The organism is Mycolicibacterium xanthum, assembly GCF_019710635.1.
Taxonomy (GTDB): Bacteria; Actinomycetota; Actinomycetes; order Mycobacteriales; family Mycobacteriaceae; genus Mycobacterium; species Mycobacterium xanthum.
The window spans coordinates 1-56,584 of sequence record NZ_JAIFZS010000048.1 but is presented as its reverse complement, the minus strand read 5'-3'; the positions used below and the strand labels follow the sequence as shown (position 1 = coordinate 56,584).

The 56,584-nt window shown below is 69.0% G+C and carries 54 protein-coding genes and 1 pseudogene (1 of these 55 cut by a window edge); 22 read left to right on the top strand and 33 right to left on the bottom strand.

Features of this window, described 5'->3' with window-relative positions; all coding sequences use genetic code 11:
• Positions 1-313: the beginning of a molybdotransferase-like divisome protein Glp gene (gene glp / locus JDV09_RS18850; protein ID WP_221370676.1), read on the bottom strand. It extends 974 nt beyond the left edge of the window; 313 of the gene's 1,287 nt are visible here — the first part of the coding sequence; its start codon is at positions 311-313; its stop codon lies beyond the left edge, outside the window.
• Positions 314-382: 69 nt separating this feature from the next.
• Complete coding sequence (locus JDV09_RS18845; protein WP_221370675.1) at positions 383-1,306, bottom strand: UTP--glucose-1-phosphate uridylyltransferase; 924 nt, start codon at positions 1,304-1,306, stop codon at positions 383-385.
• 64 nt (positions 1,307-1,370) lie between these two features.
• Between JDV09_RS18845 and JDV09_RS18840 the strand changes: the two genes are divergently transcribed.
• The 3 genes from JDV09_RS18840 (at position 1,371) to JDV09_RS18830 (ending at position 3,096) form a co-directional block, all read left to right on the top strand.
• Entirely contained in the window at positions 1,371-1,970 is a 600-nt protein-coding gene (locus tag JDV09_RS18840; RefSeq protein WP_221370674.1) for a 5-formyltetrahydrofolate cyclo-ligase, read from the top strand.
• Positions 1,971-2,028: 58 nt separating this feature from the next.
• Positions 2,029-2,376, top strand: a complete 348-nt coding sequence (locus JDV09_RS18835; protein WP_221370673.1) for an FmdB family zinc ribbon protein — start codon at positions 2,029-2,031, stop codon at positions 2,374-2,376.
• Between the two features lie 69 nt (positions 2,377-2,445).
• Positions 2,446-3,096 (top strand): SAF domain-containing protein, encoded by a 651-nt coding sequence (locus JDV09_RS18830; protein ID WP_221370672.1) that lies wholly within the window; start codon positions 2,446-2,448, stop codon positions 3,094-3,096.
• Positions 3,097-3,227: 131 nt separating this feature from the next.
• On the opposite strand, the gene JDV09_RS18825 is transcribed toward JDV09_RS18830, so the two are convergent.
• Entirely contained in the window at positions 3,228-3,584 is a 357-nt protein-coding gene (locus tag JDV09_RS18825; RefSeq protein WP_221370671.1) for a hypothetical protein, read from the bottom strand.
• A 325-nt stretch (positions 3,585-3,909) separates the two neighbouring features.
• Here JDV09_RS18825 and mscL point away from each other — a divergent pair, with 325 nt between their 5' ends.
• Positions 3,910-4,344 (top strand): large-conductance mechanosensitive channel protein MscL, encoded by a 435-nt coding sequence (gene mscL / locus JDV09_RS18820; protein ID WP_221370670.1) that lies wholly within the window; start codon positions 3,910-3,912, stop codon positions 4,342-4,344.
• A gap of 79 nt (positions 4,345-4,423) precedes the next feature.
• On the opposite strand, the gene mspA (JDV09_RS18815) is transcribed toward mscL, so the two are convergent.
• The 10 genes from mspA (JDV09_RS18815) to JDV09_RS18770 all read right to left on the bottom strand — a co-directional run bounded on the left by mspA (JDV09_RS18815) (position 4,424) and on the right by JDV09_RS18770 (position 11,854).
• Entirely contained in the window at positions 4,424-5,065 is a 642-nt protein-coding gene (gene mspA / locus JDV09_RS18815; RefSeq protein WP_221370669.1) for a porin MspA, read from the bottom strand.
• 86 nt (positions 5,066-5,151) lie between these two features.
• The gene (mspA, locus tag JDV09_RS18810) at positions 5,152-5,793 is read right to left on the bottom strand and encodes a porin MspA (RefSeq protein ID WP_221370668.1); all 642 of its coding nucleotides are present in this window, start codon (positions 5,791-5,793) and stop codon (positions 5,152-5,154) included.
• 390 nt (positions 5,794-6,183) lie between these two features.
• Positions 6,184-6,342 (bottom strand): hypothetical protein, encoded by a 159-nt coding sequence (locus JDV09_RS18805; RefSeq protein WP_221370667.1) that lies wholly within the window; start codon positions 6,340-6,342, stop codon positions 6,184-6,186.
• 160 nt (positions 6,343-6,502) lie between these two features.
• A complete protein-coding gene (locus tag JDV09_RS18800; protein ID WP_221370705.1) occupies positions 6,503-7,048 on the bottom strand; it encodes a MogA/MoaB family molybdenum cofactor biosynthesis protein in 546 nt (181 codons plus the stop codon).
• Positions 7,049-7,077: 29 nt separating this feature from the next.
• On the bottom strand, positions 7,078-8,433 hold the full coding sequence (locus JDV09_RS18795) for a S1C family serine protease (protein WP_221370666.1): 1,356 nt from the start codon (positions 8,431-8,433) through the stop codon (positions 7,078-7,080).
• A gap of 150 nt (positions 8,434-8,583) precedes the next feature.
• A complete protein-coding gene (locus JDV09_RS18790) occupies positions 8,584-9,975 on the bottom strand; it encodes a HAMP domain-containing sensor histidine kinase (RefSeq protein ID WP_221370704.1) in 1,392 nt (463 codons plus the stop codon).
• Between the two features lie 86 nt (positions 9,976-10,061).
• Positions 10,062-10,748, bottom strand: coding sequence for a response regulator transcription factor (locus tag JDV09_RS18785; RefSeq protein WP_221370665.1), 687 nt, complete (start codon positions 10,746-10,748; stop codon positions 10,062-10,064).
• Between the two features lie 50 nt (positions 10,749-10,798).
• A complete protein-coding gene (rpmF, locus tag JDV09_RS18780) occupies positions 10,799-10,972 on the bottom strand; it encodes a 50S ribosomal protein L32 (RefSeq protein ID WP_221370664.1) in 174 nt (57 codons plus the stop codon).
• A gap of 221 nt (positions 10,973-11,193) precedes the next feature.
• Positions 11,194-11,538: a heme-binding protein gene (locus JDV09_RS18775; protein ID WP_221370663.1), complete on the bottom strand. Its 345-nt coding sequence runs from the start codon at positions 11,536-11,538 to the stop codon at positions 11,194-11,196.
• 49 nt (positions 11,539-11,587) lie between these two features.
• A complete protein-coding gene (locus JDV09_RS18770; protein ID WP_221370662.1) occupies positions 11,588-11,854 on the bottom strand; it encodes a hypothetical protein in 267 nt (88 codons plus the stop codon).
• 381 nt (positions 11,855-12,235) lie between these two features.
• On the opposite strand from JDV09_RS18770, the gene JDV09_RS18765 reads away from it, so the two are divergent.
• From JDV09_RS18765 to JDV09_RS18735, 7 genes are all read left to right on the top strand, one after another.
• A complete protein-coding gene (locus JDV09_RS18765; protein WP_308124167.1) occupies positions 12,236-13,978 on the top strand; it encodes an acyclic terpene utilization AtuA family protein in 1,743 nt (580 codons plus the stop codon).
• Positions 13,975-15,135, top strand: coding sequence for an acyl-CoA dehydrogenase family protein (locus JDV09_RS18760; protein ID WP_221370661.1), 1,161 nt, complete (start codon positions 13,975-13,977; stop codon positions 15,133-15,135). The genes JDV09_RS18765 and JDV09_RS18760 overlap by 4 nt, the downstream gene beginning before the upstream one ends.
• Positions 15,132-16,757: an acyl-CoA carboxylase subunit beta gene (locus JDV09_RS18755; protein ID WP_221370660.1), complete on the top strand. Its 1,626-nt coding sequence runs from the start codon at positions 15,132-15,134 to the stop codon at positions 16,755-16,757. Before JDV09_RS18760 ends, JDV09_RS18755 begins: the two co-directional genes overlap by 4 nt.
• 67 nt (positions 16,758-16,824) lie before the next feature.
• Positions 16,825-18,825, top strand: coding sequence for an acetyl/propionyl/methylcrotonyl-CoA carboxylase subunit alpha (locus tag JDV09_RS18750; protein ID WP_221370659.1), 2,001 nt, complete (start codon positions 16,825-16,827; stop codon positions 18,823-18,825).
• Positions 18,822-19,982 carry an acyl-CoA dehydrogenase family protein gene (locus tag JDV09_RS18745; RefSeq protein WP_221370658.1) on the top strand — a complete coding sequence of 387 codons (1,161 nt, stop codon included), beginning with the start codon at positions 18,822-18,824 and terminating at the stop codon, positions 19,980-19,982. The genes JDV09_RS18750 and JDV09_RS18745 overlap by 4 nt, the downstream gene beginning before the upstream one ends.
• Positions 19,982-20,752, top strand: a complete 771-nt coding sequence (locus JDV09_RS18740; protein WP_221370657.1) for an enoyl-CoA hydratase family protein — start codon at positions 19,982-19,984, stop codon at positions 20,750-20,752. The genes JDV09_RS18745 and JDV09_RS18740 overlap by 1 nt, the downstream gene beginning before the upstream one ends.
• A gap of 94 nt (positions 20,753-20,846) precedes the next feature.
• On the top strand, positions 20,847-21,425 hold the full coding sequence (locus JDV09_RS18735) for a DUF1707 SHOCT-like domain-containing protein (protein WP_221370656.1): 579 nt from the start codon (positions 20,847-20,849) through the stop codon (positions 21,423-21,425).
• Positions 21,426-21,441: 16 nt separating this feature from the next.
• Here JDV09_RS18735 and JDV09_RS18730 read toward each other — a convergent pair whose 3' ends face one another.
• The 8 genes from JDV09_RS18730 to JDV09_RS18695 form a co-directional block, all read right to left on the bottom strand.
• Positions 21,442-23,415: a VWA domain-containing protein gene (locus JDV09_RS18730; RefSeq protein ID WP_221370655.1), complete on the bottom strand. Its 1,974-nt coding sequence runs from the start codon at positions 23,413-23,415 to the stop codon at positions 21,442-21,444.
• A gap of 60 nt (positions 23,416-23,475) precedes the next feature.
• Positions 23,476-24,870: a sigma 54-interacting transcriptional regulator gene (locus JDV09_RS18725; protein WP_221370654.1), complete on the bottom strand. Its 1,395-nt coding sequence runs from the start codon at positions 24,868-24,870 to the stop codon at positions 23,476-23,478.
• A gap of 109 nt (positions 24,871-24,979) precedes the next feature.
• Positions 24,980-26,572, bottom strand: a complete 1,593-nt coding sequence (purH, locus tag JDV09_RS18720) for a bifunctional phosphoribosylaminoimidazolecarboxamide formyltransferase/IMP cyclohydrolase (protein ID WP_221370653.1) — start codon at positions 26,570-26,572, stop codon at positions 24,980-24,982.
• On the bottom strand, positions 26,569-27,198 hold the full coding sequence (gene purN, locus JDV09_RS18715) for a phosphoribosylglycinamide formyltransferase (RefSeq protein WP_221370652.1): 630 nt from the start codon (positions 27,196-27,198) through the stop codon (positions 26,569-26,571). The genes purH and purN overlap by 4 nt, the downstream gene beginning before the upstream one ends.
• Before the next feature lie 21 nt (positions 27,199-27,219).
• Positions 27,220-28,743, bottom strand: a complete 1,524-nt coding sequence (locus JDV09_RS18710) for a cell division protein PerM (RefSeq protein ID WP_308124166.1) — start codon at positions 28,741-28,743, stop codon at positions 27,220-27,222.
• A gap of 59 nt (positions 28,744-28,802) precedes the next feature.
• The gene (locus tag JDV09_RS18705; protein WP_221370651.1) at positions 28,803-29,651 is read right to left on the bottom strand and encodes a DUF5336 domain-containing protein; all 849 of its coding nucleotides are present in this window, start codon (positions 29,649-29,651) and stop codon (positions 28,803-28,805) included.
• Between the two features lie 256 nt (positions 29,652-29,907).
• Entirely contained in the window at positions 29,908-31,065 is a 1,158-nt protein-coding gene (locus JDV09_RS18700; protein ID WP_221370650.1) for a type III PLP-dependent enzyme, read from the bottom strand.
• Positions 31,034-31,570, bottom strand: a complete 537-nt coding sequence (locus tag JDV09_RS18695) for a hypothetical protein (RefSeq protein WP_221370649.1) — start codon at positions 31,568-31,570, stop codon at positions 31,034-31,036. The genes JDV09_RS18700 and JDV09_RS18695 overlap by 32 nt, the downstream gene beginning before the upstream one ends.
• A gap of 131 nt (positions 31,571-31,701) precedes the next feature.
• Between JDV09_RS18695 and JDV09_RS18690 the strand changes: the two genes are divergently transcribed.
• From JDV09_RS18690 to JDV09_RS18680, 3 genes are read left to right on the top strand one after another with little or no spacing between them, the layout of a single operon-like run.
• Complete coding sequence (locus JDV09_RS18690; RefSeq protein WP_221370648.1) at positions 31,702-32,550, top strand: LLM class F420-dependent oxidoreductase; 849 nt, start codon at positions 31,702-31,704, stop codon at positions 32,548-32,550.
• Complete coding sequence (locus tag JDV09_RS18685) at positions 32,547-33,101, top strand: hypothetical protein (RefSeq protein ID WP_221370647.1); 555 nt, start codon at positions 32,547-32,549, stop codon at positions 33,099-33,101. Before JDV09_RS18690 ends, JDV09_RS18685 begins: the two co-directional genes overlap by 4 nt.
• Positions 33,101-33,679, top strand: coding sequence for a hypothetical protein (locus JDV09_RS18680; protein WP_221370646.1), 579 nt, complete (start codon positions 33,101-33,103; stop codon positions 33,677-33,679). The genes JDV09_RS18685 and JDV09_RS18680 overlap by 1 nt, the downstream gene beginning before the upstream one ends.
• Before the next feature lie 45 nt (positions 33,680-33,724).
• Here the strand turns inward: JDV09_RS18680 and JDV09_RS18675 are convergent, their stop codons facing one another.
• The 3 genes from JDV09_RS18675 to sucC all read right to left on the bottom strand — a co-directional run bounded on the left by JDV09_RS18675 (position 33,725) and on the right by sucC (position 37,506).
• A complete protein-coding gene (locus JDV09_RS18675; RefSeq protein ID WP_221370645.1) occupies positions 33,725-35,254 on the bottom strand; it encodes an acetyl-CoA acetyltransferase in 1,530 nt (509 codons plus the stop codon).
• Between the two features lie 154 nt (positions 35,255-35,408).
• Entirely contained in the window at positions 35,409-36,311 is a 903-nt protein-coding gene (sucD, locus tag JDV09_RS18670; protein ID WP_221370644.1) for a succinate--CoA ligase subunit alpha, read from the bottom strand.
• A gap of 13 nt (positions 36,312-36,324) precedes the next feature.
• Positions 36,325-37,506, bottom strand: coding sequence for an ADP-forming succinate--CoA ligase subunit beta (gene sucC / locus JDV09_RS18665; protein ID WP_221370643.1), 1,182 nt, complete (start codon positions 37,504-37,506; stop codon positions 36,325-36,327).
• Positions 37,507-37,757: 251 nt separating this feature from the next.
• On the opposite strand from sucC, the gene JDV09_RS18660 reads away from it, so the two are divergent.
• Both JDV09_RS18660 and JDV09_RS26920 read left to right on the top strand, forming a co-directional pair.
• A complete protein-coding gene (locus tag JDV09_RS18660; protein ID WP_221370642.1) occupies positions 37,758-38,801 on the top strand; it encodes a M23 family metallopeptidase in 1,044 nt (347 codons plus the stop codon).
• Positions 38,802-39,059: 258 nt separating this feature from the next.
• A complete protein-coding gene (locus JDV09_RS26920; RefSeq protein WP_372452969.1) occupies positions 39,060-39,551 on the top strand; it encodes a hypothetical protein in 492 nt (163 codons plus the stop codon).
• 1 nt (position 39,552) lies between these two features.
• Here the strand turns inward: JDV09_RS26920 and pcrA are convergent, their stop codons facing one another.
• A complete protein-coding gene (gene pcrA / locus JDV09_RS18650) occupies positions 39,553-41,889 on the bottom strand; it encodes a DNA helicase PcrA (RefSeq protein ID WP_221370640.1) in 2,337 nt (778 codons plus the stop codon).
• A gap of 201 nt (positions 41,890-42,090) precedes the next feature.
• Between pcrA and JDV09_RS18645 the strand changes: the two genes are divergently transcribed.
• Positions 42,091-42,411, top strand: coding sequence for a chorismate mutase (locus JDV09_RS18645; protein WP_221370639.1), 321 nt, complete (start codon positions 42,091-42,093; stop codon positions 42,409-42,411).
• 55 nt (positions 42,412-42,466) lie between these two features.
• Here JDV09_RS18645 and JDV09_RS18640 read toward each other — a convergent pair whose 3' ends face one another.
• Both JDV09_RS18640 and JDV09_RS18635 read right to left on the bottom strand, forming a co-directional pair.
• Entirely contained in the window at positions 42,467-44,491 is a 2,025-nt protein-coding gene (locus JDV09_RS18640; RefSeq protein ID WP_221370638.1) for an acyltransferase family protein, read from the bottom strand.
• A gap of 208 nt (positions 44,492-44,699) precedes the next feature.
• Entirely contained in the window at positions 44,700-46,148 is a 1,449-nt protein-coding gene (locus JDV09_RS18635) for an NAD-dependent succinate-semialdehyde dehydrogenase (RefSeq protein ID WP_221370637.1), read from the bottom strand.
• A gap of 51 nt (positions 46,149-46,199) precedes the next feature.
• Between JDV09_RS18635 and pgi the strand changes: the two genes are divergently transcribed.
• On the top strand, positions 46,200-47,864 hold the full coding sequence (pgi, locus tag JDV09_RS18630) for a glucose-6-phosphate isomerase (RefSeq protein WP_221370636.1): 1,665 nt from the start codon (positions 46,200-46,202) through the stop codon (positions 47,862-47,864).
• A gap of 45 nt (positions 47,865-47,909) precedes the next feature.
• Here pgi and JDV09_RS18625 read toward each other — a convergent pair whose 3' ends face one another.
• From JDV09_RS18625 to JDV09_RS18610, 4 genes are all read right to left on the bottom strand, one after another.
• On the bottom strand, positions 47,910-49,271 hold the full coding sequence (locus JDV09_RS18625; protein WP_221370635.1) for a cytochrome P450: 1,362 nt from the start codon (positions 49,269-49,271) through the stop codon (positions 47,910-47,912).
• Between the two features lie 137 nt (positions 49,272-49,408).
• Positions 49,409-50,158 carry an SDR family oxidoreductase gene (locus tag JDV09_RS18620; protein ID WP_221370634.1) on the bottom strand — a complete coding sequence of 250 codons (750 nt, stop codon included), beginning with the start codon at positions 50,156-50,158 and terminating at the stop codon, positions 49,409-49,411.
• A gap of 116 nt (positions 50,159-50,274) precedes the next feature.
• The gene (locus tag JDV09_RS27180; protein WP_221370633.1) at positions 50,275-51,198 is read right to left on the bottom strand and encodes an Fpg/Nei family DNA glycosylase; all 924 of its coding nucleotides are present in this window, start codon (positions 51,196-51,198) and stop codon (positions 50,275-50,277) included.
• Positions 51,199-51,203: 5 nt separating this feature from the next.
• Positions 51,204-51,587 carry a phage holin family protein gene (locus tag JDV09_RS18610; RefSeq protein WP_221370632.1) on the bottom strand — a complete coding sequence of 128 codons (384 nt, stop codon included), beginning with the start codon at positions 51,585-51,587 and terminating at the stop codon, positions 51,204-51,206.
• Between the two features lie 121 nt (positions 51,588-51,708).
• Here JDV09_RS18610 and JDV09_RS18605 point away from each other — a divergent pair, with 121 nt between their 5' ends.
• Positions 51,709-52,581, top strand: a complete 873-nt coding sequence (locus JDV09_RS18605) for an LLM class flavin-dependent oxidoreductase (RefSeq protein WP_221370631.1) — start codon at positions 51,709-51,711, stop codon at positions 52,579-52,581.
• On the opposite strand, the gene JDV09_RS18600 is transcribed toward JDV09_RS18605, so the two are convergent.
• Positions 52,565-53,752 (bottom strand): ROK family transcriptional regulator, encoded by a 1,188-nt coding sequence (locus JDV09_RS18600; RefSeq protein WP_221370630.1) that lies wholly within the window; start codon positions 53,750-53,752, stop codon positions 52,565-52,567. The two genes, JDV09_RS18605 and JDV09_RS18600, sit on opposite strands and share 17 nt — an antisense overlap.
• A gap of 87 nt (positions 53,753-53,839) precedes the next feature.
• On the opposite strand from JDV09_RS18600, the gene eda reads away from it, so the two are divergent.
• The 3 genes from eda (at position 53,840) to rnhA (ending at position 56,313) form a co-directional block, all read left to right on the top strand.
• Entirely contained in the window at positions 53,840-54,493 is a 654-nt protein-coding gene (gene eda, locus JDV09_RS18595; protein WP_221370629.1) for a bifunctional 4-hydroxy-2-oxoglutarate aldolase/2-dehydro-3-deoxy-phosphogluconate aldolase, read from the top strand.
• Positions 54,490-55,725, top strand: a complete 1,236-nt coding sequence (locus JDV09_RS18590) for an MFS transporter (protein WP_221370628.1) — start codon at positions 54,490-54,492, stop codon at positions 55,723-55,725. The genes eda and JDV09_RS18590 overlap by 4 nt, the downstream gene beginning before the upstream one ends.
• Before the next feature lie 105 nt (positions 55,726-55,830).
• Positions 55,831-56,313 (top strand): ribonuclease HI, encoded by a 483-nt coding sequence (gene rnhA / locus JDV09_RS18585; RefSeq protein ID WP_221370627.1) that lies wholly within the window; start codon positions 55,831-55,833, stop codon positions 56,311-56,313.
• A 55-nt stretch (positions 56,314-56,368) separates the two neighbouring features.
• On the opposite strand, the pseudogene JDV09_RS18580 reads toward rnhA, so the two are convergent.
• Positions 56,369-56,584, bottom strand: a pseudogene (locus JDV09_RS18580) (HNH endonuclease signature motif containing protein); the annotation flags it as partial.

The window sequence follows — 56,584 nt, the reverse complement described above, 5'->3', positions numbered from 1 at the left end:
GCCTGCTCGGCGTGCGCGCACCCGCCTCGATCAGGCCCATCACCGGCAGGCTGATCTCGCGGGCACCACCGCCACCCGCGTCGTCCTCACCGTCTTCGCCGTCGCCGCCGTCGGATTCGCCGAAGCCGAGGACATCGACGCTGCGCACCGCGTAGCCGTCGATGGCCGCCTGGTCGAAGCCGGGAAGGGGACGCTCGGTCACCACTTCCTCGGCGCACATCAGACCCTGGGCTTCAGCGATGGCCACCCGCACCGGCCGCGGCGCCACCGCGGCAGCCGCCACCCGAGCCTGCTGCTCCTCCACCGAACGCAAAGCACGCCTTTCTCGAGTCGAAACACCCGGCCGACGCGCCCGCGCGGGGTGCGCGCGGCGGTGCAGCCGCTAGTGTTCGGCCGGCGCGGAAGCGAGTCCCAGCCGCTCGATCAACCACCGGCGAAGTTCGGGCCCGTAGTCGTCTCGCTCCAACGCAAAGTCAACCGCAGCCTTCAGGTACCCCCCGGGATTTCCCAGGTCGTGTCGAGATCCACGATGGACCACGACATGCACCGGGTGTCCTTCCTCGATGAGCAGTGCGATGGCGTCGGTGAGCTGCAGTTCGCCGCCCGCACCCCGGGGAATTCGCTTCAACGCGTCGAAGATCGCCCGGTCCAGGACGTAACGCCCGGCTGCCGCGTAAAGCGACGGCGCGTCCTCGGCCTTGGGTTTCTCCACCATCCCCTTGACCTTGAGCACGTTCGGGTTGACGGCGTCGGGAACGGTCTCCACGTCGAACACGCCGTAGGCGCTGATGTCCTCGGGGGACACCTCGATCGCGCACAGCACCGATCCGCCGCGTTTGGCCCGCACCTTCGACATGGTCTCCAGGACACCGGTGGGCAACACCAGGTCGTCGGGCAACAGCACCGCGATGGCATCCTCGTCGGGAGCCAGGCTGGCCTCGACACAGCTCACGGCATGACCGAGGCCCAACGGTTCGGCCTGCACCACGGACTCGACCTTGATCAGGGCCGGCGCGCGACGGACCTTCTCGAGCATCAGGTGCTTGCCCCGCGCCTCCAGAGTCCCCTCCAGCACGAGGTCCTCGACGAAGTGGGCGACCACACCGTCCTTGCCCTCGGAGGTGATGATGATCAACCGCTCGGCGCCGGCCTCGGCGGCCTCCGCGGCGACCAGCTCGATCCCGGGGGTGTCGACCACCGGCAGCAACTCTTTCGGCACCGTCTTGGTCGCTGGGAGAAACCGCGTCCCCAAGCCCGCCGCCGGAACCACGGCGGTACGTGGAATAGGAACTTCAGGCCGAGTCATCGTTCACACACTAACCTCTCTGAGTTGGTTGTTCTCTCTTACCCCGCAGCCGGAGGGCTACGCTGTGCATCGGTCAAAATCACAGGTGCGAACCAGTATTCTGGCTGCCCGCCGGGCCGTGCCGGCGCACGTGCACGACGCCGAGGCGGCCGATCTGGCCGGCCATCTCGGCGCCGCGGTCAAGCCGGGATCCACGGTGTGCGGCTACGTGCCGGTCGGCTCCGAACCCGGCTCGCTGACGCTGATCGACACGGTGCTGCAGCAGGGTGCCACGGTTCTGCTCCCGGTGGCCCGCGAAGATCCCGACGGTACGCCCCAGCCGCTGCAATGGGGGCGATACCGGCCGGGCGAACTGATCCCGGCGCCTTTCGGGCTGCGCGAACCGCCGCCGCCGTGGCTGCCCCCCGACGCGGTGGCTCAGGCCTCCCTGGTGCTGGTGCCGGCGCTGGCCGTCGACCGGCGCGGCGTGCGACTGGGCCGCGGCGCCGGGTTCTACGACCGCACGCTTCACCTGGCCCGCGACGCCGCCCTGGTCGCGGTGGTGCGCGACGACGAGATCCTCGATCGCCTGCCCGCCGAGCCACACGACGTGCGGATGACGCATGCGCTGACCCCCCATCGGGGACTGGTCGCCCTGGCATCGGGAATCAACCAGCCCGGATAGCGGTTCTAGCACTTGAGCCGGTAGAGTGCTAAGAAGTTTGACCACCGCGGAGGTTTTCGTGCCCACCTATTCCTATGCGTGCACCGAATGCGACAACAAGTTCGACGTGGTGCAGGCGTTCACCGACGACACGATGACGGAGTGCCCGAAGTGCGAGGGCCGGCTACGCAAGCTGTTCGGCAAGGTGGGCGTGGTCTTCAAGGGCAGCGGCTTCTACCGGACCGACAGCCGCGAGCAGTCCAAGAACGGTAAGAGCAAGAGCTCCGGTTCCGGCAGCGCGTCGAATTCCACCTCGGAATCGACGTCGTCGAGTTCGTCGAGTTCGTCGAGTTCGTCGGACAACTCCAGCTCGTCGAGCAGTTCGAGTTCGTCGTCGCCCTCCCCCGCTGCCGCCGCATCCAGCTGACCCGACGGGTTATCCACAGCCGCGCAGCCGCGGGCTGACGCCGGGAGTCGCGCGTCCTAGCCTGGCCGGGTGGGGGATTCGCTGAACCCGTCAGCACTGACTCGGCTGACCGTTCTTCTTCGACCCGGCTGGACCCGGGGGTCGGCCGCACGCCGCCTCCTCGCCGGAGCCCTGGTGCTGCTGGCCGCGGTCGCCGCGATGCGCGACGACCCCCGCGGCGATCAGTTCGACGTCGTGGTGACTGCCCGCGATCTCACCCCGGGGACGGAACTGACCGCCGACGACGTCCGGCTGCAGCGCCGGGGTGCCGTGTCGGTTCCCGAAGGCGCGCAGACCCACATCGAGGAAGTCGTGGGGGCGACCCTGGCCGGCCCGGCCCGGCGGGGCGAGGTACTCACCGATGTCCGGCTGCTGGGATCCAGGCTGGCCGAATCGGCCGCCGGACCGGACGCCCGGATCGTTCCGATTCCACTGACCGACGCCGCCGTCGCGGACCTGGTGCGAGCCGGCGACGTCGTCGACATCGTCGCCGCGCCTGTCGATGACGACAAAGACGCCCGACTCATCGCCACCGGCGCTGTCGTAGTGCTGGTGTCGGCGCAGGAGACCGGGATGGCGACCCGCGGCGGTCGGGTTGTGCTGGTGGCGCTGCCCGACGCGGCCGCCAGGTCGGTCGCCGGGACGGCCTTGGTCGAAGCCGTCACGCTGACGCTGCACTAGCCACGGCCACAAAAGCTGCACCAGCCACCGCCAACAAAGCTGCAGTAGCCACCGCCCACAGAGCTTCAGGAGTGACCGCCCACAAAGAAGCCGCCCCCGGTATCACCGGGGGCGGCTTCTTCTCGGTCAGATCACCAGTCGCCGATCGGCGGACCCACGGGGTACGCCCCCTCGAACGCCGAAGCGGTGCCACCGACGACGGCCATCGTGGTGTCGCGGACCTCGCCCTGTGCGCTGATCACGCCGGCGTCGGCCAGACGCGTCTCGGACAGGCCGCGTGCGACACCGAAGTCGTTGGTGCGGATGTCGGCGTAGGTCTCGGCCTGCGCACTCGTGACGGTCGGGGACGGCCCGACCTCGGTGATGTCGGCGCTGGCAGTCCCGCTGCCGAGGCTCATGAAAGCTGCGGCCACGGCGAACGAACCCAGGCCCACTGCACCCAGCATCTTCTTCGAACCGCGAGCGGGCGCCTTGGCGTTGATGGCCATCAGCATTTCCCCTTTTGTTGACAGGACACGTCGGCCCTGGTGGCGTTTCAGGCCTCCACAGATTAGCAGTCATCGCACCGACGCGCGTGCCGAGTCCGGGATTCTCAGAGTGCCCTGAAACTGCCCTCGAACGCGACCCCGCAGACGCGCCGATTCTCCCGGAAACACCGCTTTCCAGAGGGGATTTCGGCGAGCCGGATATCCACACCCGGTGGCGGCCCGGGGCTCCGGTCGGCCGGCCCCGACCCTGCGTGGTCCGGCCGCCAAGCGGTGTCGGGCGCTAACGTTCCAGTGAACGGGCCCACGTCAGAAAGGTTGGCACACCATGCTCAAGGGATTCAAAGAGTTCATCTCACGCGGCAACGTCATAGACCTGGCCGTCGCGGTCGTCATCGGTGCGGCGTTCACCGGGCTCGTGACCGCGTTCACCGACGGTGTCATCCAGCCGCTCGTCGACCGGATCGGAGCCGGACCCGATTCCGACTACGGCATTCTGCGGATTCCTTTGGGCGGCGAGCAGTTTGTCGATCTCAACGCCGTGCTGTCGGCGGCCATCAACTTCCTCATCGTCGCCGCGGTCATCTATTTCGTGGTCGTGGTGCCGTTCAAGAAACTCAAGGAGCGCGACGTCGCGGTGGAGCCGGCGGAGACCGAGCTCACACTGCTGACCGAGATCCGGGACCTGCTGCGGGCCGGCGCCGGCGCCGACGCGGCCGCCGAGCTCGGCGACGCGCCCGAGCAGCGATCCACCGACGGGTGAAACCCCGTCCTCTCGAACGGAATTGGCCCCCGGTCGGCGTAACCGGGGGCCAATTCGTGTCAACGATGCAACGAGAGTGTCAGTTCATGTTCCAGGGTGTCCCGTAGGTGGTGACGCTGTCACCGGTCGACGAGATCAGCCGCGCGTACGGGCGCAGCAGCACGCCACCGGCAGCACCGGTGACCGTGCCGTGAGCGTTCGACACCGCGACCGAGCCGCCGGCACCGGAGACATCGACCGAGAAGGTCGCGACCTCCTGGATGCCCGGGCCGTTACCCAGGTCGGCCGAGATCGACACACCCGGGAACAGCGGCGGGGTCACGATCGAGTCGAACGGCCCCGCAGCGTCGGTGAAGTCAGCACCCCAGCCGTCGAACGCGATGTTCGGCGTGGTGTAGCTGAAGTTGATGCCCACACCCAGCGACCACGGGAAGCCCACCTGGTAACCGAGCTCGAGGGTGCCCTCGAAGTCGTCGGCGCCGTCACCGGCCACCATGTATGTCGCCTTGCCGGAGTGGAACCACTCGCGGGTCAGGCGGTTGCGGTCCAGCGGAAAGACGCCGTTGAGGAACGTGTCCCACTGCTGGATCGTCAGTGTCCGGCCCTGGCCGTCGACCAGGCTCAGCTCATTGTCCAGCCCGGCATGCGACGTGCCGGTGCTCACGAACAGCGCGGCGACGGCCACCACCATCGCAGTCAAGGCCCTACAGAAAGTCTTCATGTTTCTCCCAGTGGATTTACAGTTTGTCCCCGAAACGGCGTTAGCCCCCGGCAAACGCCGAGGGCCAACTCCGTGTTGAGCGTATGTCAGTTCATGTTCCAAGGCTCGCCGTAGGTGGTGACGCTGTCACCGGTCGACGAGATCAGCCGCGCGAACGGGCGCAGCAGCACACCACCGGCAGCACCGGTGACCGTGCCGTGAGCGTTCGACACCGCGACCGAGCCGCCGGCACCCGCGACGTCCACCGAGAAGGTCGCGACCTCCTGGATGCCCGGGCCGTTACCCAGGTCGGCCGAGATCGACACACCCGGGAAGAACGGCGGGGTCACGATCGAGTCGAACGGTCCCGCAACGTCGCCGAAGTCAGCACCCCAGCCGTCGAACGCGATGTTCGGCGTGGTGTAGCTGAAGTTGATGCCCACACCCAGCGACCACGGGAAGCCCACCTGGTAACCGAGCTCGAGGGTGCCCTCGAAGTCGTCGGCGCCGTCACCGGCCACGATGTATGTCGCCTTGCCGGAGTGGAACCACTCGCGGGTCAGGCGGTTGCGGTCCAGCGGGAAGACGCCGTTGAGGAACGTGTCCCACTGCTGGATCGTCAGAGTATTGCCCTGGCCGTCGACCAGGCTCAGCTCATTGTCCAGCCCCGCGTGAGAGGTGCCAGTGCTCACGAACAAAGCCGCGATGGACGCCACCATCGCGATCAGCACCCGACTGATTGCCTTCATGATCTCCCTAGCTATGTAGATCGGGACCCCGGTGATGGGGAACCGAAGTGTTCGTGCCTGGCCTAACTGCTACACCACACACCTCGCAAGACCAACATGTGAGTGGAATTAGAAACCCCACACGCCGTTCTTACGAATCACTCATCGTTGACACGAGGAACATAACGGGGAGGCTTCGGACCGGCAACGCGTGGGACCGGTGGTGTCGGGCGGAACACACGCTTGTGAGTCATTTGCTGACGACTCCCCGCAGGCTCGGGACCCCTTCCTCGCGACGACGGGGAATGGCCGGACAAACCGTCGCTGATCTTGACCCCGCATCTGGCTATTCGAATCCGGGGCCGAGAGTGTTACCAGAGATACCTGCTGGTGTTATTGCGAAAGCACAGGTCAGTCGTGGTGAGGCGGGACGTTGTCGCGCAGCCACCGGTCGCGATCGATCTCGTCGTCCGGCGTGACCGGCTCGCGTTCGTCAATCGATATCTCCGGCAATGCATTCCCGAAAATCTTGTTAACTGCGTCCCGCGACCGCCCGACCGGCTCGGTCATCGCCCAAACCTCCTGTGATAAAGATCACATTCTGCTGGCACCGCCCGTTCACCTTCTCTTAACAGTGCAGGTCGCGAGCCCGCAGAAGGCATAAACAGACAAATGGCAGAGGACCCCGTCGGGGGTCGCTCTGCCATCGGTGTCTGAGAGCGCACCTCGTTTAGATCTCCAAACTGGATAGCTGTGCGATGACCTGGCCCGCAAGGGGTCCGAGGGTGGCCATCCCGTCGCGCACCGCGGCCCGCGAGCCGGCCAGGTTGACGACGAGCGTGCTGCCCGAGATACCGGCAAGACCCCTGGAGACCCCGGCGTCGATGATGCCCGCCGACAGCCCCGATGCGCGCAGGGCTTCGGAGATGCCCAGGAGCTCGCGGTCCAGCAGGTCGACGGTCGCCTCGGGGGTCACGTCACGCGGTGTCACTCCGGTCCCGCCGACCGACACCACCAGGTCGACACCACCGATCACGGCGGTGTTCAGCGCGTTGCGGATCTCGACCTCGTCGGATGACACCACGATCACGCCGTCGACCACGAAGCCCGCTTCACCGAGCAACTCGGTCACCAGTGGGCCGCTGTGATCTTGTTCGTCGCCGTGGGCGGTGCGGTCGTCGACGACAATCACCAGTGCCCGGCCGGCCAACGAATGGGGCTGTTCCATGCGCTCAACCGTATATCTCGGCCCGGACAACGGCGCAGCCACACGCAGCTCGACGGCGACCGGGGCGACGGAGGCCCTCACTGACCAGCCCTACCGAGCGTGACGTCGACCGTCTGAGTCTTGCCCGCCTCGTCCAGGAAGGTCAGCGTCACCTTGTCGCCGGGGGCGTGCGAGCGCACGGCGGCCACCAGCGCGTCGGCGCTGCCGATCACCCGGTCGTCGACCTTGGTCACCACGACGCCGCTGGGCAGCCCCGCCGCCGAGGCCGCACCGCCGGCGGTGACCTCGACGATCATGGCGCCGTCGACACCGGCATTGTTGCCGACCTGAACGCCCAGTGAGGCGCGCGACGCGGTGCCGGTCTGGATCAGCTCGTCGGCGATCCGCTTGGCCTGGTCCACCGGGATCGCGAACCCGAGCCCGATCGAGCCGCCCTGGGCGCCTCCGGCATCGGCCCCGAGCGTCGCGATCGCCGAGTTGATCCCGACCAGTTCACCGTTCATGTTGACCAGCGCACCGCCGGAGTTGCCCGGGTTGATGGCCGCGTCGGTCTGGATCGCGTCCAGGACGGTGTTCTGGTTCTGCGCGTCGCCACCAGCGGCGACCGGCCGGTTCAGGGCGCTGATGATGCCGGTGGTGACCGTGCCCTCCAGACCCAGCGGCGAGCCGATCGCCACGACGTCCTGGCCGACCCGCAGTTCGGCCGACGATCCGACGGTGATCGGCGTCAGACCGGACGCGTTCTCTGCGCGCACCACCGCGATGTCGCTGCTCGGGTCGGTGCCCACGACGGTGAACGGCGCGGTGCTGCCGTCGGAGAACGTCACCTTGGTCTCCGGATTGTCCGCTGCCGCACCGCCGGCGGCGGCCGACACCACGTGGTTGTTGGTCAGAATCAGCCCGTCCGTCGACAACACGACGCCCGAGCCCTCCTCGGACTGGCGGCCGAGATCCACCTCGAGCTTCACCACGCTGGGCACCACCTTGGCCGCCACCTGCTCGACCGAGCCGGCCGGCACGCTGGCCGCGGGCACGCTGGGGGCGGCCCCGGACGAATTGATCGCCGTGGCGGCGTGATCGGGGTGCACGAGCATGGCCACGCCACCGCCGATGCCACCCGAGAGGAGCGCGACCGCGACCGCGCCGGCAGCCAGAGCGGTCGCCCGGGTGCGCTTCCTGGTCTCGGGCGCGGAAACGGGAGGCATCCCCGGCCGGGGGTACTGCCCCGGCCCCGGCATCGGCGCCCCGCGGTAGGGATCGTAGGACGGCCGAAACGCCTGACGCTGTTGCTCGGTGGCGTAGCGCCAGTCATACGGCTGCTGCTCGTAGGACCCCGGCCGCTGCGGTCCGACCGAACCGGGCTGCACCTGCCCGGGCATACCCTGGCGCTGTCCCGGGTGCGGGGTCTGCGGATACCTCGGGTCATTGGTCATGTCGCTGCGATGCTCTTCCTGGAGTAGGGTCCGTCACCCCGAACAACGTCGGGCATACGACCAGAGTGCCCAGCCGTGCTGAGAATCCACTTAGAGATCATTCGGCACAGCTTTAGACTTCTGCCCCACCATCCTCACTGGTGACACGGCTCACCCCCACAACCTGCCGCCGCGTGTCGCGGGTTCGGCGGGCTCCGGTTCTTCCTCGCCCACCGCGGGTCGGCCCGGGAGCACGACGTGCATCGAGGTCCCCGGCGGGTGTCCGCTCGGCACGGTGTCCTCGACGCGAAGGGTGCCGCCGTGCTTGAGCACGACCTGCTTGACGATGGCCAGGCCGAGGCCCGAACCCGGCATCCCCCGCGCCGGTGTCGCCCGGTAGAAACGCTCGAAGACCAGTCCCCGCTCCTGCGGCGGTATTCCGGGACCCTGGTCGGAGACCACGAACTCGGCGTGCAGCGGGTCGATCTGGTCCAGCCGGACGCCCACCTTCCCGCCAGGCGGGCTCCATTTCGCGGCGTTGTCGAGCAGGTTGAGCACGGCGCGGGCCAGTCCGGCCGCATCGCCGTACACCTGCCAGGGCCTGACCGACACATCGAACTCGATGTCGTTGCGCCGCCGACGAACCCGCTCCAGCGAACGATCGATGACGTCGCCCATCTCGACGGTCTCGTGGATCACTCCGCCGGCGTCCTCCCGCGTCAGATCCACCAGATCGCCCACCAGGGTGGACAGTTCCTCGATCTGCGCCAGCACGTCGGTCCGCAGACCGGCCATCTCCTCCTCGGGCAGGCCGGGCTTGCCGGGTTCCATCGACACCATCAGCAGCTCGACATTGGTCCGCAGCGACGTCAGCGGTGTCCGCAGCTCGTGACCCGCGTCGGTGACCAGTCGCGCCTGGCGCTCCCGGGATTCCGCCAGCGCTCGCAACATCATGTTGAAAGCCTCGGTGAGGCGGGCGAGTTCGTCGCTTCCGTACACGGGTATCGGACGCAGGTCGTCGGTGCGGGCGACCCGTTCGGCCGCCTGGGTGAGCCGGGCGACCGGCCGCAGGCCGGCACTGGCCACCATGCCGCCGGCGATGGCCGCCACCGCCACTCCGATCCCGCCCACGATGAGCAGCACGGTGCCCAGCCGTTTGAGCACCTCACCGGTGGGCGCCAGGCTCTTCGAGATCAGCAGGGTGTTGCCCTCCGGCAGGTGTAGCGCCAGGACCCGCTGATGGTTGACGGTGCGCAGGGACAGCAGCAGTTTCCCGTCGATGACGTCTTTTTCGGGGCCGCCGAGCGGCAGGGTCTGGCCCTCCTGGTTGGCCGTGTAGATGGTCCGGCCCGGAATCACCAGCATCGCATTGACATCCGAGTAGGCGGTGCCCTCGATCGCCTTACCGGGATCGGCGGCCAGCGACCCGCTCTCCACCAGAAGCCGCGCACGGCTGTGCAGTTGGGTGTCGATGTCGTCGTAGAGCGCGCGGGACACCACCGCGTAGACGGCGACGGCCATCAGCACCACGGCCATCACCACCATGGACATCGCCAACAGCATCACCCGCCACCGCAGAGACACCGAGCTCGTTCCGGGCGACGGCGGAGGCGGCCCACCCGGCCACGGACCGACGGCGTGTCCGTTGGTCACGGAGGCGTCTCCCGCAGCACGTAGCCGACCCCGCGAACGGTGTGGATCAGCCGGGGCTCCCCCTCGGCTTCGGTCTTACGGCGCAGGTAGCCGACGTAGACCTCGAGGGCGTTCCCCGAGGTCGGGAAATCGAATCCCCACACCTCCTCGAGAATCCTGCTTCGGGTCAGCACCCGGCGCGGGTTCGCGATCAGCATCTCCAGCAGGGCGAACTCGGTGCGGGTGAGGCTGATCTGCCGGTCGCCCCGGGTCACCTCGCGGGTCACCGGATCCAGCGTCAGATCCGAGAAGGTCATCGCCGCCGATTCGGTGGTCTCGTCGGGGCTGGTCCGGCGCAGCAACGCCCGCATCCGGGCCAGCAACTCCTCCAGCGCGAACGGCTTGGGCAGATAGTCATCCGCGCCGGCGTCCAGACCCGCGACCCGCTCGGAGACCGAATCCCGCGCGGTGAGCACCAGAATCGGCAGATCGTCACCGGTGCTGCGGAGCTGGCGGCACACCTCGAGCCCGTCGACCCGCGGCATCATCACGTCGAGCACCACCGCGTCGGGCCGATCGTTGGCGATCAGATCCAGGGCTTCACGGCCATCCTGGGCCAGTTCGACCGAGTATCCATTGAAGGAAAGCGACCGTCGGAGGGATTCGCGCACCGCGCGATCGTCGTCAACGACAAGAATGCGCACCGCCACAGTGTCAACCCCCTGTCTGAGAGTGACCTAAGAGGCGCGCCGGGTCAGCGGCGATCGAGATCGATCAGCCCGAGCCTGGCGGCCTTGAGCAGGCGGCGCGGCACCTTGTGCGGCTGACCAGCGACGGTCACGGTGACCAGTCCAGTCGGGGTGGCCTTCCACTGCGCGCGCCGGCTACGGGTGTTCGCGCGCGACATCCTGCGCTTGGGCACAGCCATGATGAAGCTCTCCATCTATCGGGGTGGTGCTGCGGGCGAGCCTGGACCTACCGGGCGCCGGCAATTGGTCATCAGGATAGCCGGTGAGCTGGCCGGGCTCCAAACTCCCGGTCAGCCGACCCGGCCGAAAAAAGAGCCATTGCCGTCGTCGATGACGGCAATGGCCCTGGTGATCCTTCGGATCGCTGGGACCAGCCCGAGCTGCCCGGCTGGGACCAGCCCTAGCCGCCCAGGTTGACGGGCTCCATGCCACAGCGGGCCCGGAAGTCGACCAGCGGCTGCCGGATGCCGGTGAGATCGGCCTCCACGCTGGGGTTGTCCGACATGTAGGTGTGCATCCAGTCGGACCGATCTTCCTTCGGCATGTCCGACATCGTGCTCAGCTGGGCGTTCACATCGGGGTGGGTGAACAGGTAGGCCGACATCGCCGCAGACACACCGGACAACACACCGGACATGTCGGCGAGCGAGCAGTTCGGCGGCGCGGCGGCGGCAGTGGCGGTGCTGCCCAGCAACGCCGCGCCTGCGACGGCTGCAGCGGCTGCAGTACGGACGACGAAGGACATTCCCACTCCTCTAGTTGATCGAGTATTCATCTCGGGCTCGGGGTGCTACTCAGTTGTTGGGCGTTCTGGGGGTGAGCGGTCCACCGCCGAAGTTCTGATCGGCCCGCTGACTCCGCGGGTTGAGGACGAGGCCGGTGGAGTCGTCATCGCAGTACAAACCCATGGTGCAGAACTCGCTTGTCTGCGGCACCGGCAATCCCATTGCAGGAGCGGCGCTGAAGCCGCTGACGGGAACAGCACCGGCGACCGCGGTGGACATGAACACGGCGGCAAATGCTCCCGCCGCCACAATCGGTGCTGTGCGGTGAATCGCCATTCGCATCACTCTCTCTCCAGACCGGCCATAGATCGTTGCGCGCCGGTGTCCAATCTCCCAGAAGCCGAAGGCTTCCCGGGCTTGAGACGACCGGCGTTGCGCTGCCCCCAATTTAGCTGCGCATGCGCGCCTGCGCCGCCTAAGCGGCGAAAACGATCGCTGTACCTAAATTGTCTGCTGCGCGGCTGAATATTACCTCAGCGAGTCCATTTCTCGCGCCGAGTCCGGGAAGGCGCTGACCGCCGATTCCGATCGTGCGAATTTCGCTTCGCGGACCGGCAATCGCCATCCCGAGGGGGCTTGACGCGCCACCGGCGATCCGCGCTAACCTACCGGTTGGTTGGTCGAGAGCCCGACCTCCACGGCCACAAGGGAGTGCGCGTGACGTCTGCGGTGCGGATCGGGAACTGCTCGGGCTTCTACGGGGATCGCCTGGCGGCCATGCGGGAGATGCTCACCGGCGGCGAACTGGACTTTCTCACCGGCGATTATCTCGCCGAACTGACCATGCTGATTCTGGGCCGCGACCGGATGAAGGATCCGGACCGCGGCTACGCCAAGACCTTCCTGCGACAGCTCGAGGACTGTCTCGGCCTGGCCAAGGACCGCAACGTGCGCATCGTGGCCAATGCGGGCGGCCTGAATCCGGCCGGCCTGGCCGACGCGGTGCGTGCCCTCGCGGAGCGCCTCGGGGTCGCGGTCGACGTCGCCCACGTCGCGGGCGACGACCTGATCGGCCGCGCCGCCGAGCTCGGACTGGGCAGTCCGCTGACCGCCAACGCCTACCTCGGCGCCTGGGGCATCGTCGACTGCCTGACCGCGGGCGCCGACATCGTCGTCACCGGGCGGGTCACCGACGCATCGGTCATCGTCGGTCCGGCGGCGGCCCATTTCGGCTGGCGCCCCACCGATCACGACGAGATCGCCGGGGCCGTCGCGGCCGGCCACGTCATCGAGTGCGGGGGCCAGGCCACCGGTGGCAACTATTCGTTCTTCGCTCGCGACTTCCCCGATCTGACGACCTTGCTCCACCCCGGCTTCCCCATCGCCGAGATCGACGCAGACGGATCGTCGGTGATCACCAAGCACCCCGGAACCGGCGGAGCGGTCAGCACCGACACGGTGACCGCGCAGCTGCTCTACGAGATCACCGGCGCCCGGTACGCCAACCCCGACGCCACGCTGCGCGTCGACTCCATCGAACTGTCCGCCGCCGGCGCCGACCGCGTCCGGATCGCCGGTGTCACCGGGGAGCCTCCACCGCCGACGCTGAAGGTGTCGCTGAACAGCCTGGGCGGCTTCCGCAACGAGGTGACCTTCGTGTTGACCGGGCTCGACATCGACGCCAAGGCCGATCTGGTCCGCCGCCAGCTCGAGGCCAGCCTGCCGGTCAAGCCGGCCGAGCTGCAGTGGTCGCTGGCCCGGACCGATCACCCCGACGCCACCACCGAGCAGGCCGCGAGCGCGCTGCTGCGCTGCGTGGTGCGCGACCCGGAACCCGGACCCGTCGGCCGCGAGTTCTCCTCGGCGGCAGTCGAACTGGCGCTGTCCAGCTATCCCGGCTTCACCAGTACCGCACCCCCCGGGGACGGCCAGGTGTACGGGGTGTTCACCGCGGCATACGTTGCGGCCGAGGATGTCGAGCACATCGCCGTGCACCCCGACGGCACCCGCCGCGACATACCGCCCGCCCCGGCGACCCGGGAGCTGGCCCCGGTGCCCGAACCCGAGTTGCCGGAGCGACTTCCGGCCGGGCCCACCCACAGGGCCCCGTTGGGCCTCATCGCCGGAGCGCGCAGTGGCGACAAGGGCGGCAGTGCCAACGTCGGTGTCTGGGTACGCACCGACGAGCAGTGGCGCTGGCTGGTACACGCGCTGACCGTGCCGGCCCTGCGCGAGCTGCTGCCGGAGACCGCCGAACTGCCCGTCACCCGCTACGTCCTGCCCAATCTGCGGGCGGTGAACTTCGTGATCGACGGGATTCTCGGTCGGGGCGTGGCCTACCAGGCGCGGTTCGATCCGCAGGCCAAGGGTCTGGGCGAGTGGCTGCGCAGCCGTCACGTCGACATCCCCGTCGAGCTGTTGACCGGAATCAGCGACATCAGCGAGGAGTTCGTCTCGTGAGCATCTGGACCACCCCGGAACGCGACGATCTGCGCAAGACCGTGCGCGCGTTCGCCGAGCGTCACGTGCTGCCGCACGTCGAGGAATGGGAGCGCAGCGGTGAACTGCCCCGCGACCTGCACCGCAGGGCCGCCGAAGCGGGGCTGCTCGGCGCCGGGTTCCCCGAGGCGGTCGGCGGTGAGGGCGGCGACGGCGCCGACGCGGTGATCATCTGCGAGGAGATGCACCAGGCCGGCGCTCCGGGCGGGGTGTTCGCCTCGTTGTTCACCTGCGGGATCGCCGTACCCCACATGATCGCCTCCGGCGACCGTCGACTGATCGACACCTACGTGCGGCCCACCCTGCGCGGCGAGAAGATCGGCGCCCTGGCCATCACCGAGCCCGGCGGCGGCTCCGACGTCGGGCACCTGCGGACCCGCGCCGTGCTCGACGGCGACGATTTCGTGCTCAACGGCGCCAAGACCTACATCACCTCTGGCGTGCGGGCCGACTACGTGGTCACCGCCGCGCGTACCGGCGGCCCGGGCGCGGCGGGCGTATCGCTGATCGTCGTCGACAAAGACGGCGAGGGCTGCTCACCTGGATTACACGTCAGCCGCAAGCTGGAGAAGATGGGCTGGCGCTCGTCGGACACCGCCGAGCTGTCCTACACCGACGCGCGGGTGCCGGCGGAGAACCTGATCGGCGCCGAGAACACCGGCTTCCTGCAGATCGCCGCCGCATTCGTCTCCGAGCGGGTCGGGCTTGCCGCGCAGGCGTATTCCAGCGCGCAGCGCTGCCTGGACCTGGCGGTGCAGTGGTGCCGCGACCGCGAGACGTTCGGCAAGCCGCTCATCGCACGCCAATCGGTGCAGAACACGCTGGCCGAGATGGCGCGCCGCATCGACGTCGCCAGGGTGTACACCCACTCCGTGGTGGAACGCCAGTTACTGGGCGAGAGCGACCTGATCACCGAGGTGTGCTTCGCCAAGAACACCGCAGTGGAGGCCGGTGAGTGGGTGGCCAACCAGGCCGTGCAGTTGTTCGGCGGCCTGGGCTACATGGCCGAGTCGGAGATCGAGCGGCAGTACCGGGACATGCGGATCCTCGGCATCGGCGGCGGCACCACGGAGATCCTCACATCCCTGGCCGCCAAGACCCTCGGGTTCCAGTCATGACCACGGCGAGCAGCGCAACGGATCGCGCGCCGGCCCTGCGGTCGGCCCTCGACAGCCGGTCGCCGGCCTACCTCGAGGCCGCCGAGGCGATGACCGCCAAGCTCGCCGAGCTGGCCACCGAGCACGCCAAGGCGCTGGCCGGCGGCGGCGAGAAGTACGTGTCGCGCCACCACGCCCGCGGCAAGATGACCGCCCGCGAACGTATCGAAGCGCTGCTGGACCCCGATTCACCGTTTCTGGAACTGAGTCCGCTGGCCGCCTGGGGCAGTCAGTACACGGTCGGCGCGAGTGTCGTCACCGGGATCGGCGCGGTCGAGGGCGTGGAGTGCATGCTGGTCGCCCACGACCCGACGGTCAAGGGCGGAACGAGCAACCCGTGGACGCTGCGGAAGATTCTGCGCGCCAACCAGATCGCGCTGCAGAACCGGCTGCCGGTGATCTCCCTGGTGGAGTCCGGCGGCGCCGATCTGCCCACCCAGAAGGAGATCTTCATCCCGGGCGGGCAGTTGTTCCGCGACCTCACCCGGCTGTCGGCGGCGGGCATCCCGACCATCGCCCTGGTCTTCGGCAACTCGACCGCCGGCGGTGCCTACGTCCCCGGAATGTCCGACCACGTGGTGATGATCAAGGAACGCTCGAAGGTGTTCCTCGCCGGACCCCCGCTGGTGAAGATGGCCACCGGCGAGGAGTCCGACGACGAGTCCCTCGGCGGCGCCGAGATGCACGCCAGGACCTCGGGTCTGGCCGACTACTTCGCCGTCGACGAGCTCGACGCGCTGCGCATCGGCCGGCGCATCGTCGTCCGACTCAACTGGCGGAAGAAGGGGCCCACCCCCGCGCCGTTCACCGCGCCGGTGTTCGACGAGGACGAGCTGATCGGCGTCGTCCCACCGGATCTGCGTATCCCGTTCGATCCGCGGGAGGTGATCGCGCGCATCGTCGACGGTTCGGAGTTCGACGAGTTCAAGCCGCTCTACGGCGGGTCGCTGGTGACCGGCTGGGCCACGCTGCACGGCTACCCGCTGGGCATCCTGGCCAACGCGCGCGGTGTGCTGTTCAGCGAGGAGTCCCAGAAGGCCGCCCAGTTCATCCAGCTCGCCAACCGCTCCGACACCCCACTGCTGTTCCTGCACAACACCACCGGCTACATGGTGGGCAAGGACTACGAGGAGGGCGGGATGATCAAGCACGGCTCGATGATGATCAACGCCGTCTCCAACTCGGCGGTGCCGCACATCTCCCTGCTGATCGGCGCCTCCTACGGCGCGGGTCACTACGGGATGTGCGGGCGCGCCTACGACCCGCGTTTCCTGTTCGCCTGGCCCAGCGCCAAATCCGCCGTGATGGGTGGCGCGCAGCTCGCCGGCGTGCTTTCGATCGTCGGCCGGGCCGCCGCCGAGGCCCGCGGTCAGCAGGTCGACGAGGCCGCAGACGCCGCGATGCGGGCCGCGGTCGAGGGCCAGATCGAGGCCGAGTCCCTGCCCATGGTGTTGTCCGGGATGCTCTATGACGACGGGGTGATCGACCCCCGCGACACCCGCTCGGTGCTGGGCATGTGTCTGTCGGCCATCGCCAATGGACCGATCGAGGGGACGTCGAACTTCGGCGTCTTCCGGATGTGAGCGTGAATTCGGCGTGTTCGGTGGCGCCGAGCGCGGCTGATCACGCCGAAATCGCAGGAGGGACGAGATGATCACCAGGGTCCTGGTCGCCAACCGTGGCGAGATCGCCCGCCGGGTCTTCGCGACCTGCCGGCGGCTGGGCATCGGCACCGTCGCGGTGTACACCGATCCCGACGCCGATGCCCCGCATGTCGCCGAGGCCGACGCGCGGGTACGCCTGGACGGCACCCGCGGCTACCTCGACGCCGCCCAGGTCATCGCCGCCGCACGTGCCGCCGGCGCCGACGCCGTCCACCCCGGCTACGGGTTCCTCTCGGAGAACCCCGAATTCGCCGCGGCGGTGCAGGACGCCGGGCTCACCTGGATCGGCCCACCACCGTCGGCGGTCGCGGCGATGGGATCCAAGATCGAGGCCAAGAAACTGATGGCGGCCGCCGGCGTCCCGGTGCTCGACGAGCTCGACCCGGACAACGTCACCGCCGAGATGCTGCCGGTGCTGATCAAGGCGTCGGCCGGCGGCGGCGGTCGGGGCATGCGGGTGGTCACCGACCTGGCCGACCTGCCCACCCAGGTGCAGGCCGCACAACGTGAGGCGCAGTCGGCGTTCGGCGATCCGACGGTGTTCTGCGAGCGCTACCTGGCCGCCGGGCACCACATCGAGGTCCAGGTCATGGCCGATGCCCACGGCACCGTCTGGGCGGTGGGCGAACGCGAATGCTCGATCCAGCGCCGCCACCAGAAGATCATCGAGGAGGCGCCGTCACCGCTGGTCGAACGGATCACCGGGATGCGTGAGCGGCTCCTCGAGGCGGCCCGGTTGGCGGCGGCGACGATCGGCTACACCGGCGCGGGCACCGTGGAGTTCATGGCCGACGAGCGTGGCTGCTTCTTCTTCCTCGAGATGAACACCCGCCTGCAGGTCGAGCACCCGGTCACCGAGCTGACCACCGGCCTGGACCTGGTGGAGTTGCAGCTGGCGGTCGCCGACGGGGCCTCGCTGGATCCGACACCGCCGACCGGCCGGGGCGCCTCGATCGAGGCCCGGCTCTACGCCGAGGACCCGGCCCGCGACTGGCAGCCGCAGGCCGGAACCGTGCACCGGTTCGGCGTCCCGACCGCCGCCGTCGAGTTCGGCCCGCTGGACCGGCCCGGGGTGCGGCTGGACGCCGGGATCGTCGACGGTTCGCTGATCTCGGTGTTCTACGACCCGATGATCGCGAAGGTCATCTCGTTCGCCCCGACCCGGCGCGGGGCCGCGGCCCTGCTCGCCGACGCGCTGACCCGGACCCGGCTGCACGGTGTGCGCACCAACCGCGACCTGCTCGTCAACGTGTTGCGTCATCCGGCGTTCCTGGACGGCGCGACCGACACCTCGTTCTTCGACACCCATGGGCTGGCGGCGCTTGCCGCCCCGGCGGCCGACGAGCGCGCCACCGAACTGGCGGCGGTGGCCGCGGCCGTCGCCGATGCCGCCCACAATCGTTCGACCGCAACGGTGTTCGGTGCGGTTCCGAGCGGCTGGCGCAACCTCGTCTCGGGCTGGCAGGTCAAGCGCTACGAGGACGCCGACGGCCGCACCCACGAGGTGCGCTACCGGTTCACCCGCACCGGGCTGACCGTCGACGGACACGATGACGTGGCCCTGGCCTCGGCGACCGCGACCCGGGTCGTGCTGTCGGTCGGCCGCCCCGGGCAGGGGGCGTGGGTGGATCACCCGTTCGACGTCGCCCGTTACCGCGACGGGGACACCGCCGCCGTGTATGTCGACTCGCCGCTCGGTTCGGTGCGACTGGCCGTACTGCCCCGGTTCCCCGATCCCGGCGACGCGCTCGCCCACGGGTCGCTGCTGGCGCCGATGCCCGGCTCGGTGCTGCGGGTGGCCGCGGCGGTCGGTGACACGGTCACCGCCGGACAACCGCTGATCTGGCTGGAGGCGATGAAGATGGAGCACACCATCGCCGCACCCGGCGACGGTGTGCTCGTCGAACTCAACGTCGAACCCGGCCACCAGGTGGAGGTCGGGGCAGTACTGGCCCGTGTCGACAACAAGGAGACAGACACCGCATGAACGGCTTCATCGAGACCGAGGAGCAGCAGGCCCTTCGTGAGGCGGTGGCCGCGATGGCCGCCAACTACGGGCAGGACTACTACCTCGAGAAGGCCCGTGCCGGGCAACACACCGACGAGTTGTGGGCCGAGGCGGGCAAGCTCGGCTTCATCGGGGTGAACCTGCCCGAGGAGTACGGCGGCGGCGGGGCGGGCATGTACGAGCTGAGCCTGGTGATGGAGGAGATGGCCGCGGCCGGGTCGGCGCTGCTGATGATGGTGGTCTCCCCCGCGATCAACGGCACGATCATCTCCCGGTTCGGCACCGAGGAACAGAAGAGGCGCTGGGTTCCCGGCATCGCCGATGGCTCGCTGATGATGGCGTTCGCCATCACCGAACCCGATGCCGGCTCGAACTCGCACAAGATCACCACCACCGCCCGCCGCGACGGCAGCGACTGGGTCCTGTCCGGCCAGAAGGTCTACATCTCCGGGGTCGACCAGGCCCAGGCGGTGCTGGTGGTGGGGCGCACGGAGGATCACAGGACGGGGAACCTGAAGCCCGCACTGTTCGTGGTGCCCACCGATGCCCCGGGACTGACCTACACGAGGATCCCGATGGAGATCGTCAGCCCCGAGTTCCAGTTCCAGGTGTTCCTCGACGAGGTGCGCCTGCCCGCCGACGCACTGGTCGGCTCCGGGGACGCCGCGATCGCGCAACTGTTCGCCGGGCTGAACCCGGAACGGATCATGGGTGCGGCCAGCGCGGTGGGCATGGGGCGCTTCGCGATCGGCAAGGCGGTCGACTACGTGAAGACCCGCCAGGTGTGGAAGACCCCGATCGGTGCGCACCAGGGGCTGTCCCACCCGCTGGCCCAGAACCACATCGAGATCGAGCTGGCCAAGCTGATGATGCAGAAGGCGGCCTCGCTGTACGACGCGGGCGACGACGCCGGTGCCGCCGAGGCGGCGAACATGGCGAAGTACGCCGCGGGTGAGGCGTCGGTACGCGCCGTCGACCAGGCCGTGCAGTCCCTGGGCGGCAACGGGCTGACCCAGGAGTACGGCATCGCCTCGGTGCTCACGGCGTCTCGGCTGGCGCGCATCGCGCCGGTCAGCCGGGAGATGATCCTCAACTTCGTGGCCCAGACCTCGCTGGGCCTGCCCAGGTCGTACTGATGCCTGACCTGGTCGCCTACCAGGCCGCCGACGGCATCGCCCGGTTGACACTGGACTCTCCGCACAACCGCAACGCGCTGTCCTCGGCGCTGGTCGAGCAGCTCCACGACGCGCTGACCCGGGCGGCGACCGAGCCGCGGGTGCGGGTCGTGGTTCTCGGGCACACCGGGAGCACGTTCTGCGCGGGTGCCGACCTGTCCGAGGCCCCGGCCGGTGCCGCACCCGCAGACCTCGCGGTGGCCCGTGCCCGGGAGATGACCCGGCTGCTGCGCCGGATCCTCGAGCTGCCGCTTCCGGTGATCGCCGCGATCGACGGGCACGTCCGGGCGGGCGGGCTGGGGCTGGTGGGTGCCTGCGACATCGCCGTGGCCGGACACACCAGCACCTTCGCGCTGACCGAGGCCCGCATCGGGGTGGCTCCGTCGATCGTCTCGCTGACCCTGCTGCCGAAGATGACGGCGCGGGCCGCCGGCCGGTATTTCGTCACCGGAGAGAAGTTCGGCGCCGAGACCGCCGCCGAGATCGGGCTGATCACCGTGGCTTCCGGGGACGTCGACGCGACCGTCGGTGAACTGGCGTCGGCGGCGGCGCTGGGTTCCCCGCAGGGCCTGGCCGCCTCCAAGGCGTTGACGACCGCGGCCATCCTCGACGAGTTCGATCGGCACGCAGAGAAATTGACTCGACAGTCGGCGGAGCTGTTCGTCTCGGACGAGGCGCGCGAAGGGATGATGGCCTTCCTGGAGAAGCGCCGGCCGAACTGGGTGCGGTAGCCGCCTCACAGTTTGGTGAAGAGTGTGTTGCAAGTGCCGACGTTCGTCGTAGGCTCGTGGCGATGTGCGCGCCCGCGATGACCAGAAGGCCCCTGTGAGCACCCCGCCCTCACCGGACGGGCCGACCGGCGCGGTGGACACCGACCGTATCGAGGTGGCCCAGCTGCTGACCGAGGCGGCCGCTTCGGGAGCCCTCGACCTCGGCGAATACGAGAACCGCCTGACGAAGGCGTACGCGGCGCAGACTCAGGACGAACTGGACCGGCTGTCGGACGACCTGCCCAGCGCGGTCACCCGGGGGCGCTGCGGCCCGTGCCGGCCCGCGCCGTCGACGCTGCTGCTGGCGATCCTGACCGGGTTCGAGCGGCGCGGACGCTGGAACGTCCCGAAGAAGCTCACCACGTTCGCGCTGTTCGGCGGCGGCGTGGTCGATTTGCGCTACGCCGACTTCACCTGCCACGACGTCGACATCCACTCGATCTCGATCATGGGCGGCCAGACCATCCTGGTTCCGCCCGAGGTCAACGTCGACCTGCACGGCGTGGGGGTGATGGGCAACTTCGACCACACCGTCAGCGGAGAGGGCTCCCCCGGCGCGCCGTGTGTCCGTATTCGCGGGTTCTCACTGTGGGGCAACGTCGGCGTCAAACGCAAGAAGCGCAAGTCCGGCTGAACTCCGCTCCGCGGTGTCAGCGCCGCCGCTTGGCGCCCAGGTAGTCGCCCACCACCGCGGCACCCAGCCCGTCCAGATCGGGCACCACCACCCGGCCCCCGACCCGGCGGGCGACCTGGTCGATGAAGCGCGCGAGGCCGGGATCGCTGCCCAGCCGGAAGATCGTCACCTGCGCGCCGATCTTCGCGACCTCGTCGAAGCCCCGGACCGTGTGCGCGATCGTGCGGGGGTGCGGAGGGTAATCGAAGAACACCGAAGAATGTCCGTCTCCCTCGTAGTCCTCGAGGTGCGCCGTCGGCTCTCCGTCGGTGACGACCAGCACGACCGGCTGGGCGTTGGGGTGGCGGCGCAGGTGCCGGGTGGCCAGCGCGAGCGCGTGGTGCAGGTTGGTGCCCTGCTCGTAGACGCCCTCGAGCCCGGTCAGCTCGGCCGGTGTGACGGTGCGCGCATAGCGGCCGAACGCGACGATCTGCAGGGCGTCCGAGCGGAACCGGGTGCTGACCAGATGGTTGAGCGCCAGCGCGGTGCGCTTCATCGGCAGCCAGCGGTTCTCCATCACCATCGAGAACGACGTGTCCACCAGCAGTGCCACCGCGGCCTGGGTGCGGGTCTCGGTCTCGGAGATCTCGACGTCGTCGACGGTGATCCGCACCGGCAGCGGACGCTCACCGGTTCCGGCCTCCCGTAACACTGCATTGGTCACAGTGCGGGTGACGTTCCACGGCTCGGTGTCGCCGAACTGCCACGGCCGGGTGGCTCCGGTCAGCTCTCCCGCCGCCCCGGCACGGCGGGTGTCCCGCTCCCCGTGTCGCCCCGACAGTTGTTGCGCCACATCCCGTAAAGCGGCCTGGCCGAGCTGGCGCATCGCCTTCGGGGACAGTCGCCACTTCCCGTCGGAGCCGCGGTCGAGAAATCCCTGGTTCATCAGCGCGCGTTCCAGCTCGGCGAGGGTACGCGCGTCCACCGCCGCCTGGTCGCCGAGCTGGCGGGCCAGCATGTCGAGATCGACGTCATCCATGCTGGCGCCGGAGTAACTCTGGGACAGCTGCTCGGCGAGCTGTTCGAGCTCGGCGATGTCGGCCATCGCCTGCGCGCCTTCCCCCATGCCGAGCGGGTCGTCACCGGAGAAGCGCTGCGAGCCGTCCCAGTCCTCACCCGGACGAGCAGCCTGCAGGTGGGCATCGAGCCGATTCAGCGCGTTCATCAGCGACGGCGACCCGAACGCCTGCTGCGCAAGGGAATCCAGCTCGGCCCGCTGCTGCTCGGTGAGGCTGTTGCGGAACCGCTGCGCGGCTGCGGCACGTTGGGCCAGCGAGTCGAGCAACTCGTCGATGTTGCTCGGGTTCTCCGGGAAGAACTGGCCGTGCTTGGCCATGAAGTCCTGGAAGTCTTCCGGCGAATCCTCGCCCTTGGCGTGCTTGTCGAGCAGCTCGTTGAGGTCGTCTAGCATCTCGTTGACGCGTTGGCGGTCCTCGTCGGTGGCGTTCTCCAGCGCCTGCTTCATGCCGGCGAAACGCTGGTCGAGCATCTCGCGGCCGAGCAGATCCTTGATCTGGTCGTACTTCTCGCGCGCCTCCTGCGAGCGCCAGTCGTATTCGGCGAGCTCCTGCACCGCCTTGGCCGGTGAGGGTGACAGGGAATCGAGTTGCAGCTCGCCGAACCGGGCGTCGTCGTCGAGGGCACGCGCCAGTTCCTTGCGCTCCGCCAGGACCGCCTCGTCGAGCAGCTTCTTGATGTCGGCCAAGGTGCCGTCGAGGTTGTTGTGCTGCAACAGCTCTCGCCGGCGCCGGTTGGCCTCCGCGGCGAGCTTGTCGGCGCCCGCCATGTTCTTCGAGCCCCGCCGCAGCAGTTCGGACAGCGCGCGGCGCGGCGAGGTGCCCTCCATGACGTCCTGCCCGATCGCCTCCAGCGCCTCCCGCAGGTCGATGGGCGGAGCCAACGGGTCGGGGCCGCCGGTGTATCGCGAGTACCGCGAGAGCCTTCTACTCATGACCGCACTCTCCCCCGCAAGCGGGAGGTGCCCCCACGCCGCTTGATCGTCGTACGGCCCTCAGCCATAGACCGTCTCGCCTTCGCCGGAGACCTTGTCGATGCGCTTGGCCAGGTACAGCGCCTCGAGTGCGAGCTCGATCGCCGCGGCGCGCTGCCCCTCCGACCGGGCGTCGAGGCGGCGCTGGATCTCGGCCACCGCCGGCACTTCGGGCAGCGCATCGAGCACCTCGCGGGCGGAGACCCGTTCACCGGTGGTGACCGGCGAGCCGCCCTCCACTGCGGTGACGATCGGCGCAACGTCGATGCCCCCCAGCAGGCGCTGGGCGGTATCGGCCGTCGCCCGCCGCAGCAGGTGCTCGAGGACCGCCTGCTCGCGGCCCTCCTCACCGGATTCGAACTCCAGCTTGCCGCGCAGCACGTCGATCACGGTGCCGAGGTCGACGACCCGGGCAACCGGGTCCGACTCACCGAGCAGCGCGCCGCGGTGCCGCGCCGAGGCGGCGACGGTCTCGGCCGCCGCGATCGCGAACCGGGCCGACACCCCGGAACGCTGGTCGACGGACGTCGACTCGCGCAGGCTGCGGGCGAATCGGGCCAGGATCTGCATCAGGTAGTCGGGCACCTCGGCGGCCAGGTGAGCCTCCTGGCTGATGACGCCGACCTCGGCGTCGAGCTCGAGCGGATAGTGGGTGCGGATCTCGGCGCCGAACCGGTCCTTGAGCGGGGTGATGATGCGCCCACGGTTCGTGTAGTCCTCGGGGTTGGCGCTGGCCACGACCAGCACGTCCAGCGGCAGCCGCAGCGTGTAGCCGCGCACCTGGATATCGCGTTCCTCCATCACGTTGAGCATCGCGACCTGGATGCGTTCGGCGAGGTCGGGGAGCTCGTTGACGGCGACGATGCCGCGGTGTGCGCGCGGGATCAGCCCGTAGGCGATGGTCTCGGGATCGCCGAGGCTGCGGCCCTCGGCGACCTTGATCGGGTCGATGTCGCCGACCAGGTCGGCAACGCTGGTGTCCGGGGTGGCCAGCTTCTCGGTGTAGCGGTCACTGCGGTGCCGCCAGGTGATCGGCAGGTCGTCACCGGAATCGGCGGCCCGGCGGATCGATTCCGGGGTGATCGGGCTGTACGGGTGCTCGCCCAACTCGGCACCCGCGATAACCGGCGTCCACTCGTCGAGCAGCCCGCTCAGCGCCCGCAGCAGCCTGGTCTTGCCCTGGCCACGCTCGCCGAGCAGCACGATGTCGTGCCCGGCGATCAACGCCCGCTCCAGCTGCGGGAGGACTGTGTCGTCGAACCCGAGAATGCCGGGCCAGATGTCGGCCACCTCGGCTCCCGAAGCGAGCGCCGCAAGCAGATTCTCCCGGATCTCGGCCTTCACGCTGCGTTCGCGGTGCCCGGAGGCACGGAGTTCGCCGACGGTGCGGGGGAGGTCGTTGGGTGCAGTCACCACTCCACGCTACGACTCTTCCCCCCGCGCGCGCGTGCCTGTCCCCGACATAGCGCCGCACGCTGGGATTATGCGCCCGGCCCCGGCTCCGCATGGGCTCACGGCGCAGATGTCAGTGCGCGAAGTGCCGCGCGCCGGTCAGGTACAGCGTGATGCCCGCGACTTCGGCGGCCGCCGTGACTTCGGCGTCGCGGACCGAGCCGCCCGGGTGCACCACGGCCGTCACGCCTGCGCGGATCAGGGTCTCCAGCCCGTCGGGGAACGGGAAGAACGCGTCGGAGGCGGCCACCGCGTTCCGGGTGCGGTCCCCGGCACGTTCCACCGCCAGCCGGGCCGCGTCGACCCGGTTCACCTGGCCCATTCCGACGCCGACCGTCGCGCCGTCCTTGGCGACGACGATCGCGTTGGACTTCACCGCCCGGCAGGTACGCCACGCGAAGACCAGGTCGGCGAGCGTGGCGGGGTCGGCCGGCGTGCCGGTGGCCAGGGTCCAGTTGGCGGGGTCGTCGCCGGCGGCGTCGACGGCGTCGCGCTGCTGCAGCAGCAGACCACCGCTGATCTGGCGGAACTCGGTCCCACCGGGGGACGGCTCGGCCGCCACCAGCACGCGGATGTTCTTCTTGCCGGCCAGCACCTCCACAGCGCCGGGCTCGTAGGCGGGCGCGATGATCACCTCGGTGAAGATGCCCGCCACCGTCTCGGCCATCTCGACGGTGACCTCGGCGTTGGCCGCGATCACGCCGCCGAACGCCGACAACGGGTCGCAGGCGTGGGCCTTGCGGTGGGCGTCGGCCACCGACACCGACGACACCGCGATGCCGCACGGGTTGGCGTGCTTGATGATCGCCACACAGATGTCCTCGTGGTCGAACGCCGCCCGCCAGGCCGCGTCGGCATCGGTGTAGTTGTTGTAGGACATCTCTTTTCCGTGCAGCTGCTCGGCCTGCGCCAGTCCCGGCCACCCGCCGTCGTCGCAGTACAGCGCCGCCTGCTGGTGCGGGTTCTCGCCGTAGCGCAGCACCGCGGTGCGGCGGAACGTCGCACCCAGCCACGCCGGCAGCGACTCGACCGCCGTACCGTCCGCAGCGTCCTCGGGAGCCAGCACCGTCTCCATCCACGCCGCGACGGCGACGTCGTACTCCGCGGTGTGGCGGAACGCCAACGAGGCCAACTTCTTCCGCTCCTTCAGCGTGAAGCCGCCGGCCCGCACCGCGGCCAGCACACCGTCATAGCCGAGCGGATCGACCACCACGGCCACGCTCGGATGGTTCTTGGCCGCGGCACGCACCATCGAGGGGCCGCCGATGTCGATCTGCTCGACGCACTCGTCCTCGTCGGCACCGGAGTTCACCGTCTGGGTGAACGGGTAGAGGTTCACCACGACGAGCTCGAACGGGGCCACACCGAGGTCGGCGAGCGCCGAGACGTGCTCGGATTTGCGCTGATCGGCCAGCAGCCCGGCGTGCACTCGCGGATGCAGGGTCTTGACGCGGCCGTCGAGCACCTCCGGGAAGCCGGTGACCTGCTCCACCGGGGTGACCGGAACACCGGCGCCGGCAATGGTTTTCGCGGTGGAACCGGTGGAAACGAGCTCCACCCCGGCGTCGTGCAGCCCCTGAGCGAGGGGCACCAGACCGGTCTTGTCGTAGACGCTGATCAGCGCGCGGCGAACCTTGCGCCGGTACGGGAGGGTGATCTCGGTCATCCTATGGTCGCCTTTCGTCCTGTCCAGGTCACGCCGCGGGTCGCCAGCGCGGCCAGGACATCCACCAGAAGCTGCCGTTCGACCACCTTGATCCGCTCGTGCAGGGTGGCCTCGTCGTCGCCGTCGAGAACGGGCACGGCCTGCTGCGCCAGGATCGGTCCGGTGTCGGTGCCGGCGTCGACCAGGTGCACGGTGCACCCGGTGACGCGGACCCCGTAATCCAGGGCCTCGGGTACCGCGTGCGCCCCGGGGAAGGCGGGCAGCAGGGCCGGGTGTGTGTTGACCACCCGCCCGGGGAACCGCGAAAGAAACGCGGGTCCAAGAATTTTCATGAAGCCGGCCGACACCACCAGGTCGGGTTGGTGGGCGGCGGTCGCCTCGGTGATGGCGGCGTCCCAGGCGCTGCGGTCCGGATGGTCGCGCAGCCCGACGGTGAAGGTCGGCACCCCGGCGTCCGACGCGATGTCGAGGGCGCGACACGCCCGGTCGGTGCCGACCGCGACGACCCGGGCGGGATAGTCGCCGACGGCCGACTCGAGCAGCGACGCCAGCAGCGAGCCGGTGCCGGAGGCCAGCACGACCAACCGCGCCGGCGCACTCGGGGGCACACGGACCGCGGGCTGCACGCCAGAGAGCCTAATGGGTGGTCAGTCGGCGATGCGTCCGCGGCTGCCATCTGCCCCGTCGTCGGCATCGACGACGAAGTGGTCCTCGGGGTCGAGATCCACCGGCGCGGGCAGATCGGCACCGGGCTGCTCGTCCTCGGCAGCCGCCGGTTCGGCTTCGGGTGCGCCGGACTCGGCGGCGGCTTCGGGTGCGCCGGACTCGGCGGCGACTTCGGGTGCCTCGCCGGGCTCGGCGGCGGCTTCGGGTGCCTCGCCGGGCTCGGGGACCGGCGCGGGTGCCTCGCCGGGCTCCGGCGGCTCCGGTCCAGAGGCGTCGCCCGCCTCGTCGGTCGCGGAGGCCCCGGGCTCGGCGACGGGGTCCTCGGGCTCGGCGGCGGGCGCGGGCGTGCGCACCCTGGGCCGGAGGCCGCCGGACATCACCACGGTCAGCGCGCCGATCCCGGCGAACCACAGGAACACCGCGGGCGCGAACGTCGCCTGGTCGATCCCGACGTCGCCGAAGTTGCCCAGTGCCCCCCCGGCCGCGTACCCCAGCAGCGCCATCGTCGCCGCGGCCAGCGCCGCGGCGACCACCACCTTGGCCAGCGCGGACAGCAGCGGCAGCGGGTGTCGCGCACACTGTTGTCCCAGCGCCACCGCGGCAGCGGCCGCGATGATCATCAACGCCACCCACACGGGCCCCAACGGGGGCGTCGGCACGGCGGCGAGCACCGGCAACGCCGGGATGTCGCCGCCCAGGACCGTGAACGAGCTGAAGGTGGCCAGCCCGACGTGCGCGGAGGACCCCACCGCCACCGCGGCGGCGCCCACCATCACGTTGGGGATGTACAGCACCGACAGCACGGTGAGGCTGAACTGGCCGAACATCGAGTCGGTGATCGAATACAACTCGTGCATCGTCGCCCAGTGCACGACCAGCGAGCCCGCGGTGACCACACCGGACAGCCCCATCAGGGCCAACACCCCCGCCGCGGCGGCGCGTACGGCGTCGGCGAGAAAATCCGGCAGCGGCGAGGACGCCAGCAGACGCCGGCCCACGCGCGATCCGACGCCGAGCGATGCGCCGATCGCGTGCACCGCGAACACCCCGCCGAACGCGCGCAGCGCGTCCGGGGTCTGCAACTCGGTCAGCACCGACGCCGCATCGTGGATGACCGCCAGGCAGATCGCCGCGATCAGCACCGGGCCACCCAGTGCCGACGCGACCACCCAGCGCGTCACGAGCCAGGAGGCCGACGTCGTCGCCGCCGCGGTGGTCCGTGCGGTCCCGTAGACCATCGCCAGCACCGGAAGCAACGGCATCACGCCCAGCGCACTGCCGCCGATCGACACCGGGACCTGGTGCACGGCCAGCCACATGCTGGCGATCGCGCCGAGCGCACCGGTCATGTCGCTGTTGGCGATCACCAGCTGCAGCAGCACCACCGCCGCGATGACGACCAGCGCGACCACCGACGGACCGAACGCCACCCGCAGCAGGTCACGCGCCTGGCGCGCACCCCTTGAGGGCCTGGGGGTGCCGCCCACGTGTGGGGCACTGTTCACGGGTCGGGCCGCTCCTCGCACAAGCTCGGCGCACGGCGTTCGCGCACGCGCGGCTCAGACTACGACGACGACTCACCCGACTGCGAAGATGACGACTGCTGGGGCGGCGTGGGCACCTGGGTCGTCGGCGCATTGCTGGACGGCGGTTGGCCGTAGGTCGGGAACCCGGTGGGAGGCGTCGGCGGCCCCGACGGAGCCACGGCGGGGAACCCGCCGGTGGACGGACCGGTACCGGGGTAGCCGCCGTACGGCGTCGGGTAGCCGGGACGCGGCTGCTGGTTCTGGGGCGGCACGGGCGGCTGGCCGGGTTGGCCGTAATACGGACCCGGGTACTGACCGAAGTGCTGGGGCTGTTCGTAGCGGGGCCGGGGCGCCGGTGAGGTGATGATCCCGGCATCGAACAGCAGGACCACCAGGGCGACGGCCGCCTGCAACAGCGTGAACGCGATGACGAGGTAGAGCCCCCAGCCCAGCGAGGCGCCGGCGGGTTTGTTGATGACCTCCGCCAGGACCAGCAGGAAACTCAGCGTCGCGGCGACCGCCGCGATCGCGACGTGGCTCTGCTGCTTGGGTAGCAGGCCCAATCCCGCCAGGAGTCCGGCCAGCACCGCGGCGATCACGGCGAAAGCCAGGCCCAGCGAGCTGCCGCTGAGCTGGCCCAGACCGGGAAACTGCGAGGCGGTGATGGTGAACTGCGGCGCGAAGCTGGACAGGTAGACCAGCAGGCCGAGCACGGCGACAACACCACTGAGGTACATCGGGAGCTTGCGGGGAAGGCCGGCTCCGGCAGCGCCGGGTTCGTGCTCGGCGACCTTGGCGAACTGTTGGGTCGGCGCGGCGAACTGCGTGGTCGGCTGCTGCGCTGGCGGGTATCCGGATCCTCCGGGCGCGCCTTGTGGGTACGACATGACCTCTCCTGTGCTGTGCGGCATGGCGCCGGCTTCGACGTTCGGTCGACGGCATCGGCGACAGACCGCGTGAGCGATTAGAACCCCACGCTAGCGCACCCCCGCAGACAGCCCGCACGCCTCGCCTGAGGGCCATGGCGGCTCTCAGCGCATTCACATCTCGGCTACGGCGCTGACCTGCGGGAGTGATTGCGAGCGGCGTTACGCGGCAACGATTTCGGACGTCTCCGACAGGATTTCGGACGTCTCCGGCAGGTCAGCCCATCACGATCGGAGTGGCGGGAAGTCCGTTGAACCGCGATGAGGTGACGCTCGTGTAGGCGCCCATCATCGGGCTGACCAGCACGTCGCCGACGTTCAGCGCGGGCATCGGGTAGTCGTGGGCGACCACGTCGGCGCTGTCGCAGGTCGGGCCCGCCAGCGTCACCGGTTCCAGGCAGCCATGCTGTCCGGTGAGCTCCTTCAGCCCGAGGATGGGTGGATGGACGTCCTCGGTCGTCACGTTGGAGTAGCTTCCGTACACGCCGTCATCGAGGTAATGCCACACCCGGCCCGCGCGGACCGCGGTGCCGACGACGCTGGTCAGCAGCGTCATGCAGTCGGCCGCGAGGAACCGTCCCGGCTCGGCGAGCAGGGTGAACTCTCCGCGCATCCCGCCCAGCGCCTCGTCGACCGCGGCGGCGACCAGGTCGATGGACGGTTCGCGCTCGCGGTAGCCGACCGGAAATCCGCCGCCGATGTCGATGACCCGGGTCGGCACGCCGAACGTGTCGCGCAGGCGCCCGACCAGTTCGAGCGTGCGAAGCAGCGCATCCCGATAGGGGCCCGGCGAGCAGGTCTGGCTGCCCACGTGGAAGCTGAAGCCGGCGAACCGCACGCCGGTCGCGATCACCTGCTTGACCAGCAGCTCGGCCTCGGCCGACTCGATCCCGAATTTCGTCGACAGATCAGATTTCGCGCCCGGGTTGCGGAAGGCCAGCCGCACCAGGATCTCGATGTCGGGTGAACGACCACAGAACTTCTGGGCCTCGGCGAGGTTCTCGACGACGAAGGTGCGCACCCCCGCGGCGTAGGCGTGATCGATGTCGGCCGGCTTCTTGATCGGATGGGTGAAGATGCACCTGTGCATCGGCAGCCCGAGCGCTGCGATCAGATCGACCTCGGCGCGCGTCGCCACGTCGAACCCGCCGCCGCAGATCGCGATGGTGGTCAAGACGATCGGGTGCGGCAACGCCTTGACCGCGTAGTGCAGACCGAAGCCGGGCAGCGCCTGCTCGAGCCGGCGGAATCGGCGGGCCACCCGGTGGGGCTCCAGGACGAGCAGCGGGGTGCCGTGGGTATCGGCGAGGCGCGACCAGCGCTGGGCGCGGTCGCGCAGTTCCTCACACAGCTGGGACCGTCGTTGTCGGTTCATCGGATTCCCCCTCCTGGTTCGCGGGTCGAGGACGGCGCTGTACGAGCAGGCCCGCGAATCGCTCGTAGCTGACGATCGCGCACGCATAGAAGCCGACGTCGGACACCAGCTTCGCGAAGATCCAGCCGGCGGCGACGTTGCCGAACAACAGCGGGCCGGCGTAGAAGGCGATCGGCCGCACGATGACGCTGTCGATCAGCTCAGCGGGCCCGAACTCGACCGCCACGCTGCGCAGCGCGAGCAGATTGGCCAGCACCAGCCGCGCCAGCGGCGGCCGGTGCGCCAGAGCGCGGTGACTCCACCGCACGGCGTTGAGATAGGCGGCCGCGTAGTACCCGCCGGAGGCCCCGATGGTGGCCGCGACGGCGGCCGCGGCCAGCGACCCCGTGATCGCGTACGCCAGCGCCGCGCCGCCGAGCTCACCAACCGTCCCGGCGATCTCACACGGCAGGTACCGGCGCAGCCACTCCCCGATCTTCTGCCGTCTCGCCGCCTTGTCGCCCATGTCCAGAACTGTTCCGAAGCGGCGGTTCGCCGTCGCGAGTAGCGCGATACCCGAATTCCCGGGCGGCGGCCGCGAAGGACTACGCAGTCCGCACCTTGCGGACGCGTATTGGAACACGTTCTAATTCAGGTATGGATTTCGGTTTGGTGCTGTTCACGTCGGATCGCGGTATCACCCCGGCGGCCGCGGCGAAACTGGCCGACGAACACGGATTCACCACGTTCTACGTGCCCGAACACACCCACATCCCGATCAAGCGGGCCGCCGCCCACCCCACCACCGGCGACGAAACCCTGCCCGACGACCGCTACATGCGCACCCTGGACCCCTGGGTCTCCCTCGGCACCGCCGCCGCGGTCACCACCCGGGTGCGGCTGTCCACCGCGGTGGCCCTACCCGTCGAACACGATCCGATCACCCTGGCCAAGTCCATCGCCACCCTCGACCACCTGTCCGGCGGACGGGTGTCCCTGGGCGTCGGCTTCGGCTGGAACACCGACGAACTGGCCGACCACAACGTGCCCCCCGGCCGGCGCCGCACCATGCTGCGCGAATACCTCGAGGCGATGCGTGCCCTGTGGACCCGGGAAGAGGCCGAATATGACGGGGAATTCGTCACATTCGGCCCGTCCTGGGCCTGGCCGAAACCGGTTCAGGCGCACATCCCCGTGCTGGTCGGCGCCGCGGGCACCGAGAAGAACTTCAAGTGGATCGCCCGCTCAGCCGACGGCTGGATCACCACCCCCCGTGACGTGAACATCGACGAACCCGTCAAACTCCTGCAGGACACCTGGGCCGGCGCCGGCCGCGACGGAGCACCGCAGATCGTGGCGCTGGACTTCAAACCCGACCCGGACAAACTCGCCCGCTGGCGTGACCTCGGCGTCACCGAAGTCCTCTTCGGGCTGCCCGATTGCAGCCCCGACGACGTCACCGCCTACGTCGAACGACTCGCCGACAAGCTCGGTGCGCTGGTATGAAGCCCCCCCACCCGGGTGAACGGGCCGCCGCCGCGATACCGCGGCTCGGGGTTCTCGCCGTCGCAGCGGCACCGCTGCTCGGGGTTCTCGCCATCGCAGCGGCACCGGGCGTCGCGGCCGCCGACCCGGGCTTTCCCGACCTGTCCGCATACCCGGCCGTCGATGCCGTCGACTACCTGCAGAGCTACCCGTACTTCTCCGGTTTCGCCTTCGAGACCCCGGACGGTCTGCGCTGCGCGCACAACGAATTGAACTCGCGCGACGATCCGTCCCGCTCGACGCTGTCGTGCGAGGGTCCGCGCCCGGACCGGGGCCCCGGCACCTGGCAGGTCCTGGTCGCCACCGATGAAGCGGCCGTCGCCGAACCGTCCTATCCGCCGCTGGACCCGGCGATTCCGACCGATCCCGCGACCGCGCCGCGAACGCTGCCCGCGCTGCACAAGATCGTCTACGCGGGAATAGAGTGCGCGGCCGACGACCGGGGTATGACGGCATGCCGGATCGGCGAGCACGGCTTCGTGCTGACCCCTACCTCGACGGAGCTGTTCTGATGCCGGCCGGCCACCGCCCGATCACCAGAACCCTCGTCCTCGCCGGGGTGTTCGGTTGTATCGCCGTCGCCGGGTGTTCCCGGTTCGAGATCCCCAACCCGGACCCGTCCCCGCTACCGCCGCCGACCACCGAGACGACGAGCACCCAACCCCCGCCCGATGTCGACTTCCCCGACCTGACCGGTTTCACCGAGGCCGGGGAGCGCTACGACCAGACCAATGTCCCGAGGGTTCAAGGCTTCTACTTCTCCACGCCGGACGGCCTGCTCTGCGGCAGCAATGCCTACCCCGAGCCGCAGTTCGAGTACGTCAGCTGTCGGGGACCGATGCCCGCGCAGGGGCCCGGCGTCTGGGAGGTCACCGTGCATCGCGGGCAGCCGGCGACGGTCGAGTCGATCGACGGCGATCCCGGCTACGCAGCGGACAGCGCCGACCCGCCCGCGGTTCTGCCGCCGCTGCACAAGGTGACGGCGAGCAAGGGTGACGCCCTCTGCGCCGTCGACGACGAGCACTCGACCGCATGCCGCCTCGGTGACCACGGCTTCGTGATCAGCCCGTCGTCGACCGAGTTGTTCTGATCAGCGTGGTTCTGATCAGCGTGGTTCTGATCAGCGTGGTTCTGATCAGCTCAGCACCGCCCGGTTGCCGCTCTCGGTCGAGCGCACGGTGATCGCCGCGCCCAGCGGGTCGGCATCGCTCATCAGCGACACCAACGCGGGATCCTCGGTGGTGGCCATGAATCGGGAGCCGTCGGCGTCGAGGCGACCGACGATGATGCCGGTGCGCGCCGGCCAGTCGTAGCGCACCGAGTAGGTCTCGATCGTGCCGGTGCCGTCGACGATCTTGGTGACCGGCACCTTCGGCAGGTCGGCAACCCGCGCGCTCAAGTCCGCGCTGCGCGACCGGCGCCATTCGGCCGGTTCGGTCGAATAGATGCCGACCGAGTACTTGCTGGCGATGCCGCCATTGGCCCCGACGAACCCGAATCGGCCCGGGTTCTCCCGCATCCGGCCGACCGTCTCGGCGATCCCGTGCAGCGAGTAGCTGTTACCGGGGCCTCCGAAGTAGGGCAGCCCGCCGGTGAGGGTGAGCCCGCGCGGGTCGTCGGGTGCCAGACCGAGAGCCTCGCAGATCACGAACACCGGGAACGGGAAGCAACTGTAGAGGTCGAAGGTGGCGATGTCGTCGACGCCGATCCCGGCCACCCGGAGCGCCTCCTGCGCGGCCAGTACCGATGCCGGGGCGGCGCCGAGGTCGGCGCGATCCAGCAGAGCCTGCTCGACGAGGTCGGAGTGCCCGTGCAGGTAGACCCACTTCTCTTCGGGGATAACGAGTTTGCGTGCAGCCTCGACGGACATCAGCACGGTGGCCGCACCCTGATTGACCGTGTCGCGTGCGACGAGCAGGCGCGGATAGGGATCGCAGATCATCCGGTTCTCGTCGGTGACCGTCTCGATCTCCTGCACCGAGCGCTCCACCGGTGAAGACGAGAATGGGTTCTTGGCAGCGACTTTCGACATCGGCGCGAACAGCTCGGCCATCGCGTGGCGGTACTCGCCGACCCCGAGCCCGAGGCGCGCGCGCCGTGCGTTGTCGAGCAGGCCGTACTGCACCGGTGCTCCGGTCAGCCCGTGCGTCACGGTGTACTCGTCGATGAAGGAGAAGATCTGGTGGCCGCGGTCCTCGAGCTGGCCGTCTGCCCGCTCGGTGAAATCGGGCTTGTCGTCGCGGCCGGCGAAGGACTTGGCAGTGGAGCCGGCTTCGGAACCGATGACCATGACCGCGTCGATCTCGCCCGCAGCGATGGCGGCGGCGAACTCGGTGACGACCTTCTGGGGACCCTGACCACCGACGGGCTCGAGGATCACCCGCGCCGGGTCCGCGCCGAGACGGCGCATCACCGAGCGGGGGTAGTTGGTGGATTTTCCGAGCGGCGCAGGCATCGGGCCCGAGATCTCGAACTGGCGCAGCCCGACGACGACGTCGATCGCATCGGCCACCGAAGCCACGTCGGCTCCGGTGTCGGTCAGTGCCGCCCCGGCGGCCTCGGTGGCCAGGGCGACCGCCGACATGCCGCGGTACCCGGGTTCGTCGATCCGTTCGGTGAACTGCCCTACGCCGACCACGACCGGCGTCCGCGGATCAACTGCCATGCTCACATCCTCTCGATTGCTTTGAGAGGCTAATAGAACGCCGTATCACTGTGCCAACCAAGGGGCCCGTGACGCGCCGCGAGCGCGCGCATTTGTACGGCTGCGACGGTGTGTCGCCGCACAGACGCGCGCGCTCGCGGTGAAGAAAAGAGGCTTACAGGCTCTGGAGCAGTTCCCGGGCCAGCCTGGCGGTCTCCGACGGGGTCTTGCCGACCTTGACGCCGGCCGCCTCGAGGGCCTCCTTCTTGGCCGCGGCGGTGCCCGACGAACCCGACACGATGGCGCCCGCGTGGCCCATCGTCTTGCCCTCGGGCGCGGTGAACCCGGCGACGTAACCGACGACCGGCTTGGAGACATTGGCCTTGATGTAGTCGGCCGCCCGCTCCTCGGCGTCGCCGCCGATCTCGCCGATCATCACGATGATCTTGGTCTCCGGGTCCTTCTCGAACGCCTCGATCGCGTCGATGTGGGTGGTGCCGATGACCGGGTCGCCGCCGATCCCGATCGCCGTCGAGAAGCCCAGATCGCGCAGCTCGTACATCATCTGATAGGTCAGCGTCCCGGACTTCGACACCAGGCCGATCGGGCCCTTGCCGGTGATGTTGTTCGGGGTGATGCCGACCAGCGACTCGCCCGGGGTGATGATGCCGGGGCAGTTCGGGCCGATGATCCGGGTGTTGGCGCCCTTGTCCAGGTTGTAGGCCCACGCATAGGCGGTGTCCTGCACCGGGATTCCCTCGGTGATGACCACCAACAGCGGGATCTCGGCGTCGATGGCCTCGATGATGGCGTCCTTCGAGAAGGCCGGCGGCACGAACGCGATCGACACGTCGGCGCCGGTCTCCTTCATCGCCTCGGCGACGCTGCCGAACACCGGCAGGGTGACGTCTTTGCCCTCTTTGTCCTCATGGGTGACGGTGGTACCCGCCTTGCGGGCGTTGACGCCGCCGACGATTTGGGTCCCGGCCTTGAGCATCAGCTTGGTGTGCTTGGTGCCCTCGCCGCCGGTGATGCCTTGGACGATGACCTTGGAGTCCTTGTTCAGAAAGATAGACATGGGTTCGTGTCCCTTACTTGTTCGCCAGCTCGGCGGCCTTGTCGGCGCCGGAGTCCATGGTGTCGGCCTGGATGACCAGCGGATGGTTGGCCTCGGACAGGATGCGGCGGCCCTCGTCGACGTTGTTGCCGTCGAGGCGCACCACCAGCGGCTTGTTCGCATCGTCGCCGAGGATCTCCAGCGCCTTGACGATGCCGTTGGCCACCGCGTCGCACGCGGTGATGCCGCCGAAGACGTTGACGAACACGCTCTTGACCTGGCTGTCGTTCAGGATCACGTCCAACCCGGCAGCCATCACCTCGGCCGAGGCGCCACCACCGATGTCGAGGAAGTTGGCCGGCTTCACACCGTCGTGCTTTTCACCGGCGTAGGCGACCACGTCGAGCGTGGACATCACCAGGCCGGCGCCGTTGCCGATGATGCCGACCTCACCGTCGAGCTTGACGTAGTTGAGGTCGTTCTCCTTGGCTTTGAGCTCGAGCGGATCGGTGGCGTCCCGGTCCTCGAACTCGGCGTGGCCGGGCTGCCGGAAGTCGGCGTTGGCATCCAGGGTGACCTTGCCGTCCAGCGCAAGGATCTGGCCTGGGTCGCCTTCACCGCGGGAGGGCGTACGCACCAGCGGGTTGACCTCCACCAGGGTGGCGTCCTCGCCGACGAACACCTCCCACAGCTTCTGGATCGTCACGGCGGCGGCGTCGAGCACCTCCGCGGGCAGATGGCCCTTCTCGGCGATCTCCCGGGCGAACGCCAGATCCACGCCCTTGACGGCGTTCACCGGCACCTTGGCCAGCCGGTCCGGCTTGGTGGCCGCGACCTCTTCGATCTCCATGCCGCCCTCGACGGAGCACATGGCCAGGTACGTGCGGTTGGCGCGGTCGAGGAGGAAGGAGATGTAGTACTCCTCGGCGATGTCGCTGGCCTCGGCGACCAGCAACTTCTTCACGACGTGGCCCTTGATGTCCAGGCCGAGGATGTTGGACGCGTGGGTGAACGCATCGTCGGGGGTGGCGGCGAACTTCACACCGCCGGCCTTGCCACGCCCGCCGACCTTGACCTGGGCCTTCACCATGACGGGCTTGCCGATCTCCTCGGCGATGGCCTTCGCGTCCTCGGCGGTGTCGGTCACCCGGCCGGGAGTGGTTGGAACGTTGTGCTTGGCGAACAGTTCTTTCGCCTGGTACTCGAAGAGGTCCATGGACTCGAGACATCCCTGTCTGTCTGCGGCTAGATATTTTGCGCCCGACGGGCTCGGGGGAACTTTATCCACACGACCGCAGGCGATCGCCACCGCCCACTACTCATGTGGTCGATCTCACCGCGGGCGGTCTGGTGATTCAAGTCACATTCGGGTGCGGAGCCGCCGCTGGGGTTGGCACATTGATTGGAATTTGGTTAACGTCCACTGGTCTAGATAACGGTCTGATCACAACGATAGGACTTCTAAGGTTGCCTCAGCATCGTTCGCCTCGGTCTCCGAACACCGTCGCGGCACCTGATCCGACCGAGGTCACCGATATCATTCCGTTCAATGAATTCGGCGATCTGGCCGAGTTGGACTTCCTGCCGCACGCGGCTTTCGACCGGGAGTCGCAGGTCATCCACGCCCCCGAGCTCGACGATCTGCATCACACCGACGACCTGGTTCCGCTGCGCCTCGCGGTGCCCGAGCGATTCCGGGCGGCCCCTCGCGACGGACGGCAGCCGTCCGCGCACGCCTACCGCGACAGCCACACCGACCTGAGCGACGGCAACGCGCCGACCGACGTGATCGACATGCGGGGCCGCAGACCGCAGCACCGCAAGGCCGAGGTCCCGGTCAAGGGCCGGCTGATGGTGGCCGCGATGGCCGTCGGCGCGACCGCCGCGGGTGCCTACACGATGGTCAACGGCTCGCAGAAGGCTCCCGAACAGAGCGTGCTCGCGGCCGAGGAAACCGCCGGCGGCCCGTCCGTGATCACCGGCTCGGTGGACGGTATGCAGGTGGTCAGCGTCGCCCCGGCGGTCAACTCGTCGGTGCACGCCGAGGAGATCGTCAAGGCCGCGGCGTTCGCGCAGGAGCGCGCCGAGCGCGAGGCCCGGCTGGCCCGCCCGCAGTTCGCCATGCCGACACACGGCGTGTGGACGTCGGGTTTCGGCTATCGCTGGGGCGTCCTGCACGGCGGTATCGACATCGCCAACTCGATCGGCACCCCGATCGTTGCCGCCGCCGACGGCGTGGTCATCGAGGCCGGCCCGACCGCCGGTTACGGGGCTTACGTCAAGATCAAGCATTCCGACGGCACCGTGACGCTCTACGGCCACGTCAACACCTGGCTGGTCAGCGTCGGCGAGCGCGTCATGGCCGGCGATCAGATCGCCACCATCGGCAACCGCGGCAACTCGACCGGCCCGCACCTGCACTTCGAGGTGCTGCTCAACGGCACCGACCGAGTCGACCCGGTCGGCTGGCTGGCCAAGCGGGGGCTCACCCCCGGCAGCTACGTTGGCTGAGTGACGGGCGACGACAACAATCCCGACGACCCCGGCGATCCCGCCGAAGCGGGCGACACCGCTGAGCCCGAGACCCGCATCCTGCGCCGTGCCCCACAGAGCGCCGACGCACGACCGGACCCACGCAGCGCCGACGCAGGACCGGACCCACGCAGCGCCGACGCAGGAACTGACCCCCGCAGCGCCGACGCAGGACCGGACCCACGCAGCGCCGACGCAGGACCGGACCCACGCAGTGCGGACGCACGACCGGACCCACTGAGCGCGCCCGCGTCCGACCCGCCCACCGCGATCCTGCGGCGACATCCGACCGGCGAGCCGCCGACCTCGCAAACCCCCCGCGCGAAGCCCGTCGCGATCGGCCCGGCCCGCACCGCCGCCGCCGATGCCCGCCCCGCGGTTCTCACCGCGGTGATGAGCATCCTGTCCGGCTGGGCGAGCGCGGTGATCGCCACCAACCTGATCGCGAGCTGGTGGGCGACCGACCCGCTGTTCTGTGTGGCGATCGGCTTCCTCGCCGCGATCACCGCGGGGGCGCTCATCAGCGGGTTGATCGCCCTGCTGCTGCGCCGCAGGCCGGCCCGCCTGCTGATCGTCGTGGGTTCGGTGATCGCGCTGTTGATCTTCCTGAGTCTGTTCGTCGCGGGCGCGGCACTGCCGGTGCTGGTGTACGCGCTGCCGGCGCTGCCGGTGGCGTCGATCGCGGCGGCCATGCTGCCCGGCACCGCGCGCTGGAGCCGGTCCGGCTGACTTACAGCTTGGTCACCGGTGCATGGTTGTGCATCAGCTTGACCCGGCCGGCGCTGCCGAAGTCGATCAGCGACATCGCCGACTCCCCCATCCCGGAGACCTCCTCGACCCGCCCGAGCCCGTACCTGTCGTGCGTGACGCGGTCCCCGGGTTCCAGGACCAGCAGCGGGCGCTTGCCCGCCGTGGGGCGCGAGGGCGCGGGCCGGGGCGTACCGAACCTTCCCGCGCCGCTCACCGGCGCGGAGAACCCCGACGACGGCTGCTCGGTGCGCCGCCAATCGATCAGCTCCTGTGGGATCTCCCGGAGGAACCGCGACTCCGGGTTGAGCATCGGCTGACCCCACGACGACCGCACCTTGGCGCGGCTCAGATAGAGCCGCTGCCGGGCGCGGGTGATGCCCACATAGGCGAGCCGGCGTTCCTCGGACAACTCGACCGGGTCCCCGAGCGCCCGCATGTGCGGGAACATGCCGTCCTCCCACCCGGTGACGAACACGATCGGGAACTCCAGGCCCTTGGCGGTGTGCAGCGTCATCATCGTGACCACGCCGGAGCCGTGTTCGGGGATGTCGTCGGCGTCGGCGACCAGGGAGACGCGCTCCAGGAAGGCCGCCAGCACCCCGGTGTCGGGGATGTCTTCATCGACGGGCTCGGCCCCGTCCTCACCGGCCAATGCCTTGGCGTTGGCCAGATCGATGCTGAATTCGTGTGCGACGCTGACCAGTTCGTTGAGGTTGTCGAGCCGCGCGAGGTCCTGCGGATCGCTGGAGGACTCCAGCTCGGCGCGGTATCCGGTCCGGTCCAGCACCGCATCGACCAGCTCGCCGAGTTCGCCGTCGAGCTTGCCCCGCAGGTCGTCGAGCAGTGCGACGAACCCGGCAATGGCCTTCTCCGAGCGGGTGTTCAGCATCGGCACCCTGCCCTCGGCGGCCGCCACCAGGGCGTCGTTGAAGTTCATGCCCGTGTTCTCGGCGTAGACCGCCACGCACGCCTCCGCACGGTCCCCGATGCCGCGCCGCGGCGTGTTGAGGATGCGCCGCATGCTCACCGAGTCGCCGGGGTTGTCCAGCACCCGCAGGTAGGCGACGATGTCGCGGATCTCCCGGCGTTCGTAGAAGCGCACTCCCCCAACGACTTTGTACGGGATGCCGGCACGGATGAAGACCTCTTCGAGCGCGCGCGAGGAGTTGTTGGTGCGGTAGAACACCGCGACGTCGTTGTAGGAGAACGTGCCACCCGAATCGGCGTAGTCGGCGAGCGCGTCGATCTCCTGAGCGACGAAGCGCGCCTCGTCGTGCTCGTTGTCGGCGACGTAGCCGACGATCAGCTCACCATCGCCGGCGTCGGTCCACAGCCGCTTCTCCCGGCGGCCCGCGTTGCGCGCGATCACCGAGTTCGCGGCGTTGAGGATCGTCTGCGTCGAGCGGTAGTTCTGCTCGAGCAGAATGGTTGTGGCGTCCGGGAAATCGCGTTCGAAGTCCTCGATGTTGCGGATCGTCGCACCGCGGAAGGCGTAGATCGACTGGTCGGCGTCGCCGACCACGCACAATTCGGCGGGCGGCACCTCATCCGGCCCCACAGCTCCATGCCCTACCAGTTCGCGCACGAGCACGTACTGGGCGTGGTTGGTGTCCTGGTACTCGTCGACCAGGATGTGCCGGAACCGGCGCCGGTAGTACTGGGCGATCTGCGGGAACGCCTGCAGCACGGCCACCGTCTCGCCGATCAGGTCGTCGAAGTCCAGCGCGTTGGCCGCCCGCAGCCTGCGCTGGTACTCGCCGTACACCTCGGCGATGATGCGGGCCAGGTCATCGGCAGCCTCGGATGCCTCCGCCATGGCCTGCTCGGGGCCGATCAGCTCGTTCTTCAGGTTGGAGATGCCATTGGCGAGCAGCCGCGGGGAATGGCGCTTGGTGTCCAGCCCCATGTCCTTGCCGATCATCAGCAGCAGCCGTCGCGAATCGTCGGCGTCGTAGATGGAGAAGTTCGAGTTCAGCCCGGCGATCAGCGATGCCTGGTTGCGCAGGATCCGCACACATGATGAATGGAAGGTGGAAATCCACATGTTCCGGGCCCGCGGACCCACCAGTTCCACCACCCGCTCACGCATCTCCGCGGCGGCCTTGTTGGTGAACGTGATAGCGAGAATCTGCCCAGGTCCAATTTCGCGGGCGGCAAGCAGGTAGGCGATGCGCCGGGTCAGCACTGCCGTCTTACCGGAGCCGGCGCCGGCCACGATCAGCAGCGGGGCGCCCTGGTGCAGCACCGCCTGGCGTTGTTGCGGGTTCAGCCCGTCCAGCAGGTCCTGGTACTGCTCTGTTTCGGTGACGATCGACATATTGTCCTCAAACCTACCGCTGTGCGGCGACACTCTTTGCGCTGGCACGGCCGGTGATGGCACACTCTTTACGTGCTCAACGCGCAGTGGCGATTTTTCTACGGGTACCGGCCAGCGGTGCCCGTGGTCTAGCTGCTTCCCAGAGCCCCGCGGTCCGCTTCCGGATCCGGGGCTCGTTTCTTGTGTGAGGCCCGAAACCGGATGAGACCAGACCCTTCACACAACGGAAGTTCGGAGAACCACGAGATGACGACGACGGAACCCGCCCCGGTGAGCGACAGCTTGGATATCGACGATCTGCGGCTGGAGATCGACCACCTCGACGCGGCGATCCTCGAGGCGGTCAAGCGCCGCACCGAGGTGTCGCAGCTGATCGGCAAGGCGCGGATGGCCTCCGGTGGCACCCGCCTGGTGCACAGCCGCGAGATGAAGGTGATCGATCGCTACAGCGAGCTGGGCCCCGAGGGCAAGAACCTGGCGATGCTGCTGCTGCGGCTGGGCCGCGGCCGCCTGGGCCACTGACCGTCAGCGATTTCGGTGTAGTTGGTCACGCTGAGGGTGACGTTCTACACCGAAATCACTCAGGTCGGACGGCCTCGAGCAGCCAGGGTGTCAGCCATTCGACGGCCTCGGGTGTCGGGTGCACGCCGTCACTGCGCATCCTGATGCCGTCGACCTTGATCGTGTAGTAGCCGTTGGGGCTCAGCTTCTTGTTCAGGTCCAGCACCGTGACGTCGGCGCGCCGGGCGGCGACGGCGCGCAGCAGCGTGTTCCACCGGTCGGCGCGGATGGGCTGATCCTCGGGGTAGAGGCTGCCGTCGGGTTTCTCCGCACGCCGGTTGTACGGCTCCGTGGTCACCACGACACGCGCGCCCGTCGACCCGAGGATGTCCAGCGCCCGGTTGAGCTCGCCCTTGAGATAGGTGTCGTAGGACGAGTCACCGATGTGGGTCCACCGGCCCTCGTTCACCCGGTCGACGATCTCCCAGCGCCCGACGACGAGCAACACGACATCGGGACGGTCGTGGCGGATCCGCTGGGCCCAGCGACTCGGCCACGCGTCGCACTCGGGTTTCTGGCCGAGTTCCTGCCCGACGTACTCGTAGGGCCCGCCGCGGGCGATACCGCACCCGATGGTGGTGTAGTCGGTGAAGTCCACGCCCGGCGTCGCGGGCAGATACCGCATCATCGTCCACGCGATCGAGTCCCCGAAAACGGCCACCCGGACATCGCCGGGCCCCCCGTGCTGCGTCGGCGGGGCCACCTCGACGGGCACCTCCGGTGCGACCAGCGCCGCCGATTCGATCAACGGCCCCGGTGTCGGGGAAACCGGAGCCACCCGCACCGGCAGCACCGTCATCGTCACCACCGCCGCGGTCGCGGCCGAGGCAGCGGCCAGTGGGAGCATCGGCACGAAGGCCGGCCGCCACTCCCGGACCGGCTGCTCGACGGCCCACCACGACACCGTCGCGATCGCGATGGTCGCCGCACATCGCAGCGCGAACAGATGCCAACCGGTCGTGCCGGTGCGTTCGCCGTTGAGCAGCAGGAAGATCGGCCAGTGCCACAGGTACACCCCGTAGGAGATCGCACCCAGACCGACCAGCGGCCCCATCGCCAAGACGCGGGCCACCGGACCGTCCTGCTCGAGCGCGACCGGCGCGATGATCAGCACCGCGGCCAGCGCGACCACGATCAGCAGCCCATGGTGGAACTCCTCGGGAGCGCCGGTCGCCAGGTGCGCGGCCGAGATCAGCACGAGCAGTCCGACCAGCGGTGCGAGCCGGGCCAGCCGGCGCGCCCAGCGGGACCGCAGGATCCGTCCGCCGCCGGCGAGCGCCCGCCAGTCATGCACCAGCAGCGCGGCCGCGGCCGCCCCGACGAGCAGGGCCTGCACCCGCGTGTCGGTGCCGAAGTACACCCGGTTGAGGGTGGCCGTGGAGGAGTCGGCGCTGAGCGCCGCAGCGGCCGTCGCCGATGCCGCCGCACCGGCGACCGCGATGACGAACACCGCGGTGCGCACCACCCGCGGGGTCAGCGCGACGCCCCGGCGGTAGGCCAGCGCGGCCAGTCCGGCCACCACCGCGGCCAGTATCAGCGGCCACAGCAGGTAGTACTGTTCCTCGACCGCCAGCGACCAGGTGTGCTGCAGCGGCGAGGGCGAGGCGCCGAGGGAGAAGTAGTCGGTCTGGCCGGCGACGAACACCCAGTTGGACATCCAGAACAGGGCGGCGACGGCCTCGTCACGCAGATCCGCGGCGGCCTCGGCACTGAACAGTTCGGCCGCGGCGATGACCGCGAGGACCATCACGATCAACGCGGGCAGCAGCCTGCGGGCGCGGCGGATCCAGAAGCCGCGCAGACCGATCCGGCCGGTCCTGCCGACCTCGTCGAGCAACAGCGATGTGATCAGGAAGCCGCTCAGCACGAAGAACACGTCGACGCCGAGGAATCCGCCGGACAGTCCCGGGACGCCGCCGTGGTCGGCCAAGACCAGCCCGACCGCGACCGCGCGGACTCCGTCGAGGGCCGCGATCCCACGACCCGGACTGACATAGCGGCGCGGGCCCACCCGGATCGGTGCCGCGCTCACGGCAGTCACGTTCCTGGGACCTCCTCACCCGGCTCCGAGCAAGGAATCCTATGGGCTGCCGCACCCGCGATCCGGAAGGCGCGCGGCGGGCCGACCAACCGGTCACGTCGGCACGCCTACGAATTGGGAGAGCGGCGGCGGGCCGGCCAATTTGAGTGAGCGGCGGGCGGCTCATGGGTCCAGCGGCGGGCCGATCAATGGGAGAGCGGCGGGCCCGCTAACTGGTGAGAGCGATGTATTTGATGTCGAGGTATTCGTCGATGCCCTCGGTGCCGCCCTCCCGGCCGAAGCCGGACTGCTTGACGCCGCCGAACGGTGCTGCCGGATCGGAGATGACGCCGCGGTTGACGCCGACCATGCCGGCCTGGACGCCCTCGGCCACCTGCAGCGCCCGGTCCAGGGACTTCGTGAAGACGTAGGCCGCGAGCCCGTACTCGGTGTCGTTGGCCGCGGCGATGCCCTCTTCGACGGTGTCGAAACCGGTGATCGGCGCGACCGGTCCGAACACCTCCTCCTTGAGGATGCGGGCATCGGCCGGGACATCGGCGAGCACCGTGGCCGGATAGAAGTTGCCGGGCCCGCCGGGCGCCACCCCGCCGACGGCCACGGTGGCGCCGCGTGACACCGCGTCGGACACCAGGTCCTCGACGGTGGCGACCTGTTTGGCGTTGATCAGCGGACCCAGGGTGGCGTCCGGGTCCAGGCCCTTTCCGAGGCTGAACTCACTCATCCGCTTGACCAGCTTGTCGGTGAACTCCTCGCGCACGGAGTTGGCGACGTGGAAACGGTTGGCGGCCGTGCACGCCTCGCCGCCGTTGCGCATCTTGGCCAGCAGCGCGCCCTCGACCGCCGCGTCGACGTCGGCGTCGTCGAACACCACGAACGGCGCGTTGCCACCGAGTTCCATGGAGGTGCGCAGCAGCGCATCGGCCGACTGCTTGACCAGCGCCCGGCCCACCCCGGTGGACCCGGTGAAGGTCAGCTTGCGCAACCGACCGTCGTCGATCAGCGCGGTGGTCACCTCACCCGGGCTGGTGGTCGGCAGCACCGACAGCACGCCCTTCGGCAGGCCGGCTTCATCCATCAGCTTCGCCAGCAACAGCATCGTCAGGGGCGTCTCGGCGGCGGGCTTGACCAGCATCGTGCAGCCGGCGGCCATCGCCGGACCGATCTTGCGGGTGCCCATGGCCAGCGGGAAATTCCACGGGGTGATCGCGTAGCACGGACCGACCGGCTGCTTGGTGACCAGGATGCGTCCGGTGCCCGCGGGGGCCGTCGTGAACCGGCCGTCGATGCGCACCGCCTCCTCGGCGAACCACCGGAAGAACTCCGCGCCGTAACGGACCTCGCCCATGCTCTCGGCGAAGACCTTCCCCATCTCCAGGGTCATCAGCGTCGCTACGTCCTCGGCCCGCGCCATGATCGTCTCGAAGACCGACCGCAGGATCTCTCCGCGCACCCGAGCGGGGGTGGCGGCCCATTCGTCCTGCACCGCCGCCGCGGCGTCCAGCGCGGTGATCGCGTCCTCCGGGCTGGCGTCGGCCACCGCGGCCAGCACTTGATCGTCGGAGGGATCGAGCACGTTGAACGTCGAGGAGGCCGCACGCTCCTCACCACCGATCCAGAGTCCCGTTGGTGCCGAAGCCAGCAGCGCGGAAGTATCCATACCCCCATCATTTACCCCCTCGTCGGCCCGTCCGCACTAGGGTTTCTCAACATGGGTTCCGATACCGCCATCCCCGACATCACCGCCACTCCCGCATGGCAGGCCCTGTCCCGGCATCACGATGAGATCGGCGCCACCCATCTGCGGGAGTTCTTCGCCGAGGACCCCAGCCGCGGCACCGAGTTGGCGCTGACCGTCGGCGATCTCTACATCGACTACAGCAAGCACCGCATCACCCGCGAGACGCTGGCGCTGCTGCTGGACCTGGCGCGCACGGCCGGTCTGCAGGAACGCCGCGACGCGATGTTCTCGGGCGTGCACATCAACACCTCGGAGAACCGGGCGGTGCTGCACACCGCACTGCGTCTGCCGCGGGGCGCCGAGTTGACCGTCGACGGCCAGGACGTCGTCGCCGACGTCCACGATGTGCTCGACCGGATGGGCGAGTTCACCGACCGGCTGCGCAGCGGTGAGTGGCGCGGCGCCACCGGGGAGCGCATCACCACGGTGGTCAACATCGGCATCGGCGGATCGGACCTGGGGCCGGTGATGGTCGACCAGGCGCTGCGGCACTACGCCGACGCGGGCATCTCGGCCCGCTTCGTGTCCAACGTCGACCCTGCGGACCTGGTCGCCAAACTCGCCGGGCTCCATCCTGCGACAACGCTTTTCATCATCGCATCCAAGACGTTCTCGACGCTGGAGACGCTGACGAACGCCACGGCGGCCCGCCGGTGGCTGACCGACGCGCTCGGCGACGCCGCGGTGTCCAAGCACTTCGTCGCGGTGTCGACCAACGCCAAGCTGGTCGACGACTTCGGCATCAACACCGACAACATGTTCGGGTTCTGGGACTGGGTCGGCGGACGCTACTCGGTGGACTCGGCGATCGGCCTTTCGGTGATGGCGGTGATCGGCAAGGAGCGCTTCGCCGAGTTGCTGGCCGGCTTCCATCTGGTCGACGAGCATTTCCGCACCGCTCCGCTGGAGGCCAATGCGCCGGTGCTGCTCGGGATGATCGGGCTGTGGTACAACAACTTCTTCGGCGCGGGAACCCGTGCGGTGCTTCCCTATTCGAATGATCTGGCGCGGTTCGCGGCGTATCTGCAGCAGTTGACCATGGAGTCCAACGGCAAGTCGGTGCAGGCCGACGGTGCGCCGGTGACCAGCGACACCGGGGAGATCTTCTGGGGCGAACCGGGCACCAACGGCCAGCACGCGTTCTATCAGCTGCTGCACCAGGGCACCCGGCTGATCCCCGCCGACTTCATCGGCTTCAGTGACCCCACCGACGATCTGCCCACCGCGGACGGCACCGGCAGCATGCACGACCTGCTGATGAGTAACTTCTTCGCGCAGACCCAGGTGCTTGCGTTCGGCAAGACCGCACAGCAGATCGCCGCTGAGGGCACCCCGGCCGACGTGGTGCCGCACAAGGTGATGCCCGGCAACCGGCCGACCACGTCGATCCTGGCCAGCAAGCTGACGCCCTCGGCGGTCGGCCAGCTGATCGCGCTCTACGAGCACCAGGTGTTCGTCGAGGGCGTGATCTGGGGCATCGACTCGTTCGACCAGTGGGGGGTGGAGCTGGGCAAGACCCAGGCCAAGGCGCTGCTGCCGGTGCTCACGGGGGCGGCCTCGCCTGCCGAGCAGTCCGATTCGTCGACCGACGCCCTGGTGCGCCGCTACCGGGTGGAGCGGGGCCGGACCGCGTGATTTCGGTGTAGAACATCACGCGGCGGTTGACGTTCTACACCGAAATCACTCGATGACGGCGGCGGCCTTGCGTTCTGTGATCGGCGCGGCCAACCCCTGCTCGTCGCAGGCCCGTTGCAGTTTGTCCAGCGTCGCATCCAGCCCGGGCCCCAGACGCAGCCCCGGGGTGAACCGGGCGGGCAGGTGCTGCATGCCCTGAATGACGCCGATCGTCTCGTAGTGCACCGCACCCGCGGGATCGCACTCGAAATCGGGCATCCGGTCGAGCACCGCGGTGAGCATCGACTTGAACACGGTCCTGGCCACGTTGGAGCCGATGCACCGGTGGACACCGAGGCCGAAACTCAAGTGCCGGTTACCCTTCCGATCCAACTTGAGTTCGTCGGGATCCGCGAACACCTTCGGGTCACGGTTGGCCATCGCCCACGACAACCACAGCCGCTCGCCCTCCTTGAGAACCACCCCGTCGACTTCGAGGTCTCTGGCGATCGTGCGGCCGTCGCCGGGGGCGGGTGTGAAGAAACGGAGGAACTCCTCGGTCGCCGAGTCCAGCAGGGTGGCGCGGTCACGGCTGAGCCGCTCCCGCTGATCGGGATGCTGCGAAAGCCATTCCAGCGCATGGGCGGTCAGCGCGGTGGTGGTGTCGAAGCCGCCGCCGATCAACAGCAGCAGCATGCCGAGAATCTCCATGTCGGGGGCGGGTTCACCGTCGATGCGCATCCGCACGAGTGCGTCGATCAGCCCCGGACGCGGATGCTCCCGGATCACGTTGACGTGCTTCATCATCTCCATCGCCGCGGCGATCTGCGCGTCGGCCACCCGGCGGTAGTCCGGCGACTCCGCGGGCGTGTACACCGAAGCGTGGGTGGGTTCGCAGTAGATCTCCCACTCCCGCAGCGGGACGCCGAGCAGAGCCAGGGTGAGCACGGCCGGGACAATGTTGGCCAGGTCGTCGACGAAGTCGATCCGGCCGCTCTCGATCTTCTCGTCCAGGCACGCCTTGACGATCTCGTCGACGAACGGCACCCAGCGCTGCACCGCGGCCGGCGACAGGTAGCCGTTCAGCGGCGTGCGGTACTCCCGGTGCTCGGGATCGTCCATCTCCAGCATGCCGCCGCGGAACGGCACACTGTGCTCACCCAGCGGGATGTTGATACCGGTGTAGCCGGTGCCCGAACCGGTGATGTCGTGGTCGTTGGAGATGTGCGGGCAGCGCGCTAGCTCGAACACCTCGTGGGTGCCTGCCGCCACCCAGTGCCCCCCGTAGGTGTCGGACCACGCCAGCGGGCAGCGCTGGTGCATCTCCGCGGTGATCTCGCCGAACTGGTCCCGGTAGGCCGGGGTGTGGCGGTCGAAGTGGAACAGGTGCTCGGCGCGCCGGGTATCGAGGTCGGCCTGATCGGTCATCACGTCCCCCAGATTTTAGCCTGATGGGTTGATGCAGATCAGAATAGAAAACCCGGGAGAAGGATTCGGCGATTTCGGCGTGCCTGATCGCACCGGTCACGCCGGTCGCACCGTTGCGCCCGGCCTGCCCAAGCCGCTCAGGCGAAGCGCTTGGTGAACCGCGGCGGCAGCAGCTTCATCACCTCGACCAGCGGCCACCACGGCCAGGCCGGCACCACCGCACGGCCCTTCTCCTTCTCGATGGCGTCGACCATGGCCTTCACCCCGGTCTCGTTGTCCACCATCAGCATCGTGGAGTTCGACTTGGCGGTCATCTCCGATTCGATGTAGCCCGGCTCGAGCACGGTGATCTTGATCGGCCCGGACGGGTACTCGGCGCGCAGCGACTCGCCCAGCGAGGTGACCCCGGCCTTGCTGGCCGAGTAGGCGGCCTTGAAGCCGGGCACCCCGACATTGCCGAGCACCGAGGACACCAGCACGAGATGCCCTTTGCCGGCGGCCTTGAACATCTCCAGAGCGGTCTCGATCTGAACGAGGGCGGCCACCAGGTTCGTCTCGATGGTGGCCTTGTTGGCCCACATCTTTCCCGCGCCCAGCGGATAGCCCTTGCCGATCCCGGCGTTGACGATCACGCAGTCGATGCCACCGAGTTCCTCGGACAGCTCGGCGAAGACCTTCGGGACCTGCTCGTGATCGTTGACGTCAAGCGCGGCCACCGCGACGGTGATGTCGGGATGGGCCGCGGTGAGCTCGGCCTTGAGCTCGTCGAGGTTGTCGAGGCGGCGCGCGCACAGCGCGAGGTCACGCCCCCTGGCCGCAAACTGCCGGGCCATGCCCGCGCCCAGTCCCGAGCTCGCACCGGTGATCAGGATCTTCTGCCGACTCATGCCAGCAGGATAACCGAGTTAGATAGGTGCGGACCAATCCCGCCGAACTCGCATTCCGGCAGGAAAAGATCGAGTGGAGCCCTGCCGGAATGCGATTTCGGCGCAGAGTAGCGGGCTCACTTGAGCAGCTTGGACATCCTGCGGTCGGCGAGCACCTTGCCGCCGGTCTGACAGGTCGGGCAGTACTGGAAGGACTTGTCAGCGAACGACACCTCGCGCACGGTGTCACCGCAGACCGGGCACGGCAGCCCGGTGCGTGCGTGCACCCGCAGACCCGATCGCTTCTCCCCTTTCAGCATCGCCGCCTGCTGACCGACGGACCTGGTGACGGCGTCGGTGAGCACCCCGATCATCGCGTCGTGCAGGGCCGCCAGTTGGGCGTCGGTCAGCTTGCCCGCGGTCGCGAACGGCGAGAGCTTGGCGACGTGCAGAATCTCGTCGCTGTAGGCATTGCCGATCCCGGCGATCACCTTCTGGTCGGTGATGACGGTCTTGAGCCGGCCGGAGTTGCCCTCGAGGGCGTCCGCCAGGCCCTGGGTATCCAGCGACAGCGCATCGGGCCCGAGCGACGCGATCTGCGGGACCGCCATCGGGTCGGTCACCAGCCACACCGCCAGCCTCTTCTGGGTGCCGGCCTCGGTCAGGTCGAATCCCGGAGCCGCCCCGGCGGCGACCTTCGACCCCGGAGCCGCCCCGGCGGCGACCTTCGACCCCGGAGCCGCCCCGGGGGCCTCGAGATGCACCCGCAGGGCGATCGGCCCCTTGCCCGGCTTCAGCGGCGCCGCCGCCAGCTTGTCGGACCACCGCAGCCAGCCCGCACGGGACAGGTGGGTGATCAGGTGCAGCCCGCCGGCCTGTAGGCCGAGGTACTTACCCCACCGGTTCGCTCCGGTGACGGTGACTCCGGCCAACGCGCTGACCGGCGGGTCGAAGGTCTTGAGAACCGACAGCGCCGACACGTCGACACGTCTGACGGTCAACCCGACCGCGTGCCGACGCAGGTGATCGGCGAGGGCTTCGACCTCGGGCAGTTCGGGCATGGCCGTCAGTCTGCCCTGACTATCAACGACAGCAACCAGCCCACGATCGACAGCACGATGGCCGCCCAGATCGCGGTCCACCAGAAGTTGTCGATGACCAGGCCCCAGTGGGTGGTGTGCTCGGTGATCCACGACGTGATCCACAGCATGAACGCGTTGATCACGACGTGGATCAGCCCGAGCGTCAGGATGTAGAGCGGAATCGAGATGATCTGCACCACGGGCTTGATGATCGCGTTGACCAGACCGAACACGACGGCGACGACGAAGATGATGCCGATCCGCGCCAGCGTCGTGTCGCCGCCGACGAACGAGATCCCGGGCACGACGAGCGTGACGACCCACAACGCGAACCCGGTTATCGCTGCGCGCAGCAGAAACAGTCCCATGCCGATCATGATCCACCCCCCCCACCCGGCCTGGGTGGGCCAACGCGGCGCTCTGCCCCGATCGCGCACCGCGGATTAGAACACGTTCTAGTATTCGAACAACGACAGACGAGGAGACGATGTGCGATTCACCTACGCGGAGGCGATGACCGACCCGACGTTCTACATCCCGCTGGCGAAGGCGGCCGAGGCCGCCGGCTACCACGCGATGACGATCCCCGACAGCGTCGCCTACCCGTTCGAGTCGGACTCGAAGTACCCGTACACCCCCGACGGCAACCGGGAGTTCCTCGACGGCAAGGCCTTCATCGAGTCCTTCGTGCTGACCGCCGCACTGTGCGCGGTGACGACCACCCTGCACTTCAACCACTTCGTGCTCAAGCTGCCGATCCGTCCGCCCGCTCTGGTCGCCAAACAGGCGGGTTCGCTGGCGGCGCTGTTCGACAACCGGCTCGGCCTCGGTGTCGGCACCAGCCCGTGGCCGGAGGACTACGAGTTGATGGGCGTCCCGTTCGCCCGGCGCGGCAAGCGGATGGACGAGTGCATCGACATCATCCGCGGGCTCACTTCGGGTGAGTATTTCGAGTACCACGGCGAGTTCTACGACATCCCCAAGACCAAGATGACCCCGGCTCCGTCGAAACCGGTACCGATTCTCATCGGCGGTCACGCCGACGCGGCGCTGCGCCGGGCCGCCCGCAACGACGGGTGGATGCACGGCGGCGGCGACCCCGGGGAACTCGATGCGCTGATCGGGAAACTCAACGCTTTCCGCGACGAGGCCGGCACGGCCGATAGCGCCGACTACCAGATCCATGTCATCTCGATCGACGCCTACACCCCGGACGGGATCAAACGGCTCGAGGACAAGGGAGTCACCGACGTGATCGTCGGGTTCCGGATCCCCTACATCCTCGGGCAGGACACCGAGCCGCTGGATGCCAAGATCCGCCACCTCGAGATGTTCGCCGAGAACGTCATCGCGAAGGTGTGACCAGGGCGTCGATGGCCTGCGGGCCGAGGACCTCGTCGAGCGCCACCATCGCGCTGCCGACCAGCCCGCCACGATCACCGAACTCCGACGGCACGATCTGCAGCACCCGGCTGGCCAGCGTGGTGGCGTTGCCGTACAGGGTCTCCCGCAGCCCTGCGACGAAGATGTCGTAGGCGCCGGCAACGTCGCCGGCCACCACCAGAGCCGCCGGGTTGAGCAGGTTGACCGCCGCCGCCAGCACCTCGCCGACGTGGCGACCGCTGTCCCGGATCAGCCGACGGGCCAGGGTGTCCCCGCCGTGCGCCAGCTCGACCACGTCGCGCATGTTGCCCACCTGACGGCCCGCCGCGGTCATCTCGCGCACCAGTGCCCAACCGCCCGCCACGGCTTCCAGGCAACCGGTGTCACCGCAGCGGCACACCAGATGCCCGGCCGCGGCGGTCTTGTTGTGTCCGAACTCCCCGGCCGCCCGGATCGCCCCGCGTTGTACCGCGCCGCCGGCGACAATGCCCGCACCCAGCCCGCTGGAGGCCTTGATCACCAGCAGATCGTCAACGCCACGGCCCGCCCCGGCGCGCCACTCCGCGAGCGCGATGACGTTGGCGTCGTTGTCCAACACGACCGGCGCCTCGGTCAGCTCCCGGAAGTAGGGCACCAGCGGAACTCCGTCCCATCCGCTGAGCACCGGCGAGTCGACACTGCATCCGCGCTGCGGGTCGACGGTGCCGGGCAGGCTCAGCCCGATCCCGAACACCCGCTCCGTCCGGCGACCGGACTCGTCGAGCAGCAGATCGAGCCGTTTGACGACATCGGGCATCAGATCCTCGGGCCCCAGCCCGGGCTCCTGATCGATGTCGGCGGCCACCAAAACGTCACCGGCCAGGTCGCACACCGCCAGCCGCGCCCGGCTGCCGCCGATCGCCGCGCTCAACACCACGCCGGCACCCACGTTGAAGCGAAGCAACGCCGCGGGACGCCCGCCGGTCGAGGGCGCCTGCTCGCGCTCGAACACCAGGCCCAGCGTGGTGAGTTCTCTCACTCGTGACGACACGGCGGTACGCGACAGGCCGGTGAGCCGGCCGACCTCGGTGCGGGTGAGTTCACGATTTTCCCTGATCAGGGCATATAGGTCACCGACGGATGCCGCAGAAGACGACCGAAACAGGGCCATATCCAGAGCATAACTATCACCACTTACGTATTTCAAATGCGTAAGTCATTTTGAAACGTACTTAAATGACGGCTACCGTTGACCGCGATGAGAGAGCCCCGATCGTTGTTGGATGTCGCCCCGGTGATGCCCGTCATCAGCGTGCGCAACGCCGCTGATGCGGTGCCCGCTGCGCGTGCCATCGCCCAGGCGGGACTGTCGCTGGTCCAGGTGGCGCTCGACGGTCCCGGCTCGTTCGAAGCGATCGAGCGGATCGCCGCCGAGGCGCCGAAGATCGTCGTCGGCGCCGGAGCGCTGACCGACGTCACCCAGCCCGCCCTGGCCCGCGCGGCCGGGGCCGAATTCCTGGTGGCCAACACCGCCTCGGCCGCCCTGCGCGAGGCCATGCGCGCGACCGAACTGCCCCACCTTCCGGGAGCCGCGTCCGCCGTCGAGGCCATCGACCTGTTGGAAGACGGATACACGGACCTGGTCTTGTTCCCCGCGGCCGCCGCGGGTGGACTTCGGCACCTCAAGGCGCTGGCCGCGTTCGTCCCCGGCGCCCGGTTCTGCGCCGTGGGCGGGATCGGCCCCGTCGACCTGACCGGCTACCTGGCCGCGCCCAATGTGCGCTGCGTGAGCGCCGACTGGCTCACCCCCGCCGACGCGGTCCGCCGCCGCGACTGGGACCGTATCCGCCGCCTCGCCGACGTCGCCGTCAAGCTGAGCAGACCCACCGTCACCGCGGTACGGGCACTGTGACCGCAACCCTGAACCGTTCCGAAGGTCCCCTGTCCGTCGTCGCACCCGACCCCGTGGTGCGCTGGCTGGCCGTGGTCGCGCTGGCACTGGGCGGATTCGGCATCGGTACCACGGAGTTCGTCGCGATGGGCCTGCTGCCCGACATCGCGGCAGGGCTCGGGATCTCCGAACCCACGGCCGGACACGTCATCTCGGCTTACGCGCTGGGTGTCGTCGTAGGTGCACCGCTGATCGCCGCGGCGACCGCCCGGATGCCGCGCCGCACGCTGCTGCTGGTCCTGATGACGATGTTCACCCTGGGCAACCTGGCGAGCATGCTCGCCCCGTCGTATCAGACGCTGCTCGGTGCGCGCTTCCTGGCCGGTCTGCCGCACGGCGCGTACTTCGGCGTCGCCGCTCTGGTGGCCGCCCATCTGATGGGTCCGCGCAACCGGGCCAAGGCGGCGGCCCACGTGATGTCCGGGCTGACCATCGCCACCGTGCTGGGCGTGCCGATGGCGTCCTGGCTTGGCCAGTCACTCGGTTGGCGAGCGGCTTTCGGGCTCGTCGTCTCGGTCGGTGTGATCACCCTGACCGCGCTGTGGTTCTGGCTGCCCGGGCAGCTTCGGACCATGCACCCCACCAGCCCGCTCACCGAGCTGGGCGCGCTGCGCCGCGCCCAGGTGTGGCTCGCGGTGCTGGTCGGCATGATCGGTTTCGGCGGCATGTTCGCTGTGTACACCTACATATCCACCACGATGACCGACGTCGCCGGCCTGCCGCGCGCGCTGGTACCGCTGGCCCTGATGGTGTTCGGCGCGGGCATGGTCGTCGGCAACATCATCGGCGGTAGGCTCGCCGACCGCTCGGTCATCCGGGCGCTGTATCTGTCGATGGGCGCACTCGGTGCGGTGCTCGCAGTGTTCGTCCTGGCGTCGCACAACCCGTGGACGGCGATGCTGGCCCTGTTCGGCATCGGCGCCTCGGGATCGGCGGTCGCCCCGGCGCTGCAAACCCGCCTGATGGACGTCGCCCGCGACGCCCAGACGCTGGCCGCCGCGCTGAACCACTCGGCGCTGAACATCGGGAACGCCACCGGCGCCTGGGTCGGCGGCGTCGTGATCGCCGCCGGACTGGGATACACCGCACCCGCCGCGGCCGGCGCCGTGCTGGCGCTGGCGGGCCTGCTGATCCTGATGGTGTCGGTGCTGCTGCAGCGCACGTCGATGCGTCCCCGTTTGAGGCTGCACTGAGGGCGAGATCCACTCGAGCTTCCTAACCCTCTCCGCAGTTTCAGCGACCGATGCCCCGGCGAGTCGCTGAACCGACTCGCCAACGGCGGTCACTATCCTCGGCGCATGCCCGAGACCGCGGACGGCCGCGACGACGTCGTGATCATCCACACCGACGGCGGATGCCGGCCCAATCCCGGCCCCGGCGGCTGGGGCGCGGTGCTTCGCCAACGCCACCATGTCCGCGAACTGTGCGGTGGTGAGCCCGGCGCCACGAGCAACAATCGGATGGAGTTGACCGCCCCGATCATGGCGCTGGAGGCGCTCACCCGGCCGGTGGTGGTGCATATGTTCACCGACAGCACCTATGTCCGCAACGGCATCACCAAGTGGGTTCTCGGCTGGGAGCGCAACGGCTGGATGACCGCCGCGAAGCAGCCGGTGAAGAACGTCGACCTCTGGCAGCGGCTGCAGGCCGCCTGCGCTCGGCACCAGGTCACCTGGTTCTGGGTGAAGGGCCACTCGGGAGTCGCGGACAACGAGTTGGCCGATGAGCTGGCGACCCGGGGTCTGCGCGAAGCGCTTGGCGCGCCGGCCATCCCCACCTGACCGAGCCCGGATGCACGGGTCGGTTGGTGCACGCCGCTGTGCAGCGATGTGGCCCTCAAGCCGCTTGGCCGTCGGGTGGTGCGGGTCCGCCGGGTTGGCCGGGTTCGTCGGTGGGCGTGGGTGGCGACGCGTCGGTGTGGCCGCGCCGGTCGCCGTCCTGGCTGGGCTGGTCTGATTCGGGCGGTGTGGTGTCGGTGTGGCCGGGGGGTGGCGGGTCGTCGGGTGGGCGGAGGAGCCGTTCGGGTCGGTGGTAGGAGTTGAGCCGGGTCTG

Coding starts and splice junctions, on each gene's coding strand:
- JDV09_RS18845 (WP_221370675.1), bottom strand. CDS start 1,306: ATGACTCGGCCTGAAGTTCCTATTCCACGTACCGCCGTGGTTCCGGCG.
- JDV09_RS18825 (WP_221370671.1), bottom strand. CDS start 3,584: ATGGCCATCAACGCCAAGGCGCCCGCTCGCGGTTCGAAGAAGATGCTG.
- mscL (WP_221370670.1), top strand. CDS start 3,910: ATGCTCAAGGGATTCAAAGAGTTCATCTCACGCGGCAACGTCATAGAC.
- mspA (WP_221370669.1), bottom strand. CDS start 5,065: ATGAAGACTTTCTGTAGGGCCTTGACTGCGATGGTGGTGGCCGTCGCC.
- mspA (WP_221370668.1), bottom strand. CDS start 5,793: ATGAAGGCAATCAGTCGGGTGCTGATCGCGATGGTGGCGTCCATCGCG.
- JDV09_RS18805 (WP_221370667.1), bottom strand. CDS start 6,342: ATGACCGAGCCGGTCGGGCGGTCGCGGGACGCAGTTAACAAGATTTTC.
- JDV09_RS18795 (WP_221370666.1), bottom strand. CDS start 8,433: ATGACCAATGACCCGAGGTATCCGCAGACCCCGCACCCGGGACAGCGC.
- JDV09_RS18790 (WP_221370704.1), bottom strand. CDS start 9,975: ATGCTGTTGGCGATGTCCATGGTGGTGATGGCCGTGGTGCTGATGGCC.
- rpmF (WP_221370664.1), bottom strand. CDS start 10,972: ATGGCTGTGCCCAAGCGCAGGATGTCGCGCGCGAACACCCGTAGCCGG.
- JDV09_RS18775 (WP_221370663.1), bottom strand. CDS start 11,538: ATGTCCTTCGTCGTCCGTACTGCAGCCGCTGCAGCCGTCGCAGGCGCG.
- JDV09_RS18770 (WP_221370662.1), bottom strand. CDS start 11,854: ATGGCGATTCACCGCACAGCACCGATTGTGGCGGCGGGAGCATTTGCC.
- JDV09_RS18755 (WP_221370660.1), top strand. CDS start 15,132: ATGACCACGGCGAGCAGCGCAACGGATCGCGCGCCGGCCCTGCGGTCG.
- JDV09_RS18750 (WP_221370659.1), top strand. CDS start 16,825: ATGATCACCAGGGTCCTGGTCGCCAACCGTGGCGAGATCGCCCGCCGG.
- JDV09_RS18745 (WP_221370658.1), top strand. CDS start 18,822: ATGAACGGCTTCATCGAGACCGAGGAGCAGCAGGCCCTTCGTGAGGCG.
- JDV09_RS18740 (WP_221370657.1), top strand. CDS start 19,982: ATGCCTGACCTGGTCGCCTACCAGGCCGCCGACGGCATCGCCCGGTTG.
- JDV09_RS18730 (WP_221370655.1), bottom strand. CDS start 23,415: ATGAGTAGAAGGCTCTCGCGGTACTCGCGATACACCGGCGGCCCCGAC.
- purH (WP_221370653.1), bottom strand. CDS start 26,572: ATGACCGAGATCACCCTCCCGTACCGGCGCAAGGTTCGCCGCGCGCTG.
- JDV09_RS18705 (WP_221370651.1), bottom strand. CDS start 29,651: ATGTCGTACCCACAAGGCGCGCCCGGAGGATCCGGATACCCGCCAGCG.
- JDV09_RS18700 (WP_221370650.1), bottom strand. CDS start 31,065: ATGAACCGACAACGACGGTCCCAGCTGTGTGAGGAACTGCGCGACCGC.
- JDV09_RS18695 (WP_221370649.1), bottom strand. CDS start 31,570: ATGGGCGACAAGGCGGCGAGACGGCAGAAGATCGGGGAGTGGCTGCGC.
- JDV09_RS18690 (WP_221370648.1), top strand. CDS start 31,702: ATGGATTTCGGTTTGGTGCTGTTCACGTCGGATCGCGGTATCACCCCG.
- JDV09_RS18685 (WP_221370647.1), top strand. CDS start 32,547: ATGAAGCCCCCCCACCCGGGTGAACGGGCCGCCGCCGCGATACCGCGG.
- JDV09_RS18680 (WP_221370646.1), top strand. CDS start 33,101: ATGCCGGCCGGCCACCGCCCGATCACCAGAACCCTCGTCCTCGCCGGG.
- JDV09_RS18675 (WP_221370645.1), bottom strand. CDS start 35,254: ATGGCAGTTGATCCGCGGACGCCGGTCGTGGTCGGCGTAGGGCAGTTC.
- sucD (WP_221370644.1), bottom strand. CDS start 36,311: ATGTCTATCTTTCTGAACAAGGACTCCAAGGTCATCGTCCAAGGCATC.
- sucC (WP_221370643.1), bottom strand. CDS start 37,506: ATGGACCTCTTCGAGTACCAGGCGAAAGAACTGTTCGCCAAGCACAAC.
- pcrA (WP_221370640.1), bottom strand. CDS start 41,889: ATGTCGATCGTCACCGAAACAGAGCAGTACCAGGACCTGCTGGACGGG.
- JDV09_RS18645 (WP_221370639.1), top strand. CDS start 42,091: ATGAGACCAGACCCTTCACACAACGGAAGTTCGGAGAACCACGAGATG.
- JDV09_RS18635 (WP_221370637.1), bottom strand. CDS start 46,148: ATGGATACTTCCGCGCTGCTGGCTTCGGCACCAACGGGACTCTGGATC.
- pgi (WP_221370636.1), top strand. CDS start 46,200: ATGGGTTCCGATACCGCCATCCCCGACATCACCGCCACTCCCGCATGG.
- JDV09_RS18625 (WP_221370635.1), bottom strand. CDS start 49,271: ATGACCGATCAGGCCGACCTCGATACCCGGCGCGCCGAGCACCTGTTC.
- JDV09_RS18620 (WP_221370634.1), bottom strand. CDS start 50,158: ATGAGTCGGCAGAAGATCCTGATCACCGGTGCGAGCTCGGGACTGGGC.
- JDV09_RS27180 (WP_221370633.1), bottom strand. CDS start 51,198: ATGCCCGAACTGCCCGAGGTCGAAGCCCTCGCCGATCACCTGCGTCGG.
- JDV09_RS18610 (WP_221370632.1), bottom strand. CDS start 51,587: ATGGGACTGTTTCTGCTGCGCGCAGCGATAACCGGGTTCGCGTTGTGG.
- JDV09_RS18600 (WP_221370630.1), bottom strand. CDS start 53,752: ATGGCCCTGTTTCGGTCGTCTTCTGCGGCATCCGTCGGTGACCTATAT.
- eda (WP_221370629.1), top strand. CDS start 53,840: ATGAGAGAGCCCCGATCGTTGTTGGATGTCGCCCCGGTGATGCCCGTC.
- rnhA (WP_221370627.1), top strand. CDS start 55,831: ATGCCCGAGACCGCGGACGGCCGCGACGACGTCGTGATCATCCACACC.